The 56,236-nt window shown below is 47.0% G+C and carries 62 protein-coding genes (1 of these 62 cut by a window edge); 24 read left to right on the forward strand and 38 right to left on the reverse strand.

Features of this window, described 5'->3' with window-relative positions; all coding sequences use genetic code 11:
• The 6 genes from LCM00_RS17225 to LCM00_RS17250 form a co-directional block, all read right to left on the reverse strand.
• Positions 1-515, reverse strand: a 515-nt coding sequence (locus tag LCM00_RS17225) for a transposase (RefSeq protein WP_224904391.1), incomplete at its 3' end; no start/stop codon positions are given.
• 121 nt (positions 516-636) lie between these two features.
• Positions 637-1,107, reverse strand: a complete 471-nt coding sequence (bcp, locus tag LCM00_RS17230; protein ID WP_224904393.1) for a thioredoxin-dependent thiol peroxidase — start codon at positions 1,105-1,107, stop codon at positions 637-639.
• A gap of 71 nt (positions 1,108-1,178) precedes the next feature.
• Positions 1,179-1,583 carry a potassium channel family protein gene (locus LCM00_RS17235; protein WP_224904395.1) on the reverse strand — a complete coding sequence of 135 codons (405 nt, stop codon included), beginning with the start codon at positions 1,581-1,583 and terminating at the stop codon, positions 1,179-1,181.
• Between the two features lie 185 nt (positions 1,584-1,768).
• Complete coding sequence (locus LCM00_RS17240; protein ID WP_009795217.1) at positions 1,769-2,554, reverse strand: ABC transporter permease; 786 nt, start codon at positions 2,552-2,554, stop codon at positions 1,769-1,771.
• 4 nt (positions 2,555-2,558) lie between these two features.
• The gene (locus LCM00_RS17245) at positions 2,559-3,350 is read right to left on the reverse strand and encodes an ABC transporter permease (protein ID WP_224904397.1); all 792 of its coding nucleotides are present in this window, start codon (positions 3,348-3,350) and stop codon (positions 2,559-2,561) included.
• Positions 3,351-3,360: 10 nt separating this feature from the next.
• Positions 3,361-4,368: an ABC transporter ATP-binding protein gene (locus LCM00_RS17250; protein ID WP_224904399.1), complete on the reverse strand. Its 1,008-nt coding sequence runs from the start codon at positions 4,366-4,368 to the stop codon at positions 3,361-3,363.
• Positions 4,369-4,977: 609 nt separating this feature from the next.
• Between LCM00_RS17250 and LCM00_RS17255 the strand changes: the two genes are divergently transcribed.
• From LCM00_RS17255 to LCM00_RS17265, 3 genes are all read left to right on the forward strand, one after another.
• Positions 4,978-6,273: a glutamate-1-semialdehyde 2,1-aminomutase gene (locus tag LCM00_RS17255; RefSeq protein WP_224904401.1), complete on the forward strand. Its 1,296-nt coding sequence runs from the start codon at positions 4,978-4,980 to the stop codon at positions 6,271-6,273.
• A gap of 360 nt (positions 6,274-6,633) precedes the next feature.
• Positions 6,634-11,106 (forward strand): glutamate synthase-related protein, encoded by a 4,473-nt coding sequence (locus LCM00_RS17260; protein ID WP_224904403.1) that lies wholly within the window; start codon positions 6,634-6,636, stop codon positions 11,104-11,106.
• Positions 11,107-11,435: 329 nt separating this feature from the next.
• The gene (locus tag LCM00_RS17265; protein ID WP_009795212.1) at positions 11,436-12,515 is read left to right on the forward strand and encodes an FUSC family protein; all 1,080 of its coding nucleotides are present in this window, start codon (positions 11,436-11,438) and stop codon (positions 12,513-12,515) included.
• Positions 12,516-13,016: 501 nt separating this feature from the next.
• On the opposite strand, the gene LCM00_RS17270 is transcribed toward LCM00_RS17265, so the two are convergent.
• The 10 genes from LCM00_RS17270 to fabL form a co-directional block, all read right to left on the reverse strand.
• Positions 13,017-13,916: an ABC transporter permease gene (locus LCM00_RS17270; protein WP_022543512.1), complete on the reverse strand. Its 900-nt coding sequence runs from the start codon at positions 13,914-13,916 to the stop codon at positions 13,017-13,019.
• 16 nt (positions 13,917-13,932) lie between these two features.
• Positions 13,933-14,937, reverse strand: coding sequence for an ABC transporter permease (locus tag LCM00_RS17275; RefSeq protein WP_009795210.1), 1,005 nt, complete (start codon positions 14,935-14,937; stop codon positions 13,933-13,935).
• Between the two features lie 99 nt (positions 14,938-15,036).
• On the reverse strand, positions 15,037-16,650 hold the full coding sequence (locus LCM00_RS17280) for an ABC transporter substrate-binding protein (RefSeq protein WP_224904405.1): 1,614 nt from the start codon (positions 16,648-16,650) through the stop codon (positions 15,037-15,039).
• Between the two features lie 30 nt (positions 16,651-16,680).
• Entirely contained in the window at positions 16,681-17,667 is a 987-nt protein-coding gene (locus tag LCM00_RS17285; RefSeq protein ID WP_224904407.1) for an ABC transporter ATP-binding protein, read from the reverse strand.
• Positions 17,648-18,658, reverse strand: a complete 1,011-nt coding sequence (locus LCM00_RS17290; protein ID WP_224904409.1) for an ABC transporter ATP-binding protein — start codon at positions 18,656-18,658, stop codon at positions 17,648-17,650. Before LCM00_RS17290 ends, LCM00_RS17285 begins: the two co-directional genes overlap by 20 nt.
• 360 nt (positions 18,659-19,018) lie before the next feature.
• Positions 19,019-20,767: an ABC transporter ATP-binding protein gene (locus LCM00_RS17295; RefSeq protein ID WP_318247621.1), complete on the reverse strand. Its 1,749-nt coding sequence runs from the start codon at positions 20,765-20,767 to the stop codon at positions 19,019-19,021.
• Positions 20,768-20,874: 107 nt separating this feature from the next.
• Entirely contained in the window at positions 20,875-21,405 is a 531-nt protein-coding gene (gene ntdP / locus LCM00_RS17300) for a nucleoside tri-diphosphate phosphatase (protein ID WP_148974602.1), read from the reverse strand.
• A 240-nt stretch (positions 21,406-21,645) separates the two neighbouring features.
• Positions 21,646-21,900, reverse strand: a complete 255-nt coding sequence (locus LCM00_RS17305) for a YgaB family protein (protein ID WP_224904411.1) — start codon at positions 21,898-21,900, stop codon at positions 21,646-21,648.
• A gap of 693 nt (positions 21,901-22,593) precedes the next feature.
• Positions 22,594-22,791 carry a gamma-type small acid-soluble spore protein gene (locus tag LCM00_RS17310; protein WP_224904413.1) on the reverse strand — a complete coding sequence of 66 codons (198 nt, stop codon included), beginning with the start codon at positions 22,789-22,791 and terminating at the stop codon, positions 22,594-22,596.
• 86 nt (positions 22,792-22,877) lie between these two features.
• Positions 22,878-23,627 carry an enoyl-[acyl-carrier-protein] reductase FabL gene (gene fabL / locus LCM00_RS17315; protein WP_224904416.1) on the reverse strand — a complete coding sequence of 250 codons (750 nt, stop codon included), beginning with the start codon at positions 23,625-23,627 and terminating at the stop codon, positions 22,878-22,880.
• 118 nt (positions 23,628-23,745) lie between these two features.
• On the opposite strand from fabL, the gene LCM00_RS17320 reads away from it, so the two are divergent.
• Positions 23,746-23,970 carry a hypothetical protein gene (locus tag LCM00_RS17320; protein WP_224904418.1) on the forward strand — a complete coding sequence of 75 codons (225 nt, stop codon included), beginning with the start codon at positions 23,746-23,748 and terminating at the stop codon, positions 23,968-23,970.
• Positions 23,971-24,293: 323 nt separating this feature from the next.
• Here LCM00_RS17320 and mutY read toward each other — a convergent pair whose 3' ends face one another.
• Positions 24,294-25,391: an A/G-specific adenine glycosylase gene (gene mutY, locus LCM00_RS17325; RefSeq protein WP_224904420.1), complete on the reverse strand. Its 1,098-nt coding sequence runs from the start codon at positions 25,389-25,391 to the stop codon at positions 24,294-24,296.
• Between the two features lie 48 nt (positions 25,392-25,439).
• Positions 25,440-25,754, reverse strand: coding sequence for a hypothetical protein (locus tag LCM00_RS17330; protein WP_224904423.1), 315 nt, complete (start codon positions 25,752-25,754; stop codon positions 25,440-25,442).
• 118 nt (positions 25,755-25,872) lie between these two features.
• Between LCM00_RS17330 and LCM00_RS17335 the strand changes: the two genes are divergently transcribed.
• Positions 25,873-26,853, forward strand: a complete 981-nt coding sequence (locus LCM00_RS17335) for a metal-dependent hydrolase (protein WP_224904425.1) — start codon at positions 25,873-25,875, stop codon at positions 26,851-26,853.
• A gap of 25 nt (positions 26,854-26,878) precedes the next feature.
• On the opposite strand, the gene LCM00_RS17340 is transcribed toward LCM00_RS17335, so the two are convergent.
• Positions 26,879-27,154, reverse strand: a complete 276-nt coding sequence (locus tag LCM00_RS17340; protein WP_224904426.1) for a YfhJ family protein — start codon at positions 27,152-27,154, stop codon at positions 26,879-26,881.
• A 130-nt stretch (positions 27,155-27,284) separates the two neighbouring features.
• Between LCM00_RS17340 and LCM00_RS17345 the strand changes: the two genes are divergently transcribed.
• Positions 27,285-27,458 carry a small, acid-soluble spore protein K gene (locus LCM00_RS17345; RefSeq protein WP_224904428.1) on the forward strand — a complete coding sequence of 58 codons (174 nt, stop codon included), beginning with the start codon at positions 27,285-27,287 and terminating at the stop codon, positions 27,456-27,458.
• 22 nt (positions 27,459-27,480) lie between these two features.
• Positions 27,481-27,639 carry a YpzG family protein gene (locus LCM00_RS17350; RefSeq protein ID WP_009795194.1) on the forward strand — a complete coding sequence of 53 codons (159 nt, stop codon included), beginning with the start codon at positions 27,481-27,483 and terminating at the stop codon, positions 27,637-27,639.
• A 12-nt stretch (positions 27,640-27,651) separates the two neighbouring features.
• Here the strand turns inward: LCM00_RS17350 and LCM00_RS17355 are convergent, their stop codons facing one another.
• On the reverse strand, positions 27,652-27,996 hold the full coding sequence (locus LCM00_RS17355) for a YfhH family protein (RefSeq protein WP_224904430.1): 345 nt from the start codon (positions 27,994-27,996) through the stop codon (positions 27,652-27,654).
• 117 nt (positions 27,997-28,113) lie between these two features.
• Here LCM00_RS17355 and LCM00_RS17360 point away from each other — a divergent pair, with 117 nt between their 5' ends.
• Positions 28,114-28,788 carry an SDR family NAD(P)-dependent oxidoreductase gene (locus LCM00_RS17360; RefSeq protein WP_224904432.1) on the forward strand — a complete coding sequence of 225 codons (675 nt, stop codon included), beginning with the start codon at positions 28,114-28,116 and terminating at the stop codon, positions 28,786-28,788.
• Between the two features lie 166 nt (positions 28,789-28,954).
• On the opposite strand, the gene recX is transcribed toward LCM00_RS17360, so the two are convergent.
• On the reverse strand, positions 28,955-29,767 hold the full coding sequence (gene recX / locus LCM00_RS17365) for a recombination regulator RecX (RefSeq protein ID WP_224904436.1): 813 nt from the start codon (positions 29,765-29,767) through the stop codon (positions 28,955-28,957).
• Positions 29,768-29,888: 121 nt separating this feature from the next.
• Between recX and LCM00_RS17370 the strand changes: the two genes are divergently transcribed.
• From LCM00_RS17370 to LCM00_RS17380, 3 genes are all read left to right on the forward strand, one after another.
• Positions 29,889-30,791, forward strand: a complete 903-nt coding sequence (locus LCM00_RS17370; protein WP_224904438.1) for a TIGR01777 family oxidoreductase — start codon at positions 29,889-29,891, stop codon at positions 30,789-30,791.
• Between the two features lie 74 nt (positions 30,792-30,865).
• Positions 30,866-30,991 carry a YfhE family protein gene (locus LCM00_RS17375; protein WP_009795189.1) on the forward strand — a complete coding sequence of 42 codons (126 nt, stop codon included), beginning with the start codon at positions 30,866-30,868 and terminating at the stop codon, positions 30,989-30,991.
• 90 nt (positions 30,992-31,081) lie between these two features.
• Positions 31,082-31,264, forward strand: a complete 183-nt coding sequence (locus LCM00_RS17380; protein WP_022543504.1) for a YfhD family protein — start codon at positions 31,082-31,084, stop codon at positions 31,262-31,264.
• A 76-nt stretch (positions 31,265-31,340) separates the two neighbouring features.
• On the opposite strand, the gene LCM00_RS17385 is transcribed toward LCM00_RS17380, so the two are convergent.
• Positions 31,341-31,850: a DoxX family protein gene (locus tag LCM00_RS17385; protein ID WP_224904440.1), complete on the reverse strand. Its 510-nt coding sequence runs from the start codon at positions 31,848-31,850 to the stop codon at positions 31,341-31,343.
• A gap of 500 nt (positions 31,851-32,350) precedes the next feature.
• Here LCM00_RS17385 and LCM00_RS17390 point away from each other — a divergent pair, with 500 nt between their 5' ends.
• The 4 genes from LCM00_RS17390 to LCM00_RS17405 all read left to right on the forward strand — a co-directional run bounded on the left by LCM00_RS17390 (position 32,351) and on the right by LCM00_RS17405 (position 35,739).
• Positions 32,351-32,674: a PadR family transcriptional regulator gene (locus tag LCM00_RS17390; protein ID WP_318247623.1), complete on the forward strand. Its 324-nt coding sequence runs from the start codon at positions 32,351-32,353 to the stop codon at positions 32,672-32,674.
• Positions 32,671-33,540 carry a permease prefix domain 1-containing protein gene (locus LCM00_RS17395; protein ID WP_224904444.1) on the forward strand — a complete coding sequence of 290 codons (870 nt, stop codon included), beginning with the start codon at positions 32,671-32,673 and terminating at the stop codon, positions 33,538-33,540. The genes LCM00_RS17390 and LCM00_RS17395 overlap by 4 nt, the downstream gene beginning before the upstream one ends.
• A gap of 13 nt (positions 33,541-33,553) precedes the next feature.
• The gene (locus tag LCM00_RS17400; protein WP_224904446.1) at positions 33,554-34,603 is read left to right on the forward strand and encodes a TolB family protein; all 1,050 of its coding nucleotides are present in this window, start codon (positions 33,554-33,556) and stop codon (positions 34,601-34,603) included.
• Between the two features lie 80 nt (positions 34,604-34,683).
• Positions 34,684-35,739 carry a M20 family metallopeptidase gene (locus LCM00_RS17405; RefSeq protein WP_224904448.1) on the forward strand — a complete coding sequence of 352 codons (1,056 nt, stop codon included), beginning with the start codon at positions 34,684-34,686 and terminating at the stop codon, positions 35,737-35,739.
• Between the two features lie 225 nt (positions 35,740-35,964).
• Here the strand turns inward: LCM00_RS17405 and LCM00_RS17410 are convergent, their stop codons facing one another.
• The gene (locus tag LCM00_RS17410) at positions 35,965-36,693 is read right to left on the reverse strand and encodes a DsbA family oxidoreductase (protein ID WP_224904450.1); all 729 of its coding nucleotides are present in this window, start codon (positions 36,691-36,693) and stop codon (positions 35,965-35,967) included.
• Between the two features lie 172 nt (positions 36,694-36,865).
• Between LCM00_RS17410 and LCM00_RS17415 the strand changes: the two genes are divergently transcribed.
• Entirely contained in the window at positions 36,866-37,057 is a 192-nt protein-coding gene (locus LCM00_RS17415; RefSeq protein WP_009795181.1) for an alpha/beta-type small acid-soluble spore protein, read from the forward strand.
• A gap of 288 nt (positions 37,058-37,345) precedes the next feature.
• On the forward strand, positions 37,346-40,375 hold the full coding sequence (locus tag LCM00_RS17420; RefSeq protein ID WP_224904452.1) for an efflux RND transporter permease subunit: 3,030 nt from the start codon (positions 37,346-37,348) through the stop codon (positions 40,373-40,375).
• 108 nt (positions 40,376-40,483) lie between these two features.
• On the opposite strand, the gene LCM00_RS17425 is transcribed toward LCM00_RS17420, so the two are convergent.
• From LCM00_RS17425 to LCM00_RS17445, 5 genes are all read right to left on the reverse strand, one after another.
• On the reverse strand, positions 40,484-41,572 hold the full coding sequence (locus LCM00_RS17425) for an MFS transporter (protein WP_224904454.1): 1,089 nt from the start codon (positions 41,570-41,572) through the stop codon (positions 40,484-40,486).
• A complete protein-coding gene (locus tag LCM00_RS17430) occupies positions 41,542-41,712 on the reverse strand; it encodes a hypothetical protein (RefSeq protein WP_224904456.1) in 171 nt (56 codons plus the stop codon). The genes LCM00_RS17425 and LCM00_RS17430 overlap by 31 nt, the downstream gene beginning before the upstream one ends.
• A 693-nt stretch (positions 41,713-42,405) precedes the next feature.
• Positions 42,406-43,197, reverse strand: coding sequence for a TerC family protein (locus LCM00_RS17435; protein WP_224904458.1), 792 nt, complete (start codon positions 43,195-43,197; stop codon positions 42,406-42,408).
• Between the two features lie 24 nt (positions 43,198-43,221).
• The gene (locus tag LCM00_RS17440; RefSeq protein WP_224904460.1) at positions 43,222-43,497 is read right to left on the reverse strand and encodes a YkvA family protein; all 276 of its coding nucleotides are present in this window, start codon (positions 43,495-43,497) and stop codon (positions 43,222-43,224) included.
• 15 nt (positions 43,498-43,512) lie between these two features.
• Positions 43,513-43,638 (reverse strand): FbpB family small basic protein, encoded by a 126-nt coding sequence (locus tag LCM00_RS17445; protein ID WP_224904462.1) that lies wholly within the window; start codon positions 43,636-43,638, stop codon positions 43,513-43,515.
• A 312-nt stretch (positions 43,639-43,950) separates the two neighbouring features.
• Between LCM00_RS17445 and LCM00_RS17450 the strand changes: the two genes are divergently transcribed.
• The 4 genes from LCM00_RS17450 to LCM00_RS17465 all read left to right on the forward strand — a co-directional run bounded on the left by LCM00_RS17450 (position 43,951) and on the right by LCM00_RS17465 (position 46,733).
• Complete coding sequence (locus LCM00_RS17450; protein WP_224904464.1) at positions 43,951-44,352, forward strand: VOC family protein; 402 nt, start codon at positions 43,951-43,953, stop codon at positions 44,350-44,352.
• Between the two features lie 90 nt (positions 44,353-44,442).
• Complete coding sequence (locus LCM00_RS17455; RefSeq protein WP_224904466.1) at positions 44,443-44,607, forward strand: hypothetical protein; 165 nt, start codon at positions 44,443-44,445, stop codon at positions 44,605-44,607.
• A 180-nt stretch (positions 44,608-44,787) separates the two neighbouring features.
• Entirely contained in the window at positions 44,788-44,964 is a 177-nt protein-coding gene (locus tag LCM00_RS17460; protein WP_224904468.1) for an SE1832 family protein, read from the forward strand.
• Positions 44,965-45,722: 758 nt separating this feature from the next.
• Positions 45,723-46,733, forward strand: a complete 1,011-nt coding sequence (locus LCM00_RS17465; protein ID WP_224904470.1) for a hypothetical protein — start codon at positions 45,723-45,725, stop codon at positions 46,731-46,733.
• A 36-nt stretch (positions 46,734-46,769) separates the two neighbouring features.
• On the opposite strand, the gene LCM00_RS17470 is transcribed toward LCM00_RS17465, so the two are convergent.
• The 4 genes from LCM00_RS17470 to LCM00_RS17485 form a co-directional block, all read right to left on the reverse strand.
• Positions 46,770-47,657 (reverse strand): GNAT family N-acetyltransferase, encoded by an 888-nt coding sequence (locus tag LCM00_RS17470; RefSeq protein WP_224904472.1) that lies wholly within the window; start codon positions 47,655-47,657, stop codon positions 46,770-46,772.
• A gap of 349 nt (positions 47,658-48,006) precedes the next feature.
• A complete protein-coding gene (locus LCM00_RS17475) occupies positions 48,007-49,335 on the reverse strand; it encodes a sensor histidine kinase (RefSeq protein WP_224904474.1) in 1,329 nt (442 codons plus the stop codon).
• Between the two features lie 147 nt (positions 49,336-49,482).
• On the reverse strand, positions 49,483-49,839 hold the full coding sequence (locus LCM00_RS17480; protein ID WP_224904476.1) for an ArsR/SmtB family transcription factor: 357 nt from the start codon (positions 49,837-49,839) through the stop codon (positions 49,483-49,485).
• A complete protein-coding gene (locus LCM00_RS17485; RefSeq protein ID WP_224904478.1) occupies positions 49,839-50,255 on the reverse strand; it encodes an SRPBCC family protein in 417 nt (138 codons plus the stop codon). The genes LCM00_RS17480 and LCM00_RS17485 overlap by 1 nt, the downstream gene beginning before the upstream one ends.
• Before the next feature lie 174 nt (positions 50,256-50,429).
• Between LCM00_RS17485 and LCM00_RS17490 the strand changes: the two genes are divergently transcribed.
• The 3 genes from LCM00_RS17490 to LCM00_RS17500 all read left to right on the forward strand — a co-directional run bounded on the left by LCM00_RS17490 (position 50,430) and on the right by LCM00_RS17500 (position 52,710).
• Complete coding sequence (locus LCM00_RS17490; protein ID WP_224904480.1) at positions 50,430-51,845, forward strand: Na+/H+ antiporter NhaC family protein; 1,416 nt, start codon at positions 50,430-50,432, stop codon at positions 51,843-51,845.
• Between the two features lie 73 nt (positions 51,846-51,918).
• Complete coding sequence (locus tag LCM00_RS17495) at positions 51,919-52,263, forward strand: ASCH domain-containing protein (RefSeq protein WP_224904482.1); 345 nt, start codon at positions 51,919-51,921, stop codon at positions 52,261-52,263.
• Positions 52,264-52,269: 6 nt separating this feature from the next.
• Complete coding sequence (locus LCM00_RS17500; RefSeq protein WP_224904485.1) at positions 52,270-52,710, forward strand: hypothetical protein; 441 nt, start codon at positions 52,270-52,272, stop codon at positions 52,708-52,710.
• Between the two features lie 39 nt (positions 52,711-52,749).
• On the opposite strand, the gene LCM00_RS17505 is transcribed toward LCM00_RS17500, so the two are convergent.
• From LCM00_RS17505 to LCM00_RS17530, 6 genes are all read right to left on the reverse strand, one after another.
• The gene (locus tag LCM00_RS17505; protein WP_318247624.1) at positions 52,750-53,124 is read right to left on the reverse strand and encodes a YbaN family protein; all 375 of its coding nucleotides are present in this window, start codon (positions 53,122-53,124) and stop codon (positions 52,750-52,752) included.
• 107 nt (positions 53,125-53,231) lie between these two features.
• Positions 53,232-53,978, reverse strand: a complete 747-nt coding sequence (locus LCM00_RS17510; RefSeq protein WP_224904486.1) for an amino acid ABC transporter ATP-binding protein — start codon at positions 53,976-53,978, stop codon at positions 53,232-53,234.
• 13 nt (positions 53,979-53,991) lie between these two features.
• On the reverse strand, positions 53,992-54,672 hold the full coding sequence (locus LCM00_RS17515) for an amino acid ABC transporter permease (protein ID WP_009791579.1): 681 nt from the start codon (positions 54,670-54,672) through the stop codon (positions 53,992-53,994).
• Between the two features lie 13 nt (positions 54,673-54,685).
• Entirely contained in the window at positions 54,686-55,489 is an 804-nt protein-coding gene (locus LCM00_RS17520) for an amino acid ABC transporter substrate-binding protein (protein WP_224904487.1), read from the reverse strand.
• A gap of 208 nt (positions 55,490-55,697) precedes the next feature.
• Positions 55,698-56,060 (reverse strand): hypothetical protein, encoded by a 363-nt coding sequence (locus tag LCM00_RS17525; protein ID WP_224904488.1) that lies wholly within the window; start codon positions 56,058-56,060, stop codon positions 55,698-55,700.
• Positions 56,060-56,236: the end of an NAD(P)H-dependent oxidoreductase gene (locus tag LCM00_RS17530; protein WP_224904489.1), read on the reverse strand. The gene runs 369 nt beyond the window's last position; 177 of the gene's 546 nt are visible here — the last part of the coding sequence; its start codon lies off the right edge, out of view; the stop codon is at positions 56,060-56,062. Before LCM00_RS17530 ends, LCM00_RS17525 begins: the two co-directional genes overlap by 1 nt.

Consider the following 56,236-nt stretch of genomic DNA (forward strand, 5'->3'; position numbering starts at 1 on the left):
TGATAAGCACGAGTCTCTTTCTGTACAACCTTCTTGGCAAACTTCCTCTTGTTTGCACTTGCTTTTACATGAGTGGAATCAACAAATACGTGCTCAGGTTTGATCAGTCCTTTGGTGGAAGCTTCATCTAGAATCCTGTAAAAGATCAGTTCAAAAAGGTCACTATCTTTGAAACGTCTCTCATAATTCTTGCCGAATGTTGAGAAATGAGGGACCTTATCATAGAAACCAAAGCCAAGGAACCAGCGATAAGCCATATTTGTTTCTATTTCTTCAATGGTTTTGCGCATGGAACGGATGCCGAATAGGTATTGGATGAACGTCATTTTTATCAATACGACCGGGTCAATACTTGGGCGGCCGACTTCTGAGTACATATCTTTCACAAGTGGATAGATAAATGAAAAATCAATCGCAGCCTCTACCTTGCGAACCAGATGGTTCGAGGGTACAAGTTGGTCAAGAGCAATCATTTCAATTTGATCCCGTTGGATTGAATTATTCTTAGTCAGCATTTTTTTCACCTCAAGCATTGGTATATCTTATATTTTATAAAAAAATAGACTGTAGGCAAACCCGAATTTCTTCGAGTTTGTCTACAGTCTGAGATTGGATACAAGTATCCAATCCTATCATTCAGGAAAGCTGCTCCTTTACAAAAGCAAGCGCCTCTTCAACATGGCCCTTCACTTTGACTTTCCTCCATTCCTTCACCAAATTCCCTTCTTTATCAATGATGAAGGTGGATCTTTCAATCCCCATATACTCTTTGCCAAAATTCTTCTTCAGCTTCCAGACATCATACGCTTCGGCAGCTTTATGCTCTTCATCTGACAGCAGGATGAATGGCAGTCCATATTTTTCAATAAATTTCCCGTGCCTGCCCGCCGGGTCAGGGCTTATACCGATGATCACAGCATCCGCCCCCTGGAATTCCTCATGCTTGTCCCTGAAATCGCATGCTTCTGTCGTGCACCCTGGCGTCATATCCTTAGGGTAGAAATACAGGACCACATTTTTGCCCCGGAAATCCGACAGCCTTACCGGCTTTTCATCTGCCCCAGGCAGTTCAAACTCCGGAGCCTGTTTTCCAAGTTCAATCTGCATACTAATCCCTCCATCGATGTTATAACATAAGCCTATCCAAAATCTGAGTCAAACACAAATTCGGGATGCTGTCAGGGCTCTCTGTCGAATACCGCCCTCGCTACAAATGCTGCAGGAATTGTGTAGCCGATCAGTGCCTCAAGGACGGCGATCATCCTGCCGATCCCTACAGGGGAAATATCGCCATAGCCTACTGAAAAAAGGGTAACAGCACTGAAGTAGAAGCCTGTCTCCAGCCTTTGAAAAAATGTTCCTCCTTCCGCTCCCGCGCTTTCCCGGAGAACCTGGGTACCGTTCTGCTCTATTAAAACGTAAATAAGCCCAAAGCCAATCATGACCGTCACATATATAAAAGCCAGATACAGAAAGTTTTCAAACGAGACTCTTTTTCCGCGGATCTTATGGGGGATAAACAATGTCCGCAGACTCATTAATACACAGAAGGCAATCAATATCAGCGAAAGATAAAAGACCAAATCAGACCCTCTTCTCCTTTATACTCCCTAGATTTATACGCTTTAAACAGGGTCTGTATGCCGGCTTGTCTTTTTAAGTGCAGTTTCAGGGAAAAAGAAAACAGCAGCCAGGAATAGAGTTTCAGTATGCGCCCATAGTCGGAATAAAAAAACAGCACCCATTAAGAGAGTACTGTTTTTGCATTCTAGTTTCCCGCACCGCGGTATTTCTTCACGCCCTGATTCCAGACGATGATGGACAGGCAGAAGAATACCAGACCGATGACTGGCGTCAGGAAAGAATAGGCAAGCCATTCATGCTTTCCAAGAAAATAGGCCGCCGGATAGACACCGACAAATGCGAACGGGAGAATCCAGGTAAGCACAAAGCGGATGGCGCCATTGTATATGTCCACCGGGTATCTTCCATAATTCCCGATATTGTACATCATCGGCATGATGGAAGTTCTTGCGTCCGCCCAAAAGCTGATGCATGCAATCAGGACAAAGATCCCGGCATAAACCATAACACCGCCGAGCACAAGCAGGATAAACAAGAACGGGTCATACCAGCTTATGCTCAGTCCAAGCTGTTCACCCGCATAAAACATAATGACCAGTCCAGTTACAGCTCCAAACAGCGATTCCAGCTCCATCCTTTCCAGGACGATTTGGAACAGACTATGAACAGGCCTGGTCAGGATCCTGTCAAACTCCCCTTTTACGATATAACGTTCATTAAAGTCCCAAATATTGAAAAAGGAAGAAAACAGGGCATATGGAACAAGAAAGAATCCATAGATAAAAATAATTTCATCCCTGTTCCAGCCGCTTAAATAGCTGGTATGGCCGAAGACAACCAGAATAAAGATCAAATTGACTGCCTGAAACAGCAAATCGGATACAACCTCAACTGCCAAATCTGCCCGATACTCCAGCCTTGTTTTCATATACTGAGACACATATTGGAAAAAAATCGAAATATAAAACAAGCTGTTACCCTCCTTGAATGACCATCTGCTTTTTCGCCGCGGTCCAAAGTGCCTGTATCGGAATGATGAGGATCAGCACCCATACTCCCTGAAGGAGCAGACCATTGATAGCTTCTCCATGTGAGAAGCCATTGGTGAAAATCATGCTTGGAATATAGCTGATGCCCTGGAATGGCAGGAATTTCAAGATATCCTGCGCCCAGACAGGGAAAAAGGAAAGAGGGATCAGCAGCCCGGAAAAAAGATCGATTACAACGCGCTTGGCCCTGATTAAGCCTGTATTATTATATAAGAAAAAAGTCGTAATCCCTGTCAGCAGATTTAATTGGGTATTGATCAAGAAGCTGAGCAGAATGGATACTGAAAACAGCAGCCAGGTGGCAGGGTCTGCCGAAAATTCAAGCGGGAAGATAAGGGCCACGATGACCATCCCGGGAACAGAGAAAAAGAACAAACGGAAAATACCTTCCCCCAGCCCCTGCATGGTCTTCATGCCAAGATAATTGTATGGCCTTATCAGCTCAACCGCTACCTTTCCTTCCTTTATTTCTGCAGCCATTTCCCGGTCGATATTATTGAAATAAAAGGCCCTCGCCATCCAGGCAACAGCTACATAAGTGGTCATCTGCAGGACGGAAAGGCCCTCAATGCTCTCTTTCCCTCCATAAATAGCAGTCCATAAAAAATAATAAGCGCCGATATTAATGCTGTATATCAGAATGCCTGTATAATAATTCGTCCGGTAGGCGAGCATCATTAAAAAACGGATCCGGATCATTTCTACATACTTATCCATTGCTGCCTCCTTATGCCATGCCTTTATCGTATATATTGCGGATGATTTCTTCGGTTGATGTCTCCATGATTTTAATATCCCTGACCTTGTAGGCCGATACTGCCCTTGCAATCAGCGCAGAAATGACTTCCTCTTTATCCTCCGTAAAGGCAGTAAATGCTTCGTCCTCTCCATTTCTCTGCCAGTCAACGGGGAGATCGGCCGTAAGCTCTTCCAGGGCCCCCAATTCTGCCTGTTCAAGAAATTCAAACCGTATTTCCTTTCCTTCAGCCCAGGTTTCCTTCAGGCTCTGCAAAGCACCATCGTATATGATGCGGCCTTCATCAAGCATGACAACCCGCTCGCAAAGCGCTTCAATGTCAGAAATGTCATGGGTGGTCAAAAGAATCGTCGTATTGTATTTCTGGTTGATTTCTTTTAGAAACTCACGGATTTTCAGCTTAACCAGGACATCGAGGCCGATCGTCGGCTCATCGAGAAATATCAGCGGCGGATTATGGATAAGGGCCGCCGCCAGCTCGCAGCGCATTCTCTGCCCAAGTGAAAGCTTGCGTACCGGCTTATCCAGGAGCGGTCCGATATCAAGCGTCCTGATTACATGGTCCATATGGCTGGCATAATCCTCATCAGATACTTTATAAACCTTTTTTAAAAGCCGGAACGATTCCTGAACGGCAATATCCCACCACAGCTGGGATCTCTGCCCGAACACAACCCCGATCGTCTGGACAAATCTCTCCCGGTCCCTGTGCGGATTCATCCCATTGACAGTCACCTCACCGGCAGTCGGCTCCAGGATGCCGGTCAGCATCTTAATGGTCGTCGACTTTCCCGCTCCGTTTTCTCCTATGTAGCCAACCATTTCTCCTTGCCTTACTTGAAAGCTGATATCGTTGACAGCAGGGACAATCTTATAATTTCGCGTAAACAGATCACGGAAGGCCCCTTTAAGGCCGGCCCTGCTTGAATAGGCCTTAAACTCCTTGCGCAGGCCATTTACAATGATGGCATCCTTCATGTTTTCCTCCAGTTCAATCCCTTTTTTACAAGGGCATATATTTCAAAACATTCAAGGCATCCAGCCCTCTCTCAAAGCCGGCGCCCCAAGAACTCATTTTAGCCAAAGGAGATCTTTTATACAAATAGCCTGCACGCATCTTTGCAGGCTGATTCCCATTTGGCGTCCTTCCCGGGCGTTATCTCCACCAGCCGGGCTTTACGGGCAGTTTAGCCTCGCACCCCTCCCTTTTTCCTAACTTTCTTACTATAAGCGCGGGGCTATTACTGCCCGTTAAACTGCGGCATTGGGAAACTTCCCCTTGGACGCTCTTACCAAGGGGTTAGTTGAACCAGCCGGGCTTTACGGGCAGTTTAGCCTCGCACCCCTTCCTTTTTCCTAACTTTCTTACTATAAGCGCGGGGCTATTACTGCCCGTTAAACTGCGGCATTGGGAAACTTCCCCCTGGTGTTCTTCCCAGGGGGTTAGTTGAACCAGCCGGGCTTTACGGGCAGTTTAGCCTCGCACCCCTTCCTTTTTCCTAACTTTCTTACTATAAGCGCGGGGCTATTACTGCCCGTTAAACTGCGGTAATATAAAGGAGGAATCACGCCTTAAGGAGGAAGAAAATGAATTTCTCGAATTCAGAACGCATACATGAAGAAGCACTGAAACATATTGTGGGCGGAGTTAACAGCCCTTCCCGCTCTTATAAAGCAGTTGGCGGCGGAGCTCCGGTTGTGATGGAGCGCGCGCAGGGAGCTTACTTCTGGGATGTCGACGGAAATCAATATATCGATTATCTGGCTGCGTATGGCCCCATCATCACCGGCCATGCACATCCTCACATTACAGAAGCGATCAAAAGAGCAGCCGAAACAGGGGTCCTGTACGGAACACCTACCCCGCACGAAGTAAAATTCGCCAAGATGCTGAAGGAAGCGATGCCGGGCATGGAAAAGATCCGCTTCGTCAATTCAGGCACTGAGGCCGTCATGACCACGATCCGTGTGGCACGGGCCTACACTGGAAAAGACAAAATCATTAAATTTGCCGGATGCTACCATGGCCATTCCGACCTTGTCCTTGTAGCGGCAGGCTCGGGGCCATCCACACTTGGAACGCCGGATTCTGCCGGCGTGCCGAAAAGCATCGCCCAGGAAGTGATCACTGTCCCATTCAATGATATTGAACCATTTAAAGAAGCGATGGAAAAATGGGGAGACGAGATTGCAGCCGTGCTGGTTGAACCGATTGTAGGAAATTTCGGCATAGTTGAACCAAAAGAAGGCTTCCTGGAGCAAATCATCGAAATCGCCCATGCAGCAGGCTCCCTCGTCATATATGATGAAGTCATCACAGCCTTCCGCTTTATGTATGGCGGTGCCCAGGATATGCTTGGCGTTCAGCCTGACCTGACAGCGATGGGCAAAATCATTGGCGGCGGGCTTCCGATCGGTGCCTACGGCGGCAAACTGGAAATCATGGAAAAGGTAGCTCCATTAGGCCCAGCCTACCAGGCAGGGACAATGGCAGGAAACCCGGCTTCCATTCTTTCCGGAATCGCCTGCCTTGAAGTCCTTAAACAGGATGGAATCTATGAATATCTTGACAGGCTTGGCCAAATGCTTGAAGAAGGCATACTGGCAGCAGCGGCTGAGCATGGGATCCAGATCACCATCAATCGCCTGAAAGGTGCGCTGACCATCTACTTTACGGAAGAAAAAGTAGAAAACTATGAGCAGGCAGAAAACACAGATGGCGAGACTTTTGCGCGTTTCTTCAAGCTGATGCTTGAACAGGGGATCAACCTGGCGCCTTCCAAGTATGAGGCCTGGTTTGTAACCATTGCCCATACCGAAGAAGATATAGACGCTACTCTCCATGCAGTCAACCATGTATTCAGCATAATGAGCGGAGAATAATTATACAGTTTTTTATGCATAAAAGGAGCCTTTAGCGGCTCCTTTTTTAATATAACCAACATTGAAAACGTTTACAAAACAAGATGTTTTATTAAAAAATCCATATTCCTCTGCCCACTCGCCATCCAGAGTTTTGTATAATTAATTGATTTCTGAAAATTCTTATGATATGATAAAAATACTAATTTTCTAAAAACTCACTTTTGTATCTCATGTTTTTTTGAAAAATGTAGACCCACCCTGTCTTATTTTCCCCTTATATGTTTCCTCGAAACAATGAACCTTACAAAATTTCATTTTGTATACAGAATAAATCTTATAGGAGGTGAACCGGCTTGGCAATTTGCTGAAGCCGTATTTATGACACAAACTTGGAGCCCATCCCTTTTCACTGAATTTAACCGCCAGGAGCATGATGCCTGCGGGATTGTAGCCGCAATGGAAAAGAATAAAATCCCTTCAAGGGAGAATATCTTCAGCTGCATCGATGCTCTTGTCACGATGAATCACCGCGCGGGTTTTATTAATGGAGAAGGTGACGGCGTCGGGATCCATATTGATATCCCGCGCGAGCTATGGAAGCAGAAGCTTTCTGATGCCGGTGCCGATCCTGAGGCAGCCTCCCGCGAAGGATTTGCCGTCGGCCATGTTTTCATGTCAAGAAATGAAAAAAGCTCAAGCATTAAAGCCAGTCTTGCAGAAAAATTAGTAGATGCAGGCTTTGACATCCTATTTGAATCAGACGAAGTGACAAATTCTTCAGCCCTTGGGCCGATTGCCATCCAGGAAAACCCTATATTCTGGCAGTTTGCCATTTTATCAGAATTGGAGGGCCAGCCTCTTACTGAAAAGTTATTTAACCTTATTATTAATTTCGAAGAGGATGAGCATGTCCATGTCGCCTCTCTGAGCCAGCACCACGCTGTCTATAAAGTGATGGGCGCAGGGGATATCCTGCCCAAATATTATCATGACCTTGCGAACCCGCTTGCCGCATCGACAATGACGCTTGGCCACAACAGATATTCTACCAATACACTGTCCAGCTTTTTCCGTGTCCAGCCTTTCAGTGTGCTTGGGCATAACGGCGAAATCAACACGATTGCCAAGCTTCGGGATGAAGCTAAGCTTGCAGGCGTCCCGCTCGTGAAGGACGGCAGCGATTCACAGGACTTGAGCCGAACACTGGAGACGTTTATTTGCCGTGAAAATTATTCACTTTTTGAAGCGATGGATGTTATGTTCCCGCCAATTGTGAACGAAATTAAGTCTTATCCTGACCATCTCCAGGATCTATATACCTACATCCGGGAAGGCTGGGGCCATTTTGCCCAGGGTCCTGCAGGAATCATCTCCCGCTTTGCGGACGAGGCAGTATTCAGCGTGGATGCACTTGGGCTGCGCCCGCTCTGGATGCTTGAGACAGAAAGCTCTTATTTATTCTCTTCAGAACCGGGGATTATTCCTTCCAGCGAATATGTAAACGAGCCTAAGCCGCTGGCTCCGGGAGAAAAGGTCGGCCTGAAATGGAACGGGGATGTTCTTGAAGTATTTGAACAGCATGCATACCAGGAAGAGGTATACAAAAGATTCTCAAAGCGGGTGCATCTGGACGGCAGCAGGAAGCGGCTTGAAACGCCAAGGCTGCCCAAAACCATTTCGATGAATTATCCAAGCAAGATTCATAACGGCCAATATAAAGCTTTCGGCTGGGAAAGGGATCAGGTCCAGCTTGTTGAACAGATGGCTGATAAAGGCATTGAGCCGATCCGTTCTTTAGGACATGATGCACCTTTGGCAGCATTGAACCCTGAGCGGAAAAACATTGCCGACTATATAAAGGAAAGTGTGGCCGTCGTGACCAATCCGGCCATTGACCGCGACCGTGAAACAGAACATTTTTCCACCAGGACCATCATCGGGAAGCGCCCTGCCCTCTTCCATTCTGATAAGGAAGTCTCAGGGGTCACTGAACTTCAGACTCCGCTCCTGATTGAAGGAAAAGCAGGATTTGAATGTTCCGGCATCATCCAGCAGCCAAGCTATGACCAGGTGACAGAATATTACCAGGAGCAAAAGCTGACTGCCTACATCCCGATTGTGTTCAGTGAAGATGAAGGCATCCGGGAGGCCCTTGGCCGTCTGGCTGGGGATGCTGTGGCTGCTGTGAGGAGCGGGAAGTCCCTCCTCATACTGGATGATTCACAGGCACATCAGAACGGAAATCTGTGGCTCGATCCCCATTTGGCCGTATCAGCGATTGATCAGGCTCTGGTTAAGGAAGCGGTCCGCAGGGACTGTTCCATCCTGCTTCGTTCAGCTTCCATCCGGTCTTTGCATGATATCATCACCAGCTATGGACTTGGTGCAGATCTGATTTCCCCGTACTATATGTTCATGACCGTACTGGATGAATCGGCCACGCCGCTTGTAAATCTGTACACAGCACTGACAAAAGGCCTCGAAAAGGTCATTTCTACGATCGGAATCCACGAGCTGAGAGGCTATGGGCGGCTATTCTCAAGCATCGGGCTGCATGAGGAAACAGCGGAAATACTGAATATTGTAAACTTCTTCGGTTCAGGAGAGCTTTCATGCAATTTTGAAAGCATGAAGGAAGACAGCATTCAAAGAGCACAAGATTACCAGAATGAAAAAGAAAGAATCGGAAAGACCTTTCATCTTTTCCCGCGCATATGGAAAGCCATCGGCGAAGTTGCCAAAACCGGCGACTATACAGCATACGGGGAAAAAATTTCAGAACAGGAGGAGCAGAATCCGACAACGATCCGCCACCTGACTGGCTTCAAGCCGGCATCCTCCCCTGTATCGCCTTCAGAGGTGAGCCTGAATGTCGGCACGCATGATCTTCCTTTCGTCATTGCTTCAATGTCATTCGGCTCACAAAATGAGATTGCCTTCAGGGCTTATGCAGAAGGTGCAGACCGCCTGAACATGGTCAGCATGAACGGTGAAGGCGGGGAAATCAAGGATATGCTGGGCAAATATCCGAATACCCGCGGACAGCAGGTTGCATCCGGCCGGTTTGGGGTGAACGCCGAGCTGCTGAACTCATCAAACCTGCTTGAAATTAAAATCGGCCAGGGCGCGAAGCCGGGTGAAGGCGGACATCTTCCAGGCTCAAAAGTGACAGCAAAAATTGCAGAGGCGAGAAATGCCACCATTGGCTCAGATTTAATCTCGCCTTCCAATAATCATGATATCTATTCGATTGAAGATCTGGCCCAAATGATACATGAGCTCAAGACGGCCAATGATAAAGCCAAAGTCGCTGTAAAAGTTCCTGTCGTTCCTAATATCGGGACGATCTCGGTCGGAATCGCAAAAGCAGGGGCGGATATCATCACCCTGAGCGGTTTTGACGGGGGTACCGGCGCCGCCAGAATCCATGCGCTCCAGCATGTTGGGCTTCCGGTTGAAATCGGTGTTAAGGCCGCCCATAACGCCCTCCTTGAAGCAGGACTGCGCGACAGTGTAGAGATCTGGGCTGACGGCGGCATCAAGAGTGCATCTGATGTGCTGAAGGTCATGCTCCTCGGGGCAAACAGGATCGGATTCGGGACTCTTTCCATGCTGGCGATTGGCTGTACCACATGCCGCGGCTGCCATCTGGATACATGCCATGTCGGGATTGCGACTCAGATCGAAACAGAAGCGCAGGCAAAGGATCATGGCCTCCGCCGATTCGTACCGCGCCAATTCGACTTGGCCGTCCAGGGCATCATGAACTTATATACAGCCTTCGGAACAGAGCTCAAAGCTCTGGCAGCGGGACTTGGCATCAGGAACCTCCAGGACGCTGTCGGGCGCTCTGACCTCCTTGAGCAGGCAAAAGGAAAAGAACAGCTGGATCTGACCTACCTCCTCCGCACACTGGAGATTGGCCAATTGAGCCATCAGGAAGCAGCTGCTTCCCTCGATGCCCACCAGCTTCAGGTGGCAGTAGGCGCAGAATATCTTGATGCAAGCGTAGAGGAGCTCCATCAATCACGCGAATACCAGAGCATTACTTCAGAACAGCGCGTGCTGGGCAGCCGTGTTTCCTGCCACCGCGTCAGAAACCGGCTGGACGGATCTTATCAGAGCCTTCCGCCAGTCTCGCTTAAGTATAAGGGCGGCTCGATTCCAGGCAATGGGCTTGGAGCCTACAACAGCGCCGGCATCCATATTGAAGTGGCCGGCGGCGCGCAGGATGGCATCGGCAAGACTTCATTCGGCGGAGAGATTCTGATTTTTAAATCAAAAGGAAAGAATGGCAGCTTCTACAATGGATCAGTCGGCAAAGGGTTTGGATACGGTGCACAAAAAGGGCTCCTCGTGGCCCAGGGGAATGCTGATGCCCGTGCAGGCATCCGTCTCTCCGGTGCAGACATGATCATTGGCGGACAGCTGAAAAAGCCTCTTCCTGAAAAAGAACATGGCAACATCGGGACACATGCCAATATTAAGGGGTTTGCTTTTGAATACATGACCAATGGCAGAGGCCTTGTGCTTGGCGATCCTGGCCCATGGATCTGCGCAGGCATGACCGGCGGGGTCGTATACCTCCGCCATCAGCCGGAACTGGGGCTCACGAAGGAAGCCCTCCAGCGCAGGATCGCAAAAGGTGCAAAAGTCACCGTCTCTTCTTTGTCCTCAAAAGGGCAGGAAGATGTTCAAGAGCTTCTCGGCAATTATATAAGAATGCTCGCGGAACAAGGGCAGCACGAAGAATCTGAACAGCTGTCCAAATTGCTTGAAGACGTTGAAAACCACTTCTTCCAGGTAGTTCCTGTAAAAGAACAGGCTGACCCTTCTGTTTCTACAGAATGATGGTTGCCAAAGGCCCGCTCAACATTCTTGAGCGGGCCTTTATTTATTTCATTTTTCTTTTTTCACGCCCTGCTCAGTTGGATCATACGAGCATATTCACCATCCATATCATACAACTTTGCCGGCAATATGCCATCTTTTTTCATGTAAGCGCCTTAATGGAATTTTATCGGAGATTTATCATATTTGTCCCTTGAACTTCAAGGATAATCCCTGTATAGTACATAATTGTTTAACAATGAGCAAATCGGTTTAAAGTAAGTATAAAATAGATAATGGCTGTATTCTTGCTAAAGCAGCCATTATAAATACGAAAGGATATTATTTGCATGAAGCTTGGAGCCCGCATACTAAAAACGGGAATTGCCATCATACTGTCTTTATTTTTATCAGAAATTTTCAACCTGCCAACTCCTGTATTTGCAGGCATCGCAGCCATTTTTGCGATTCAGCCTACCATCTACAGATCGTATCTATCGGTAATCGAGCAGATCCAGGGCAATATCATCGGGGCTGTCATTGCCGTCGTCTTTGTTCTTGTTTTCGGAAACAACTATTTCATTGTCGGTCTTGCCGCCGTCATTGTCATCATTATCAACCTAAAGCTGAAGCTTGAAAAAACCATCGCCCTGTCACTGGTGACCTTGATCGCCATCATGGAGACTCCTGGTGATGACTTTGTCCAATTTGCTGTTATCCGTTTTTCGACCATCATGCTTGGGATATTATCAGCTTTTCTGGTCAATCTTGTATTCCTGCCGCCTAAATATGAAAACAAGCTGTATTATAAAATATCCAATGCGACAGAAGATATTACAAAGTGGATCAGGCTGAATGTGCGCCATGCCTCTGAGCATATGCTCTTAAAAAATGATATCGAGAAGCTGAAAGATGATGTCATCAAGCTCGATCAGCTGTACCTTATGTATAAGGAAGAACGGAATTACCTGAAAAAAGACAGCCCGGTCAAAGCGAGAAAGCTGGTCATCTACAGACAGATGATCTCGACCGTTAAAATGTCGCTTGAAACACTGAAAAGGCTGCACCGCCATGAATACGAGCTGCAGCAGATGCCAGAGGATTTCCAGAATTCTATCCAGCAGCAGCTGGACTGTCTGATACACTATCATGAGCATGTGATGCTCAAGTTCATTGGTAAAGTGAAACCTCAGGTGAGTTTTGAAGAAGGCGATATCTGCCTGGACCGCAAGGAGTTGTTCACCTTCTTCCTGGCGCAGCATAAAAACATGGAAAATGATGATGAGCAGATTATTTACCATACCATGCAGATCATCTCCGCCATCATTGAATACGATGAACAGGTCGAGCATTTGGATACATTGATTTCGAGTTTTCAGTCGTATCATAAAGAGGAAAACGAGATTAGTATAGAGGAAAACGAGGAATAGTCACAAAGAAAAGCAGCCGGATGGCTGCTTTTTTTTATGAAGGTATTTTAAACTAAGTGTGCATGCTCAATAAAGGAATGCGAATTCTGCTCCTGAACAACATAGATTTGTACTACATCTTGTGGCATGACACATATTAGGTATTTGAGGAATATTCCATCATGAAGTGTCTTTTGACTTGAGAACCTAGAAGATTGGCAATGTCAAAAAGGGTACGGAAAACAGTCCTCCGCACCCTTTTTGATTTATATGAAATTCTATAACCTGCTAAACTAATAGAAGCCCAGGGTATTACATTACTCAAACTTAAAAAAGCCTGTTGATTGCAGTGGAAGGCACGAAGACTCCTGCGGGATTGCAGCGGCAATGCTGAGACCCCGCAAGAGCTTGCTCTGAGGAGGCTCAGCGTCGCCCCGCGGAAAGCGAAGTGCCTGGAACGGAAATCAACAGCTCCATTAACGGAATAAACTATAAATATAAGCACAGACCTCCCTTTTCTTCCTAACTCTTCATCCTGGGATCCAGCGCGTCCCTCAGCCCGTCGCCCATGAGGTTGAAGCCAAGTACTGTTAGCATGATGGCGAGGCCTGGGAAGATCATTGTCCAGGGAGCCTGGATGAGATATGCCTTTGCATCTGAGAGCATTTTTCCCCACTCCGGATTTGGCGCTTCTGCCCCAAGTCCAAGGAAGCCCAATGCAGCTGCTTCGATGATGGCTGTTGCTACTGCCAGTGTTCCCTGGACGATGATTGGCCCCATGCTGTTCGGCAGGACGTGGAGGAATAAGATGCGGGCATCACTCATGCCGACTGCCTTGGCCGCCATGATATATTCCTCCTGCTTTACACTGAGCACACGGGAACGGATCAGGCGCCCAAAGTTAGGGATATTGATAATGGCAATGGCAATGAGCGCATTCCTTAAGGATGGACCCAGTACAGCTACAATCGCAATCGCCAGTAGGATGCTTGGAAACGCAAGCATGATATCAAAGAACCGGGAAATGATTGTATCCACCCACCGGCCATAATAGCCTGCAAGGATGCCAAGCAGACAGCCTGCGGCTAGTGAGCCGAGGACGGCCAGAAAGCCTACCCATAAAGAAATCCGCGCCCCATAAATTACCCGGGAAAGAATATCCCTTCCAAAGTCATCGGTTCCAAACCAATGGTCGGCCGATGGGGCCTTCAGCCGGTTTGCCAGCTGCTGCTCATTGATGCCTGTAGGGGCTATCAGCGGCGCAAATACAGCCAGGATGACAAAGAACAGAACAATAAGCGCGCCGACAACGGCCAGCTTGTTCTTCCGGAAGCTCCGCCATGCTTCAAGCCAGGGGGATTCCACCTTTTCCTCGGCCTGGACCGCAGACGGATGTACATTTTTTTCTGTTGATAATTCCATAGGCTTCTTCCCTCCTTTAGTTGTATTTGATCCTTGGATCGATTGCCGCATATAAGAGGTCGACAATCAGATTGATCATGACAAAGATGAATGCAATGACAAGGATCCCTGATTGGATGACCGGATAATCGCGGTAATTGATAGCTTCATAGATATATCTTCCGATTCCCGGCCAGCTGAAAATAGTCTCCGTCAGGATGGCACCGCCAAGAAGGAGCCCGGTCTGCAGCCCGATGATTGTCAAAACAGGGATGATGGCATTTTTCAAAGAATGCTTGTACACGACCCAGAACATCCTTAGCCCTTTGGCCCTTGCCGTACGAATGAAGTCTGAACGCATTACTTCAAGCATTGTCGAGCGCGTGATCCTGGCAATTATGGCCATGGGAATGGTCGATAATGCAAGGCTCGGAAGCACTAGATGGCGGATGACATCCCAGAACTGATCCATCCGTCCTGCAAGGAGTGTATCGATGATATAAAGATTGGTGATGGCCTCAACCGGATTTCTGACCTCTTCCCGGCCGGATGTAGGGAGCCAGTCCAAATTGATGGCAAATATCCACTGCTCCATAAGGCCAAGCCAGAAAATCGGCATTGATACGCCGATAAGTGCAAGCACCATGGCAATATAATCAAACCAGGAGTTTTGGAACCAGGCACTGATGATTCCTGCATTCACGCCGAAAAAGATCGCAATGAGCATGGCGCAGAATGAAAGTTCCATGGTAGCTGCAAGGAAAGGCCAAATTTCTCCGCTGATCGGTGCCTTCGTACGGAGCGATTCCCCCAGATCACCAGTAAACAGCCCCCCCAAATATGTAAAATATTGAATGAACCAGGGCTTATCAAGCCCAAGCTGCTCTGTCAAATCTGCCACAGCCTCTTTCGTTGCCAGCTGGCCCAGGATGATTTGGGCGGGATCTCCCGGTATGGCCCTGATCATGAAAAATACAATCAGCGACAAGCCCAATAAGACCGGTATAAGGGAAAATATTCGTTTGATCGTATATGAAAGCATGTTTTCACCTCTCTTGATGGTTGTCCAGCCGCATCAGTCCGGCTAAAAGAAAAGGGAGCCGCTATAAGGAACTCCCTTTCTTTCTATCTATCTTTCCATTTACTTTTTAAATTCCACAGAAGACAGCAGATCCGATCCTGTTGGATGCGGCTTGAATCCGGTAATGTCCGCTTTTCCTGCAAGGACAGGGTTGGAGTGGACAAGCGGGATCCATGGTGCATCATCCTTGATGATCAGCTGGGCCTGCTTATACAGCTCTTCACGCTCAGCCTGGTCTGTCAGCGTCTGTGCTTTAATCAGAAGATCGTGGACCTCCTGGTTTTTATAATAGGTATAGTTATTGGATCCGATAGTATCCTGGTCCAGAAGTACATAAAGGAAGTTGTCAGCATCCCCATTGTCCCCTGTCCAGCCGAGAAGGAAGGAATCCGCTTCCCCTTTATTGGCTTTGTCGAGGTAAGTTCCCCATTCATAGGATACGATTTTCGCCTTTACGCCAACATCAGCAAAGTTGGCCTGGATGGCTTCGGCCACCTTTTGCCCGTCCGGCATATATGGACGTGCAACCGGCATTGCCCAAAGCTCCATCTCAAATCCATCTTCATAGCCAGCTTCCTTCAGAAGCTCCTTCGCTTTTTCAGGATTGAATTCATAATCCTGCACCTCATCATTATAGCCCGCAATTCCAGGCGGCATAGGGTTCTTCGCCGGCTCTGCATATCCGGAATAGAAGGCATCGATGAGTGCCTGCTTATCCACCGCATAGTTCAGCGCCTGTCGGACCTTCTTATCCTTCAGCGGGCCGCGTGTATTGGTAAGCCCAAGATAGCCGACATTCATGGACGGACGGTCAAACAGCTGCAGATCTGCATTTCCTTCAATTTGCCCTACATCACTGAAGCTTACGCCGTCAATCAGGTCAACCTCGCCTGTAGATAAAGCATTCAGCCTTGCTGAGTTTTCAGGGATAACCCTGAAAATGACTGAGTCAAGCTTTGGCAGGCCTTCCTGCCAGTAATCCGGGTTCTTCTCAATGACGACACGGTCGTTCCGTTTCCATTCTTTGAACTTGAAAGGCCCTGTTCCGACAGGGTTGTCAGTGAATTTATCGCCGGCCTTTTCAACTGCAGCAGGACTCGCGATACCAAATGGCGACATCGCCAGGTTTTTCAGGAATGGAGCGATCGGCCTGCTTAATGTAAATTCGACTGTATAATCATCAACGGCTTTTACCTCTGTAAGCACATCGCCAAATTGAGAGGCATAATAATAGAATTCTTCTTTATTGCCTGCTTTCCAGCGATTGAAGTTGAAGACGACTGCCTCTGCATTGAAATCTGTCCCGTCATGGAACTTGACTCCCTCGCGAAGCTTGAGCGTATGCTTCAGCCCGTCTTCACTTTCCTCCCATTCAGTTGCAAGGCCAGGCTGGATTTCTGTATCCTGCTCGCCAAAGTTGATCAAGGTTTCAAAAATATTGACCGTAACCTTGAAGGATTCGCCTTCGGTTGTAATCGCCGGGTCCAGAGCATCAGAGTCCCCGCTTCGCCCGAAGACAAGTGTTCCGCCGGCGGCTGTTTCACCGCCCGCATCTGAACCGGAATCCTTCTCGCCTTCATCTGTGCCGCTTGACTGGCTGCCTGTGCAGCCTGCAAGCCCCAATGACAGAAGCAGGGCAAAAACCAACATTAAAAGACCATTGCGCTTCTTCATACTTTTCCCCCTTTTAATTTCTTTCTTTTATCATGCATGCACCCTGGCACTAGTGTATAAGTGGCAGGCTGCAAAATGACCCTCTTCAATTTCTTCCAGCTGCGGCCGCTCGACCGTGCAGATTTCCATGCACTCCCGGCACCTTGTATGGAACGCGCAGCCTTTTGGCGGGTTCGCCGGGCTCGGGATATCCCCGCTTAAAAGCTCAGCTTCCTTGCGCAGATCAGGATCCGGGACCGGCACTGCGTCGAGAAGGGCAGCAGTATAAGGATGCAGGGGCTTATCATACAGCTTTTCAGCTGTCGTGATTTCTACCAGCCTCCCAAGATACATCACTCCCACCCTGTCGCTGATATGCCTGACAACACCGAGATCATGGGCTATGAAAATATAAGTCAGCTGAAATTCCTTCTGCAGGTCTTCAAGCAGGTTGAGCACCTGTGACTGGATAGAAACATCGAGCGCAGAGACCGGCTCATCCGCAATGATCAGCTTCGGCCTGGTCATCAATGCCCTGGCAATCCCGATCCTCTGCCTTTGCCCGCCGCTGAACTGGTGAGGATATCTTTTTGCATGCCAGCTGCTCAATCCGACGACTTCGAGCATCTCTTTTACCCTTTGCTTCCGCTCTTTCTTATCCCCCATCCCGTGGACGATCAGCGGCTCCTCAAGGATTTTTTCGACTGTATGGCGGGGGTTCAGGGAAGCAAACGGATCCTGGAATACCATCTGCATTTCCTTGCGCATCTTCCTCATTTCCGAATCGTTCAGTCCTGTCAGTTCTTTCCCTTCAAACAGCACCTTTCCTTCGGTTGGTTCGATCAGCCTCATCAGCATCCTGCCGGTCGTTGACTTACCGCAGCCGCTTTCCCCTACAATCCCGAGTGTTTCCCCTTTATTGACATAAAAGCTGACATCATCAACGGCCTTTACATCTCCGGTCTTCTTGCCAAAAAGGCCGCCTGTTATCGGAAAATACTTTTTAAGCTGATTGACCTCAAGCAGAACTTCCGCCATTGGCTGCACCTCCTGATTCATCATGAAGAAAGCATCTTACCGTATGCACCGGAGAATTTCCCTGGTACAGCTCCGGCGTTTCGGACAGGCAGCGGTCATGGACAAATTCGCATCTTGCCGCAAAGCGGCAGCCATGCTTGACTGAGCCGGGCTTTGGGACATTTCCCGGTATCGAGTACAGCCTGTCCTTCCTCTCCCTTATATCGGGGACTGACTGGAGAAGCCCGATTGTATATGGGTGCTTGGCATTTTTGAAGATTTCCCTGACAGGCGCTTCCTCAACTACCTTTCCTGCATACATGACAATGACCCTTTCGCAGACCTCGGCAACAACGCCAAGGTCATGGGTGATCATCACGATGGCCGTATCAAGCTTTTTATTCAAGTCCTTCATAAGAGCGAGGATCTGGGCCTGGATCGTCACATCAAGCGCTGTTGTCGGTTCATCTGCGATCAGCAGCTTCGGATGGCAGGAGAGGGCCATGGCAATCATCACCCTTTGCCTCATCCCTCCTGAAAGCTGGTGCGGATATTCCTTCATGATCTGCTCTGCCCTCGGCAGCCCTACAAGCTTCAGCATTTCTACAGCCTGGCTGGCCGCTTCCTTTTTCTTTATCTTCTTATGTATCGTAATGCCCTCCACCAGCTGGCTGCCGATGGTGAACAGCGGGTTCAGGGAAGTCATCGGCTCCTGGAAAATCATTGCCACTTCATTCCCTCTTATTTCCCTCATCCTGCTCTCTGAAGCTGCAACCAGGTCCTCGCCATTCAGCAGAATCTCGCCGCCAACGATTTTTCCGGGCGGCTGGGGGATCAGCTTCATGATCGACAGCGATGTCACGCTTTTGCCGCAGCCTGATTCGCCTACTATTCCCAGAATTTCACCTTTACGGACCGAAAAACTGATTTCATCCACAGCTGGTATTTCTCCATCTGAAGAAAAAAAGGAGGTTTTCAGCTGCTTTACATCTAAAACGGGAGCTTGACTCACACCATTACTCCTTCCTTTTTTCCATGCTGAAGCACTGGTCTTTCATGGATTCTTCTGACTTCTTGCAGTTTAAATGCTGTAAAACAGGGCATACGTCATGCCCCTTTAAATTTGTACCTTTGGTCACTATCTTTTTCTCATTCTATAAAAAAAGCCCATACAAGTCTACAGATTTTTCCAAATTATTTAAATATATTAAATTTTTAAAAACATTCCAAGAACCGAAATACCTTTTGGGGGATGGGACCGGCTTCCCCCATCATATGCCAGGCTCTTTTGTTATATGAGCAAAATTACCTGGTCTTAACAAAAAAAGCCTCCCCCTTTACAGTTTGGTTTCTGTAAAAGAGGAGGTTTTTTTCAATGCTCCAGCTGCTGTACCTGGAATAGGTTATAATAATGACCTTGTCTGGCCATAAGTTCTTCATGATTGCCTATTTCGGCAATTTCCCCGTTCTCGATATGGACAATCCTGTCGGCATGGGTAATAGTTGAGAGCCGATGGGCTACAATAAAGGTGGTTCTGTCTTTAGCCAGCTTTTCCAAAGCCTCCTGGATGAGGTGCTCACTTTCCAGGTCAAGCGCGGATGTAGCTTCATCAAGTATCAGGATCGGCGGATTCTTCAGGAATATCCTGGCAATTGCCACCCTCTGCTTTTGCCCTCCTGACAGCTTTACGCCCCTTTCTCCGACTTTCGTCTCATAAGCATCAGGAAGGTTCATGATGAAATCATGAGCATTGGCAGCCTTGGCAGCTGCAATCACTTCTTCATCACTCGCATGCGGCTTGCCGAGAAGGATATTTGTTTTAACGGATTCACTAAAAAGAATATTATCCTGCAATACAATTCCGATCTTATCACGGAGTGAACGTACCTTAAACCGCCTGATATCTGTCCCATCAAGCAGGATCTCCCCCTTTGTCACGTCGTAAAAACGGGGGATCAGGCTGATCAAGGAAGATTTTCCTCCTCCGCTCATGCCAACAAGGGCAATGGTCTCGCCCTGCCGGACATCAAGGGAAATATCTTTTAAGACAGTTTCTTCTTCCTTATCGTATGAAAAATCCACATCCTTGAATTCAATATGGCCCTTCACATCGGTCACTTCAATGCTGTCCGGGGAATCATCGATGTCGTATTTCTCGTCAGCCAGTTCAAACACCCGGTCCATCGATGCAATCGACTGTGTCAGGGTTGTGGAAGAATTGACAAGCCGGCGGAGCGGGTTATAAAGCCTGTCAATATAGGCGATAAAAGCCATCATGGTTCCAATCGACAAATCGCCCTGTATGACCTCATAGCCTGAGTAGCCAATAACGATCAATGGCGCTATATCGGTTATGGTGTTAACGACAGCGAAGGCTTTTGCATTCCATTTTGTATGGTCAATGGCTTTCTCCAGGAAATTTTTATTTTGGCTGTCAAACTGCTTCTGCTCATGGTCTTCAATGGCAAAGCTTTTTACAACGGCCATTCCCTGGACACGTTCATGCAAATATCCCTGGACCTCGGCGAGAGCCTGGGACCTCACCCGGGTCAGCTTTCTAAGGTTCCCGAAGAAGTACCTGACACTGAAAGCATAGAATGGGAAAAGAATCAGGGAAACGATCGTCAGTGTAATATCCATATTGAACATAATCACGACTGCGATAATGATTGTTGCAATATCAAGCCATAGGTTCATAAGGCCTGTCACAACAAAGGTCTTTGTCTGTTCGACATCATTGATGACCCTTGAAATGATTTCCCCTGCCCTGTTATTGGAATAAAACTTAAAGCTGAGCTTCTGGATATGGTGAAACAGACTATCACGGATATCATAAAGAATTTTGCTGGCTGTCCATTGTGCGAAATACTGCCTGTAATACTCAATTGGCGGACGGGCCAGTACAAAGATAACGATCATAACTCCCATGATCCATAGCAGCCTTTCCGTTTTTCCGCTCTGGGACAGTAGGTCGTTCCCGACGATATCATCAATTACATATTTAATTAGAAGCGGAATCAAAAGCGGAATCGCAAATTTTATGATGCCTATTAAAAGTGTGCCGATTATTTGCAGCCGGTACGGCTTAACAAATTTCATATATCTTTTGATGCTGTCCAATTGCTGCCCCCCTTAATGCTCTCTCTATAGAATACCTCTTTTAAACAGATAAAAACCTGTTGAAACAAGGTCAACAGGTGCTACACAGGCTTTTTTTATCCTTAATATCAGCGTCTGTAGGTTAAATATCTCTCATACCAAATGTCAATAAAATCCGGGGCAAAAGGCCCTTTCCGCTGGCGGATCCACTGGATCAGTTTATCGACATTCGCTTTTAATATCTTGTCGATGACTTCTGGATAGTTCATTTCCTTCCGGTGCCGCTCATATTCATCTTCATCGAGAAGATTGAATGTCATATCCGGAAAGACCTTGATATCCAAATCATAATCAATATACTTCAGCGCTTCGCCGTCAAATATGAAAGGAGAGCTGATATTGCAGTAATAATACACGCCATCCTCCCGGATCATCCCAATGATATTGAACCAGTACTGTGAATGAAAATAACAGATTGCCGGCTCCCGGGTCACCCAGGTTCTCCCATCGGATTCCGTCACAATGGTCCTGTCATTTCCTCCGATCACAAGGCTTTGTGTCCCTTTTAGAACGGTCGTTTCCTCCCAGACGCGATGGATGTGCCCATTGTGTTTGTAGCTGTGTATTTGCATCGGTTCTCCTTCGATGGGTACGCCCATTTCTTCTCCCCTACTTTCATTCCCAAACGCTTTGCAACCTATCAAATGACTTGCACAAGTTTCCTAAAACGACAAAAGGCAACAAAGAACGTATTATTTCCTATTATTATAACGGTTAAAGAAAGAATTTAAAACAAAGAGCCATTGAAAAATCTTTCAATGGCCCGATCAATCCCATATAGTCTTTCATAAAGTGCAAAGATCCTGCCATTTCCCTGACTTCTCCCCGATGCACAGCTTTCAGCCGCAGGTCAGATTCACTTCCTGATAAGACCTGATTACCTCTTCCGTCTGGGCTTCAAACACCCGGTGGATTTCTCGCAATTCTTCTTTCATGCGGTGGATTTCAAACTGGACGCTTTCCAGCTCTGTTTCCTCCTGGATTATTTTCAGCTCATGCTCAATTTCCTGGCAGCGTTCCAGTTCGGACTGAAGAAACAGGAGCTTTTCCATTGTTTTCATCTGTTCAGATACCAGCAGGTCAAAAGTGCTCATACAGGTCACCGTCCCAATTTCAGATTCTACCTATGTATTTCGGCTTTGCCCCAATCTTTCCTTTGACTAGTTCTGCTGATTGAAAGGAAGTTTTGTCGAATATAGAAAAGCGGAAGCGCTTTGCCCACCCCCGACAAGCAGAAGACAAGACTCCCGGAAAGGCGTTCTTTGCCTTTTTGGGAGGCTTGGCTTCTGACCTCGAGGGGGTAAGCGCTGGAGCTGGACAATGTTCGAAGTGGAAATCTGCTTACCAAACTTTTTTAGAAAAGCGCAATCGCTATAATCGTAAAGCTCTTTTCGTAAAGATTGTTGCTATAAAATTTTTTAAAAGGGATCGTTAGCAAGCTTTAAAATAAGCGGAGATTCTCCGCTTAGGATGCTGAATATGGCACGGAGGGGTGTATATAAGCGGAGAATTTCCGGTTAAGCAAAGCGGAGTTGTCAATTTTTTTGTTTTTTGAGTCGATAGGCGGAATTTCTCCATCTATTTGAGCTATTTTTAAAGCTTTTTTGAAAATAGAGGGAATTTCTCCGCTTATTTTTCAGCCTGTCACTGATTCCCTCATTCAGGTCAGGGCAGGTCCGCTCTTTTATGGCTGGGCAGGGATACCCTTAAATAAGAATAGCAAAAGCAACAAGAACAAAATAAAAAGAAGGCACTCTTTGCGGATAAAAGAGTGCCTTCCCGTACAATTAGCGGCTTTGTTTGCCAGCGTTTTGACCTTTGCGGGCTTCAGCCTGCTGGTTTTGCTGACGTACTTCTTGAACGTTTGTTTCGCTAGCGAACTCAGTGCCGTATTGACCTTGCTGGCCTTGAGAAGCTTGAGCGTTTTGCTGGCGCACTTCCTGGATGTTAGTGCCAGCTTGAGATTGGTTTTGTCCTTTTGCCATTGTTAATCACCTCCACGACTATTAATTTAACCAGCCGCAGAGAAAATATCCTTTAATTTTCAGGAAAAAAATTCTAATTTCATGTGTTAAACAAGCAGGGAGATTCCTCCGTCTACTATGATGGTCTGCCCCCTGATCATTCCTGATTTATCGGACAGAAGGAACATGACTGCGTTGACCATATCTTCAATCTCAACCATCCGCCCTGCCGGTGTCTTTTCCCTTGCCTCAGATAATAGCTCTTCCCGGTTAGGGAAATGCTTTAATGCCTCTGTATCGACTGCTCCCCCGGAGACTGCGTTGACAGCGATATTCATTGGAGCGAGTTCAACAGCCAGGTAGCGGGTTAATGCTTCCAGTGCCGCCTTAGATACACCGACTGTTGTATAGTTTTCCAGATAGCGGATCGAGCCGAGCGAGCTGATGCTGACAATCTTGCCGCCCCCGCTCTCCTCCATCAGTTTGGCTGCTTCCTGTGCACAGAACAGCAGGGCCTTGCTGTTGATATTCATTGTCCAGTCCCAATGGCTTTCTTCAAGCTCCATGGCAGGGCGAAGGACACCAGACGCCGCATTATTGACAAAAATGTCCAGGCGGCCGAATTCATTCCTGATTTCCTGGAAGAGGACCTTAATCTTCTCTACATCACCGACATTGGCCCTGACGATCAGAGCCTTTCTGCCAAGCGCTTCAATTTGTTCTGCCGTTTCCTGTGCAGACTTTTTGCTCCTGGCATAATTGATGACAATATCATATCCTTCCTTGGCAAGGGAAATGGCAGTCGCCTTCCCGATGCCCCGGCTGCTTCCTGTTACAAGTGCTACTTTTTGTGTCATGAATCGTAATTCCTTTCCTGTTTCATTTGTTTTCATTTTATCTTTTCCATGTATATCTGGCAAACTGGATTATAACACTAATCCTAATCAACAGGCTCAAAAAGAAAGGAAGGAATGTATGTACGTCGGAAGGGATATGACTGAACTAACCATGGTGAAAAAGAAGGAATGGAAGGACAGCGAACTCGCCTTTTTCCATCATTCCATGCAGCAGGTAGTCCCCTACCTCAATGCGGAGGGACAAACCATCCACCGGGAAATCATAGAAGAAATCGAAAGCCGCGGCGGCCTTAAAAGGCAGGAAGCTGATTACACACATGGGACACGGGTCAGTTATGAATAGAAATGCTGAGGCGGCTTGCCCAGAGCCTAAAAGCATAAGACGCGGCAGAATAAAAGGCGTTCTTTGCCTTTAATTCTGCTGTGGCTTATGACTCGAGGCTCTAGCCGCCGGAGCTGGACAATTAGAAATGCGGAGGCGACTGTTCAGGTGCGACAAGCATAAGGCGCTTTGGAATTGAAGGTGTTCTTTGCCTTCGGTTCCAAAGTGACTTATGACTCGAGCAGCTAGGAGCCGGAGCTGGACAATTAGAAATGCGGAAGCGGCTTGCCCAGGTTATTTATTGAAAGCAGCCAAAAAACAGCAGGGCTACCCCCCTGCTGTTCCTATTTATACTCCTGCACCTGCTTCAGCATTTTCTGATGGGAAACCGGGAAGGCATATGCCTTCAGCTCTTCTTCGGTCACAAGCTTCAGGTCGCTCCGTTCTTCTTCCAGGGAAAGGAGCGTCCCTTTATAAACATGAATATGCCAGGTGAGGTGGGTAAACACATGATCAATCTGCCCTGTCATTTCAGCCGTTTTAATCACCGCGCCGTACTGCTCTTTGATCAGGTGTGCAAGCTGGTCTTTTTCATGTAAAAAAGCAAGATTGATTTCTGTATTGGGAAACTCCCACAGATTGGCCAGCAGGCCCTTCTCAGGCCTTTTCCTGATCAGGTATCTCCCCTCGCCGTCCTGAAGCACAACAGCTGCAATCTGGACGTCCTTCTGCTTTTTGTTCTTCGTCTTTATTGGCAGTTCACTCTGCTTGCCTTCATAAAAGGCATGGCAATGCTCCCGGACAGGGCACAGCAGACAGGATGGCGACGTCGGGGTGCAGATCAGTGCCCCCAATTCCATGAGTGCCTGGTTGAAGAATGACGGGTTTTCGTGTGAAATGAGCTCCCGCACCGCCTCTTCAAATACTTTGCGGGTTGCAGGCTTTGCAATATCCTCCCAGATGGAGAGGATCCTTGACAGCACCCTCATCACATTGCCATCGACGGCCGGCTCCGGAATTCCGTAGGCAATGCTCAAAATTGCCCCTGCTGTATAAGGGCCGATCCCTTTTAATGAGGAAATTTCCTTCGGATTATCTGGGACCCTGCCGCCGTACTGCTCATGAACCTCCCTCACAGCTGACTGCAGGTTCCTGGCTCTGGAATAATAGCCAAGCCCCTCCCATGCTTTCAGCACCTTGTCTTCCTCAGCCTCTGCAAGCGCCTCTATTGTCGGAAATTGTTCAATGAACCGGTTGAAATATGGAATGACTGTGTCGACCCTTGTCTGCTGGAGCATGATTTCCGATACCCATACCTTATAGGGATCCTGGTCCTGCCGCCATGGCAGTGTCCGCTGTTCCTGTTCAAACCAGCCGATCAGGTCCTGGCGGAAGGTTTCTTTATCAAATGCATCTAAATTGGCTAATGCTGTTTTTTTCAATTTTGATCCTCCGGATGTTAAACTTCCATGAAATATGGGAATATAATATTAAAGTTTCTTTTTCAAAGCCCAGAATCGGATTTCTTCGAGACCGCCGGGTATGAAGCTGTCCAGGCAGCCGAATGCAGAGTGCCCGCTTGAGCTTCTCAGCTTTTTCAGCGCGAAGTAATGGGCTTCTGTCGGCAGTGAGCAGGTTTCCGTAACGAACGAAGACTCATGGTCAGCCCCAGAGTAGACGAAGGAGATATCAGCTGCTTCATACACTGGGAGAAGCGCTGCTATTTTTTCGATTGAGCTTTTAAAAAGATTCAAATCTGCTGGATGTACTTCATACTGCAAAAACATTTGGATTTCATGCTTCATATTATATTGGCAGCTCCTTTAACGTAAACCATTAATGGCTTTGATGACAAGCTTTTTACTGATAAAATACAGAAACAGCGCAACTTAAGATTATTCCATGGAAGGAGGTTCTTTCCTCTTGGATACAGGCACACATGTTGTCATGGGCTTTGCACTCGGCGGGCTTGCCACTCTGGATCCCGTCGTAGCAGATAGTACAGCAACAGCGACGAGCGTCATGATCGGGGCGCTCATCGGCTCTCAGGCCCCGGACATTGATACAGTATTGAAGCTTAGAAACAATGCAGTCTATATACGGAATCACAGGGGAATCACGCACAGCATCCCGGCTGTCATCCTGTGGCCGCTTGCAATCCTTGCGGTCATTTATCCATTCTTTCCTGAAGCAAATCTGCTTCACCTATGGATTTGGACATTTGGGGCAGTATTCCTTCATGTTTTTGTCGACATATTTAACTCTTATGGGACACAGGCATTAAGGCCCTTTTCCTCAAAATGGGTCGCGTTGGGGATTATCAATACATTTGATCCCTTCATATTCGCGATTCATGTTGCCGGATTATTCTTCTGGATAATGGGTGCACACCCCGGCTATACATTCCTGGCGATATACGCCGTACTGGTCGCATACTACATCATCCGCTTCCTTGCCCAGCGGGCCGTCCTGAAGTCAGTAAAAATCATTATTCCTGATGCTGTGGATATCATCGTCGCCCCTACGATGAAATTCCATCAATGGCGGCTGGCCATCATGACTAAACATCAATTTTTTGTCGGCCGCGCCAATAATGGGCATATCGATATCCTGGATCAGTTTAACAGGGTGCCGGTGCCGCAGACGCCTGTGCTGGAAGCTGCCAAAAAGGATAAAAATTTGTCGGCATTTCTTTCCTTCTCCCCTGTATACAGGTGGGAGGTAGAAAATCTCGAGGAATCATTCGAAGTCCGCTTCATTGATCTCAGATACCGCAGCAACGGACATTATCCATTCGTTGCCGTCGTTCAGCTCGACAAAGACCTGAATATCATTTCTTCTTATACTGGGTGGATCTTCAGTGAGGAGAAGCTGCGGAAGAAGCTCGATATTATACCAAATTAAAAAAGATGGCATTTTGCCATCTTTTTTAATGCAGATTTTTATCATCCTGCTCCTGGTCAAGCAGATCTTTATATTTAGGATTGCTGGCGACGAAGTCATGAAGCCTGCTGCCGTAGTTTTCAATCCACTGCCTGACAATCCTGTCTGTCATCTGGCTTCCTTTATACTCATAGCCCGCCTTTGCTCGGGTCGTCTCAAAATCATCCCATAAAAGCTCTACCCACGTACGCGCCTGGCTGTAAGTGAGATTGCCGTTTTTCTCCATAAGAAGCTCAACCAGTCTTTCTTGTGTTTCAAACATAGACAGCACCTCTTTGCCAAATATTATTGTTATTGCAGTTCGTTCATAAACCTGCTTTTTTAAACACATACTATTCTTGCGTGGCTAATCAAGGCAGCACGCGCAAGCATACCACGAGGAGGGGAAACGGATGCGGAACAAAGCAAAGAATTTCCCAAATCAGAGCCATAACAAGTTTGAAGGCGAGCCGCGGGCGAAAGCAGAATATGCTTCTAAACGCGCCGACGGGTCAATCAACACCCATCCGCAGGAACGCATGCGGGCGTCATCAAACCGTACAGATGATACACCTGAATTGTTTTAAACAATAATGAGGAGGTTTGATTATGGGAAACTCTAAAAAGTTTTTTGATAACAATCCTTATTCCAGTCCGTTTACTGGTCCCTTTTACCGGCCTAAGCATGCACATGCCCAGGTAAATGGGCAGACCCAGCAATCGCAGGACCTCATTATTCTTAAAAGGCAAACAAGGAAACAGGCCTAGCCTGCAGGAAAATCAGAGCTCACCGCTCTGGTTTTCCTTTAATTCCTTCAGCATGGAAATCGGAAGCGCCTCTTCCTCTTTTCCGCCATGCAGCCTGAAGCCCCAGGCGAACACGCCATTCAAATAGTCTATTTTAAAATATGAGCCGGGATCGCCATCCACTTCATAAATCTCCCCTGCTTTAAAGTCCTTTGGATCAAGAAGATATGCTTTGGCCATGATGGCCTTTCTCTCGAGGACAGCAAATTCACTGAGCATGCCCATTTGTTCAGCCTTTCTCGCCTGTTCATGCAAGCTGGCAATTTCCTGCTGCAGTTCATACTGTGAAAGCTGACTGTATCGTTTTTCCTGCGCCATTATAATCCATCCTTTTTATTCCTGTATCCGGCCTGCCGGAGGAAAACTTCATCTTTTTTTAGTATAGTGAAAAAGGCTGTATAAATAAAGGACTTTACCCTTGAAGGAGGACTCAACATGCAATCAGTTATCATCACCGGGGCGGGCACCGGCCTTGGAAGGGAGCTGGCCCTCAAATACGCTGGCCAGGGTTTCCATATCATACTATCCGGGAGGCGTGAAGCGGCTCTCCAGGAAGCGAAAGAAGCTATCTCCAGCCAGGGGGGAAAAGCGGATGTCCTGACTCTTGATATCAGCAAGCCGGCTGAAGTAAAGGAGAAAGCAGCAGGACTCGCAGACCAATTCGATTTATACGGATTGATCAACAATGCCGGCGTAGGGCATTTCGGTCCGTTTGAAGACCTGAAGGACAAAGACCTCCATGATATGCTTTCCGTCAACCTGATGGGCACCATCTATATGGCACAGGCACTCCTCCCGGCTATCAAGCAAAAGAAGGGCAGCTTCCTTATGAATGTCATTTCAACCGCCGGCCTGCGCGGCAAAGCAAATGAAGCTGCGTACTGTGCCAGCAAATTTGCGGCCCGCGGCTTCACAGAAAGCCTGCAGAAAGAATACGAAAACGATCCAGTCCTGATCCAGGCAGTTTATATGGGCGGCATGGACACCCCATTCTGGGATCATAATAACTATATTTCAGACCGCTCGCGCCTCCGCTCCCCTGCTGAGGTGGCCGGAATTATCATTGAAAACCGGCTGGAAGAGAAGATTGTCATTGAGTCAGTAAAGTAATGGGAGCGGATATTTGGATAGTGGAATAATTAATGAGTATCGGATTGAACGAGAAAAAAAATTGAATCAATAGCTGAAATAACCCAACCGCTCAATTAAACAAATTAGCTAATGCGGCACCGAGCCCGGAACAAAAACAGGCAGCGGAAATTCCGCTGCCTGTCCTCTATTCTTCCTCTTCCTTTTCCTGAAGGAACCGGTCAATCAATTCAATCGGAAAACCTTTTCTGAAGAGGGCCTGCTTCATTTTCTGCTTATATTCATAGCCCTGCAGCTTTTCATATTTCCGGTGCGCTTTTTCTCCCTGATAGCGGATGGCGTCCATTTCGCCGTCGTCTTCTTCCTCGAGCTCCGCTTCTTCTATTGCGATATTAATGACGGAGAAAGGATAGCCTTTCCTGACAAGCATCTGCTCAAGCTTTTGCTTCAGAATCCTTTGTGATTCCCTGCTGTATTTTTTAGCATATTTCTGGCACAGCTTGGTTGCTGCTTCGACTTGGTCTTCTACAGGAAACTCCTGTATGGCTTCTTCAATATGGGACTGTGATATCCCTTTCTCTTTCAGCTCCCGTTTAATCACGCCAGGGCCTTTGTCAGAAGTATTGGCCTGTGTCCTCACATAGGCGATGGCAAATTCGTTATCATTTAAAAATTTATATTCATACAGCTTCACGATGACTTCGTTGATGATGCTTTCATCTGTCTCTTTTTCGGCCAGATGCTTCCTTACCTCTGTTTCCGATCTCATTCTTCTGGATAAATAATGAATAGCCTGATTATAGGCTTTTCTGATTTCATCCTGAAATTCTATTTGGGTCAGGGAGAGCGCGTCAAGCTCCATCCCTTTTTTCAGGCCGAACTTGATGATAACGTCTTCATCGGCACTGAAGGCATACTGCTCACCCTTGCCATAATCCATAAAAATGTTATAGCGGTCCTTTCTTTTTTGCTGGACTGATATTTTTGTGATTACCGGCATCCTCTTCACCTCTCCCTCCACTTTATCACAATGTGCTGCATCAATTGCAAACTGCAGCCTGGAAAAGGAGTTTACACAGGAAAAAGCGTATAAATACAGTATAGGAAAAGGAGGTCCACCAATGAGAGTAGCTATTACAGGCGGGACCGGCTTTGTCGGGCATGCCCTTGTAAAAATGCTGGCAGAATCAGGCCATACCGTCTACATTTTAACGAGAAGCACGGAAGGAAAAAAGAACGGGAATAATATCCACTATATCCAGTGGCTGAATGAAGGCGACACACCGGCTGCCCAGCTGAAAGAATTAGATTATATCGTCAATCTCGCAGGCGAATCAATCAACAGCGGCCGATGGACGGAAGAAAGGAAAAAGCGGATCATCAGCAGCAGGCTGGAAGCTACAGAGGCAGTCCTGAAAATAATCGCTGAGCTTAAGACCAAGCCCGAGGCGCTGATCAATGCCAGTGCAGTCGGCTATTATGGCACTTCGGAAACAGAGACATTTACAGAAAGCGATAAAGAACCGGCCGGAGATTTTTTGGCGCAGACGGTAAAACAGTGGGAAGAAAAGGCGGCAGAGGCAGGCAGATGGAACGTCCGCACCGCCTTCTGCCGATTCGGGATCATTCTTGAAAAGAATGACGGGGCGCTCCCCCGGATGGCCCTCCCCTACAAACTTTTTGCAGGAGGAAATGTCGGCAGCGGCAGTCAGTGGGTTTCATGGATTCATCTTGAAGACGTGGCAAGGGGCATTATGTTTGCTATGGAAAATAAAGATCTCAGCGGCCCGGTTAATTTTACAAGCCCCCATCCTGTCCAAATGAAGGACTTTGGCAGGACCTTGGGAAGCGCCCTCCACCGGCCCCACTGGATTCCCGCTCCGGCCTTTGCGCTTAAGCTCGCGCTTGGGGAAATGAGCAAGCTGGTTCTCGAAGGACAGCGTGTTCTTCCCGCCAAGCTGGAGGCAGCCGGATTTCGCTTCCGCTATCCAGGGCTCCAGGAAGCATTGAAAGATATTTATTGAGATGGTATGTTTCCTTCCTTTTTAGGAAAAATTAAGAAAAGGAGTTCATTTTTTTCGGAAAGGGATGTTGCCTGATGGATAAAAAATCCAAAGATAAGTCGAAGAGTACATTGTCAAGCATGCAGGAGGTTGTTTACTCCCGGGAGTTCAAGCTGGCAGACCAGGCCGGCGGCTTTACGAAGAAAAAATCCAAGCATTAATATAAAATGCTCATAATTGCCTTGATAGGGCGCAAGCTAAGAGTGCGGAAGCCAATTCCGTACTTTTATTGTTGAAAGGGGTTTTTTCGAATGGGCCGTGCACATGGACATAAAACTCGGGATAAAAACAAAGCATCACTTCCACAAGTTCCGAAGAACATGAAATCAGATGGACTGGATGTCGAATTTGACCGCGACCTCGCAGACCATGATGATTTAGAAGCTATGGCACGTTCAAAAGCTGCCGATCAGCGTGCCAAAAACAGCCGCTGACCGGTTGAGGGCATTTGCCCGCACTCTCTCAGCATAAGAAAAGCAGCAGGTCCAGAACCTGCTGCTTTTCTCTTTTCTAGTGCCCGTGGGCATGTCTGTTCGTAAAACCGTCCGCTTTATTCTTTTTTGCCATGTTCTTAAAGTATGGAATCATAATGCGGTCAGCGCCCCAGTAATAGGCTGCCCCGCCTGCAAATAAGAGAAGGATCGCAGCTGTATAGAGCATTGGATTTGTGCTTACTGTACCGGCCATAAGGAAATTAAGATTCATGAATGCCCCCGCAATCAGAGCGGGAATGGTTGCAGCTCCAAGTACAAGCCCGGCCCCTGTCAGAAGCTCTCCCCAAGGTATCAGAACATTGAACAAATCTACATTCGGAAGTGCAAAGTTCTCAAGGAATCCGGCATACCAGCCCTGGACAGCAGGATGATCCCCTCCTGCCTGGGCGATTGCCCCTTGCAGGAACCCCCCTGCATCAAAGCCATCCGCGAGTTTATGCCATCCCGCTTCTATCCATTGAATGCCCAGCCATATCCTTAATACAGTCCAAACTGCCGCTGCCTGTGGAGTTTTCAGCACTTTCATGATCATCGTCTCCCGCTTCATTTTTTGTGAAGATTTTCACAATACTTAGCAAAAAAATAAGTTAAGCCGGCCAGCTTTTACAAGAAATTTTGTGAATGTTTTCACTTACTTTCTACACTTTTAATATACTCTATGCCCCTCTTTTCTGCAACGCACTTCACAATATGTTCATAATCTTTTCTCTGTGAATAAAAAATATCCACAACCCTGTGAATTGTGTGGATAATCTAAATAATCTCATATTTATCAACGCTTTAATTAGTTAACATAATAATGAGCAAAACTTCTGATAATTCTGTGGATAATGTGGATATGTCTGTGGAATACTTTTCTATTCAAGTTTCTCCTGTTAATAAGTCTCTGGATAACATGCTATAAGACCTATACACCTGAGTCTTTAAACCCATACGAAGCCTCAGATAAAGAGCATAAGATTAACCCTTGCAATACGAGGTACATCGTATTACACTGGTAGTAATATTAGGAAAAAGGTGATGGAATTGGATAAGGAAATGATGAAAGGAAGTACAGACCTTCTGCTCTTGTCGCTCATTGCCCAAAAGGATTTATATGGCTATGAGATCACAAAAATCCTTAAGGTTATCTCCGGTGAGGCTTATGTGATGGGTGAAGGCACTCTCTACCCTGCCCTCAAGCGCCTGGAGAAAAAGAAGTTTGCAGAGTCGTATTGGAGTGAAACGGCAGCAGGCAGAAGGAAATATTACCGTATCACAGAGGACGGCCTGCAGGAACTGGAAAAGAAGCGAAAGGACTGGAGCCTGATTGAAAGCATGATCCGCAAAAGCTCGGGGGGATTAACGTGAAATCAGAACTTGAACGTTTTGTCACGAAAATTGTTCAGCATACTGAATGCTCCAAAGAAGAAAAAGAAGATCTATTTGAGGAGCTTATGGTACATCTGCAGCTTTCAAAAGAGCACTTCCAGGAGCAGGGCTTAAGTGAAAGCGATGCCGTAAAGAAAGCGATGGAGCAGTTTGGCGAGGAAGGGGAAATCGGAAGCCAGATTCAGCAGTCCCTCTTTCCATACCGAAAAGAAATGATGCTGACACTTGCCATCTCTTCCATCCTCTTTACAATCGGCGCTTATCTGGGGCAGCTTTTGATCAACGGAGATGCCCATATCGGCTGGCTGCTGCTTTCCATGGGCGCAAGTTCGATGATCCTTTTCCTGGCCGTGAACCAGGTCTTCCACCTGAACCGGAAGCGCTGGATGAACTCCCTGCTGATTCTGCATATCCTTGTTTATGCAGCCGGCTATCTCCTGGCAAGCAATCTGGATCATGACATTTCACTCGGCCTTTCGATCTGGGACTGGCTCAATATCCTTCTTGCCATTGTCCTTGTCTATCGGACGACCTTGTATGATTTCAGCGCCAGCAGCGGCAAAATGGATAAAACTTTGAAAAAGCTTCATGCCATCAATATTACCGCCGGTGTCCTGATCACAGCTGCCTGCCTCTTTTTTGCCTGGGGAGGGCTGATCATGATCGGCCTGCATCCGGTAATACTGATTTCTCTAAGCCCGATACTTTTCTGGATCATACTCTATACTATCCAGATCAAGATTGCAGGAAAAAATAAGAAACTGGCATACGGACTCTCGGCGATTCCCTTCATCGCCATCCTGGCAGGCCTGGCACTTATCTACGCGCCTGCCCTGTTTTACTAGAAAGGAGCTTTTCATGAAAAAGAAAAGTATCATCCTGCTGTCTTCATTTATTGGGGGCATTACGCTCCTGCTTATCCTCCTCGGGCTTAATCTGGATAAATCCGAAAATGAAAAGCAGAACGGGATTACCAATCAATATGATATATCTTCACAGAATACGATTGCTTATGTAAATTACAAAGATGGCAAACCAGGCCTTATGCTGTACAACAAGGAAAAAGATATCAATGCTGAAGCATTTTCCCTGGACAGCTCAAGAATGATCCTGGATCCGAGCTTTTCCTATGATGGATCTCTGTTAAGCTTTATTTCTACCAGTAAACAGCAGGAAGAAGATACAGAGCTGGAGAGCACCATCCATATCCTTGATTTAAAAACAAAGAAGGTGACTGACATATTTACTGAGAATGCCCTTGTCACAGAAATCGAATATTCGCCTGTTGACGATACCCTTTATTATTTGCGGGCCGGCACCTTTCAGAATTATTCCCCTATTGCCAGCAAACGGCCGCATGATCTTGATGTCTGGTCATTTGATCCGGCTGGAGGCGGGCATAAGCAAATAACTGATTTGAAGAGCTATTCTATGCACAGCCTCCAGGTCAGTCCGGGAGAAAACAGTGTTTTTATCCAGATGGATGATGACCAGGATGCTGATACACCTGAAGAAACCTTTGAGGTGAAGCAGCGCATATTTGAAATCCCCATAGATAACCCTGATAGCATGAAGATAACAGGCGATCCTGACAGAAAAATCGATGTTTTTGATTTCACATTCTCTCCAGATGGAAACACAATGATTTTTCAATCCATCAGTAACTCTGATGAAGGAGGAACCTATGAGTATGAGCTGTATAAAATGAATGTGGATTCCGGAGAGGAAGCCCAGCTTACCCATTTAGGCGAGTATACAGACAGGCCGGTATTCAGTGCTGATGGTGACCGTGTATATTTTATGGTCGATAAGCGCTTTGCCAAAGGGTCCCCGGAATATTATCTGTACAGCGTGAAACTGAATGGCAAGGACATAAAAGAAGTTGAATTGCCTCTTTCTGAAGACTAGAAAGAGGCTTTTTCCCTTTTAAACTCGAAAATACAGGGTATAAGTCCTATAACCCATAGACAGAGGAGGTAGGGATAAGAATGCTGGAAAACCTGCTGAAAGAGCTGATCAGCATCAACAGCTCAAACAAAGAAGGGGCCAATGAAGCTGTTGCCTATTGCGGGCACTGGCTGGAGGGCCACGGGCTCCCTGTACATATCATTGAAAATAACGGCTACAAAATGCTTGTTTCGGAGATAGGGAGCGGAAATGAAACCATTGTCTGGAACGGCCATGTGGATGTCGTTTCAGGGAAAGAGGATCAATTCATCCCCGTAGAGGTGAAAGACAAGATTTATGGCAGAGGGGCAGCTGATATGAAAGCTGGCGTGGCAGCCATGATGTGCGCCTTCAAAGAGCTTAAGGAGGCGCCGCTTGGAGTCAAGCTTCAGCTTCAGATCGTTTCTGATGAGGAAATCGGCGGGTTCAACTGCTCCGGCTACCTTGCCGAAAATGGATACCGCGGCGATTTTGTCATCTGCTCAGAGCCGACCCAGCTTGGAATTGCCCTCCAGGCAAAGGGCGTTATGCGCCTCGAAATTGCCATTGATGGAGATCCGGCCCACGGAAGCCGGCCATGGGAAGGCATCAATGCAATTGAAAGGGCGTATGAAGTCCATGGAAAGCTGAAGGAACTCCCTTTTGCCAAAGAAAGCTCTGAATTCTATCCTTCTCCTTCCATCAACCTGGCAAAAATCCGCGGCGGTGATGTATACAATAAAGTTCCGGAAAAATGCGAGCTTTTTTATGATATCCGTTATCTGCCAGGCCAGGATAAGGATGAGATCATTAAACAAATCGAATCGATAACGGACGGCGAAGTGCTTGTGAGCATGTTCAGCAAACCGCTGGAAACGGCAAGGGACAACCCGTTCATCTTAAAGTTGAAGCCGGTCGTTGATCGGCATATCAAAGATGAAGCAGTCTTTTTCGGACAGCATGGCTCGGCCGATACCGTCTTCTTTGCCAACTACGGCATACCTGCCATCGAATTCGGACCAAGCGGACTCCATTGGCATGGCGACAAAGAATATGTACTGCCGGAGTCTGTTCATGTATACAAGGAGATGCTGGTTGATTTTGCTGAAAGTTTTTAAATTAGAAAAGCGTAAGCGCCTTGCTCAGCCTTAAGGAATGCAGACTAAGAACGCCACGTCCTGTGGCAACGTCTGCATGACTCCCATCCTGGGAGGCTTGGATTGTGACCTTGAGGGGGTAGGCGCAGCTGCCAGACAGTAATCGAAGTGGAAAAATATATGCATTATCTAATTAAAAAGGGGTTCGAAATATCTCTATTTCGAACCCCTTCAGTCTGTTTCTATCTATTCTTTTTCCGGAACGATGCAGCTTCCATCCGTACAGCTGGCATCGGACGCACCTTCCGGGGACAAATCCTGCAGCTTCACAACAGGATTTTCTTCTTCCCATACCTTCTGAAGTGCGCTGGCAAAGGTTTCCGCAGGCTGGGCGCCGGAGATGGCATATTTCTGGTTGATGACAAAATAAGGGACTCCGGTAATGCCGTATTGCTGGGCAATCCTTTCATCGATCCTTACATCATTGGCATAGGCCGTCTCATCCTGAAGAACGCTGAGCGCCTCTTCCCTGTCCAGCCCGGCAGATGCAGCAAGATCGGCGAGCACCTGTTGATCGCCTATGTTTTTTGATTCCTTGAAATAGGCGTTAAGAAGCTTTTCCGTAAGATCAGCTTCCCTGCCCTTTGTTTTCGCGAATTTAGCCAATCTGTGGGCGTCAAAGGTATTGCCCGGCTTCATTTCGTCAAAATTGAAGGTCAGGCCGACGCTGGCTGCCTGCTGCCCCACTCCCACATTGGCCTGCTTCGCCTGCTCGATGCTCATGCCGTATTTTTCAGCAAGTGCCTCATGAATACTTTTCCCAGAGTAAGGAGCAGCATTTGGATCAAGCTCAAAGCTCTTGAACTCAACCTCAATCTGATCCCGGTATGGGAAATCCATCAATGCCCCTTCCAGGCGGCGCTTTCCTATATAACAAAACGGACAGACAAAATCCGACCATACTTCTATTTTCATCATAGACACCTCATTTCTTAACTATCCCCATACTAGCATATCTTATGCCAAAACCCTGCAGCGGATGCTCAGGCCTGTATCTGGCGATTATTCTGCATCAGGAGGCAGCCATCAGGTTAAGTTAAAAAAGAACAATATCCATTGTTCAATCCTTCGTCGGGAGTGATGGATCATGGCAAGAAACAAACTGTTGGTTCCTGGTTCAGCTAATGTACTCGATCAGATGAAGCAAGAAATAGCCAATGAGTTTGGAGTTGAGCTTGGTGCTGAAACGACCGCGCGGGCAAACGGCTCTGTCGGAGGCGAGATGACAAAGCGCCTTGTCGCCCTCGGAGAGCAGCAGCTCCAGAACAGGCAGCAATAGCTTGCCTTTTGGAGCGGGAGACCCTTTTAATGAGGGTCTCCTTTTTTATATCCCGCCTATCTCCCCAAATCCTGTTTCTCTCTAGGTCCCAAGTCTTAGTCAAAATATGTCTGAGGCTCAATCCGTTTTTGGCTGATTGTGTTTATGATTGAAACCAGAAGGATATGGGATTTACTCCTTTAATAAGAAAATTTTACTAATTTATGTATTATTTTCTACATCTGCTCTGTATGATTGATTCTTGGGAGCAAAAATCCATATTTTCATTTCATTAAAAGGAGAATCTGTATGAAACTGATCAAATTTATCGTTGAAAGAAAGATCCTTGTTGGACTGGTTGCGGTCCTGGTTCTGCTTACCGGGAGCTATGCGGTTCTTGAGCTTGATAAGGAGCTAATGCCTGCCATGAAAGTGGATGGCGGATATGCAGAGATCAATGCGGGAGAAATGCCTGCTATAGAAATTGAGCGATCGATTACCACTCCGCTTGAGCAGCAATTAATAGGGCTCGACGGGGTTGAAGATGTGACCTCCACTACAATTGCGGGAAGAAGCTCCATCCAAATGGCCTTTGAACAGGGCCGTGGTGACGAGGTATTCAAAGAAGTGGAATCTGTCATAAATTCCTCCACTGCCGGGATACCTGCTGTAAAGGAAGTAGAAATGGGGCAATACGGCGCAAGCCAAAGCTATGAATTTTTCCTGGATTTGTCGGAAGGCAATCTTGAGGACATAACCAGATTCGCGAAGGAAACATTAGAGCCAAGGCTTGAAGCCCTGCCTGAGGTACGGGACGTATCACTTTCCGGCCTGGAGGAGGATGAAGTAAACATTCTCTTAAACCGGGAAGAAATGCTGAAAAAAGGACTGGATGCTGCCGGGGTGATGGCCGCCATCCAGCAGGTGAACAGCGAAGCGACACTCGGCCAGCTCGAGCTTGAAAAGGACTCCCCATCTGTCCGCTGGAATACAAAGCCGGGTTCAGAAACTGACATAAGGAATATCGAAATTGCTTCCCCTGCAGGCTTTATCAAGCTTAGTGACATTGCTGATATTACAGTGGCGCCGCAGGAAAGCTCCTCTTTTGTCTGGAAAAATGGCACAAAGAATCTTGTGTTTGTACAGATTGGCCGAGTTTCTGATGCAACACAGATCGAAATGGCTGATGCTGTCCGCGGGGAAATAGAAACTATCCGCGAGGAAGGGCTGATCAAGGGGTTTGAGCTGAATGAGATGGTGGCCCAGGCTGACTATGTACAAGAGTCCATTGACGGCGTCGCGTCCAACATCCTCATTGGGGGCATCATTGCTGTAGTGATTCTCCTGTTATTCCTGAGGAACTTAAGGGCTACTCTAATTGTCGGAATCTCAATCCCGACATCCGTTCTCCTGACTTTCGCCTCGATGTGGATGTTCGGATACAGCCTCAATATGCTGACACTCATCGGCCTGGGATTGGGAATCGGAATGATGGTTGACTCCTCCATCGTCATTCTTGAATCCATCTACCGCAAAAAAGAGCAGGGGCTGGCCCGTCTCGAGGCAGTATTGGAAGGAACGAAAGAAGTATCGGCAGCCGTTATCGCAAGTATGCTTACAACCATCGTCGTATTTTTGCCGATCGGGCTGCTCGGCGGAGAAATGGGCCAATTTATGATCATGCTGTCCGCCGTTGTTGCAATCACACTGATCAGTTCTGTACTGGTTTCATTCACAATCATCCCTTCCCTGTCAGATAAGTTCTTAAAGATTTCCAGAAAAAAGACAGCACGCAAAGAAGGTCCGCTGCTCCGTTTTTACGGCAGGGTGATTAACTGGACTATAAAGAAAAAGCGCCACAGCCTCGCTGTGATTGCAGCCTTTTTCCTCATGTTCGCAGGCTCGCTGCTGCTGGTGCCGAAAATTCCGATGACGATTATGCCGGATGTGTTCAACCGCTATTCCGAGCTGATGGTTGATTTGGAGACCGGAGTATCGATTAAGGAAAAAGAAGCGGTTGCCGCGGAACTGAATGAAAGCTTGAGCAAAATCACTGATGTAGAGTCCAATTATGTCATGGACAACGGCGGTATGATGTATACCATCATCAATATGACCAAAGGGGATGATGTTACAAAACCCCAGAAAGAGGTCAACGAGGCCATCATGAAGGCGCTGCGCAAGCTTGAGGATACCCAGCCGATTGAAAGCGTCCAAAGTGCGATGTCAGGCGGCGGCGGCTATCCTGTGCAAGTTAGCTTGAAGGGCGAAAGCTTTGAAGAACTGGAAACTGTCTCTGATTCTTTTATGAAGGAACTTGGAAAAATAGATGGAATCGTCGCTATTACCTCTTCCATAAAACGCACATCACCTGAAGAGATCGTAGAATTAAAGGAAGACGAAATTGAAAAAGCCGGACTGTCCGGACTGCAGGTCAAGCAATTCATAGAACAGTCCTTTATGGAAATGCCGCTTGGCGAGGTTTCACTCAATGAAGAATCTGTTCCCCTTTCTTTAGGATGGAGCGAAAAGACGGCAACTAAAGAGGCGCTCATGAAGCTCTCCATCCCTGCTGCCGGCGGAGATAAGAAGCTGTCAGAATTGATCAGCCTGAAGAAAGTTGAAGCACCGAATGAGATTTCACATACAGATGGAGAAAGATATATATCGATTTCGGCTGATATCGAAGACAGGGACCTTGGCAGCATCAACCGTGATGTACAGAAGCTGATTGAGGAATTTGACGCACCGGCAGGCTACACTTTATCTGCAGCCGGCGACCTGGAGCAGCAGCAGGAACTGATTAAGGATATGGTCTTCATCCTTGCCATCAGCATCTTCCTTGTTTACCTTGTTATGGCGGTCCAATTCAACCACCTGATTCAGCCGATCATCGTCATGTCTGTCATCCCGATGACAATTGTCGGCGTTATCCTCGGGCTCTTCCTGACCCAGCGCGAGCTGAGCGTCATGTCGGCAATGGGAATCGTCATGCTGATAGGCATTGTACTGAATAATGCCATCCTCCTTCTCGACCGGACCAACCAGCTCCGGAAGGAAGGCCATTCTATTACCGATGCACTCAGCCAGGCAGGCAAAGACAGGATCCGCCCGATTTTTATGACGACCCTGACAACAGCAGGCGGAATGCTGCCGCTCGCCCTTGCTTCCGGCACATCCGGAAACTATCAGGCGCCAATGGCAACAGTCCTCATCTCCGGGCTGATGTTCGCTACCTTTATAACTCTTCTGCTGATCCCGGCTGTGTACCGCTTGTTCAGCCGCTCTCCTAAGAAGACGGAGGAGCAGCCGGAGCCTGTGATGGAGAATGCAAGCTGATGAGAGAGGCCCCGCTTTTGGCGGGGCTTTTTGTTGTATTGAACAGCACTTCTTGTAAGTTCAGGACTTCAAAAAACAGACAGAGAAAGATTCCCCTGTCTGTTTTTTTCACATTGCCTCTGCCCTTTCTTCCTCCGAAAAATACTGCTTCATCCCAGGCTTCAAAGCCAGCCAGATGACATAGAAGGAAAGCAGCAGGTTTGCCCCGGCAAGGACGATCGTTGAATAGCGCAGAGGAATGATATCGCCGATGATCCCGATGCCGAGCAGGAAAATGATTTGGGCAATGCTTTGGAAGACGCTCAGCACACTTGTCATCCTCCCCATGATAGAAATGGGGATATTATTCTGGTAAAACGTCTGAAAGCCCGTGCTCATAAAGGCATTAAAAAAGCCAAGGAGCAAAAATCCTGCAGTGACCATCGCAAATGAATATGATAGAGCATAGATCATATATCCTGCTGAGACCATGAGCATCCCGATGGCCATGAGCTGCTTGATGCCTAGCAGTCTGGATATCACGGTGATAAACAGGGCTCCAAGTGCAAAGCCGATACCGGTTATGCTGACCAGGAAGCTGTAGTCAGCCTCGGACAGCCCGACTGTATCCTGGATGAACACAACCTCCTGTGAATCCAGGGCAAGGGAAAACAGGCCGAACGCAAGAAAGCTGGCATAGACGGCGAAAACAAAGGATTCTTTCTTGCTGAAGGTGATCACTTCACGCCAGTCTTCTTTTAGATGCTCGAACGCATTCCTCTTTTCAGACAAAGGTGCATCCTTATCTGCATCAGGAAGAAACATGATGATGAGGGCCGAAACAAGAAATGAGATGCTGTTCAGGTAGATGGCCATGTCAATGGTTCCGACGAGGAACAGCGTCCCTGCAATGGAAGGGCCGACAATGAAGGCCCCGGATGAGACAAGGCTGCTGATTCCGTTGAACCGCTTCCTGCTCCCTGCAGGTACCAGCATGGCTATATATGTAGTGGATGCCGGAGCAAAAAACGCCTTTGCAAGACTGATGACAAACAAGCACACATAAATCAGCTCCACACTGCCGAGCAGCGGGATAACTGCTACTCCGGCAGCCCGGATAATGTCCGTAACGATCATCAGCTTCTTTTTATTGCTCCTGTCAACAAGCCCCCCGCTCCAGGAATTCATCAGCACCGCTGTAACCGCCCGATGATCCACAAGCCTGCGACCGCTGCAGCCGAGCCGGTCATCTTAAAAACAAGCAGATTGATTGCAATCAGATAAATAAAATCCCCCAGCCTGGAAATGCCTATGCCGGTCAGGAGAAGTGAAGCAAGCTTCCAATTGAATTGGTTCATAGATTCACCTTTTTTGTGGGAATAGTCAATCAATTCATTATAGCATTCGAGACCCTTATCCTTTTGGGAAGATGTTACAAACTGCCAAACTTGTATAAAAAGAGGAAGGCAGCGCCCTCCTCTTTTGCTGGAACCACTATTTTTGGTTTTCGTTGAAATAGCGGTTCTAGCTCCTCACGCTGGAGCCACTATCTTTGTTTTTCATAGAAATAGTGGTTCTAGCTCCTCCCGCTGGAGCCACTATTTCCGATTTTCCCAGAAATAGTGGTTCTAGCTTCTCACGCTGGAGCCACTATCTTTGTTTTTCATCGAAATAGTGGTTCTAGCTCCTCTCTCTGGAACCACTATTTTTGGTTTTCATAGAAATAGTGGTTCTAGCTCCTCTCTCTGGAACCACTATTTTTGTTTTTCATAAAAATAGTGGTTCTAGCTCCTCTCTCTGGAACCACTATTTTTGTTTTTCATAGAAATAGTGGTTCTAGCTCCTCTCTCTGGAACCACTATCTTTGTTTTTCATAGAAATAGTGGTTCTAGCTCCTCTCTCTGGAACCACTATTTTTGTTTTTCATAGAAATAGTGGTTCTAGCTCCTCTCTCTGGAACCACTATTTTTGTTTTTCATAGAAATAGTGGTTCTAGCTTCTCACGCTGGAGCCACTATTTCCGATTTTCCCAGAAATAATGGTTGCAGCACCTATCCAACCTTTCCTGATTCTTCAGATACTGCCTCTTCCTTCGGCTTCGAAAAGAACCAGCCGCCAACAGCAATTAATATAAGCACAATATAGAACGTGATTTTCCATTCAGCAGATTTTGCAAAGCCTTCTGCCAGTACCCCAAGCGCCGGATGCGAAAGTGTGTAGACAGACAGCTTAACACCTACCCAGCCGACAATCAAAAATGCTGTAACTTCGAGGCCTGGCCTTGAATGCAGCAGCCCGACAAACAGATTGGCTGCAAAGCGCATGATGATCAGACCAATAAAACCTCCGGCAAAGATGACAAGGAATTTACCGCCGTCAAGCCCACCGATATTCGGAAGCCCTGAATCCGGGAGCGCTATCGCCAAGGCAACAGCAGCCAGGATTGAATCGACAGCAAAGGCGATATCAGCCAGCTCTACCTTAAGAACAGTTACCCAAAAGCCTGATTTCTTCTTTTCTTCTCCCTCTTCTTCCTCCTTCGCGCCGAATTTTCTGGCAGCAAGCTTGCGGACAATATGGTTGATACAGATGAATAACAGGTAAAGCGCGCCAATCGCTTGAACCTGCCAAACGTCGACCAGGAATGAGATGACGAATAACGAGCCAAACCTGAATACGAAAGCCCCTGCCAAACCGTAGAATAATGCCTTCTTCCGCTCCTCCTCGGGCAGATGCTTGACCATGATGGCCAGTACGAGCGCATTGTCAGCGGCTAAGAGCCCTTCGATGGCTATCAGGAGCAGCAGCACCCAGCCATATTCCATTAATAATGCAAAATCCATTTTTTATACCTCCTATAAATCTGATTATTTTTCTATTCCATGCTTTAATTTCAGTGACTCCGGCGCCATCTTGATCATCCGCTCTACGACAAATCCAGCCACTGCCAAATCATCGACGATTCCAAGGACAGCAAGATAATCGGGAATAAGATCGAAAGGGAAAAAGGCATACGTCAAAACGAGCAGGATGCCAAGCGCCTTCTTGTGGGCCTCGACCTCCTTCGATAAAAAGAAATCCTTCAGAAAGGGTATCACCCTCCAAAACTTAAACAGAAACTTGATCCTGCGAAAAAATTTCATGCTGCTTCACACCCCTTATTGCGATTTTGCATACCTCTCATCCAGCCGTTTTTCAATTTTTTCAATCTCTCTCTTGTCCTTCAGAAGCTCTTCCTTGTTCTTCCTGATAAGTTCTTCAAACTGGGACTTTTTCTTTTTCATGCCTGACACTCCTTTTCAAATTTTTAACAGAAAAAAAGCCTTTGCCGCATCCGGCAAAGGCTTAATAAACAAATAAAGACCTTTACCCGAATCAGGTAAAGGTCTTGCTAACAACGTCATGGTTGCCAACAAAGCCGGGAGAAAACTCCGAAATGACGACTTTGCTGTAAAAGCTACTCCCCTTTAGGAGACTATTTAACTGTTACCCCTATCATAATATAAACCTTCTGGGCTGTCAAACTTTCTTCTGCAGGAAGGAAATGGCATATGCTGTGTCAAATTAATATACAAACTATTCCAAGGAGGATTACCATGCAAAAATTTGTATCTCATATTGCCACGATTGAAATCCCTGTCTCAGATCTTGAAAGGTCCATAGCATTCTACAGAGAAATATTTGGCGTCTCGGTTCACTTTCACGGAGAAAAAGCTGCGATGCTTACATTTGAAGCCAAAGGGGTTCCGACCATTTTTCTTGTAGAGACAGGAAGCGAATCCAGTCTGTCTTTCCACAATACATATACAGGGGTAGACCACACCATTATTGATTTTTATACAGAATCCCTTGAAGAGTTCAGAGAGTGGCTTAAGGGAAAAAATGTAGAGGTGGGTCCGCTTAATGTTCATCCCGAAAACGGGATGGGCGGTTTTGGCTTTAAAGACCCTGACGGCAACAATTTGAGCGCGTGCAATGTCCTGCATCCCGGACAATAGGCGGGCACGGGGGCACTGCCCCTTTTTCTGATTTGTCCACACCTTATTCCCCCGAAGCGCATTATATGTATCCGTAAAGGATGTGAAATCATGAACATTGCGTCAATCGGGGAGCATTGTGTTGTAAGGATCAACCGGCAATTTTTCCTGCTGCTTGAAATCGATTTTTCTTTTGAGGCGATGAACAGGAAAGAAACCATTTTTATCAAATTGACCGAACAAGAAGCCAGTGCGCTGACAGAAGCTTCTCTATAAAAAGCCAGGTGGTGCCATGCTTGAAGGCAGGCGCCCATGGCTTGCTTTGCGATTAGAAAGTATATTCTGGCGGCCGCATTCAAACTGCGCTATATTGCGCAAATACATAAACGCATATCAGTTGCCCTTACCTTCTGTAAACGTTATATTTCGAATAGACAGAAGAAGAGAGGGATCAGGATGAAAAAAGCAGAAATAGAATACAAGATAAAGGACCTTAAGCTAGATTACGTAAGGCTCCAAAACGATCTGGAGAAAATGGAATCTGTCGGCGGGAATCTGTCTCCGCTTGAAAAGCAAATCCAGGCGATCGAGGCAGAGCTGAAAAGTCTGTATAAAGAATTGGAAAAAGAGTGATGTGAATTTTGGGTAAGATAATTGGGCCTGTCTTTTTTAGACAGGCCCTGTTTATTGATAAGTGCGTGACTGGCCGGCTTGAGTCCGGGCCTTCTATTTAAAAAGGAGACATGCTATGCATGAGTCATCGAGGTGGGGCCAAGTTATGTACCGATTAGGAGTTATTCTATGCATGACTCCTTGTTTTTCAGCCAACTCATGTATCGAATGAAAGCTAATCTATGCATGACTCCTCGATTCCAGCCAAGTCATGTATCGAATGAGAGCTATTCTATACATGACTCTCTGTTTTTCAGCCAAGTCATGTACCGATTAAGAGCCATTCTATGCGCAACCCTCCCCTTTTCAGCCAAGTCATGTATCGAATAAGAGCCATTCTATACACGACCCGCCCTTTTCCACCCTAGTCATGTACCGATTAAGAGCCATTCTATACATGAGCCGTCCCTTTTCAGCCAAGTCATGTATCAAATAAGAGCCATTCTATACACGGCCCGCACTCTTCCAGCCAAGTCATGTATCAAATAAGAGCTTTTCTATGCATGACTCATCGATTTGATGCCATAGAATGCCTAAATACCTTATCTCTGCATGACTCGCCTCAACAAGCGAGTTTTTATATGACTTTAGTAATAAAACCCACCTCTCATAATAGGAGAAACGATTTATTTTTCCAATATTTAGGTATTATTATTTACAGTAGCTCCTTCCTCCCGTTTACAATAGGGATTGTTATCTTATAATCGGAGGAACATATTATGAAACTCAATTCTCTTATTCTAGCCATTCTGGTTCTGCTGCTGGCTGCCTGCGGGAACAATCAGGATGAGGCAGCGGGCAAAAAGGAGCCTGCTCAGGAAGAGGCAGCCCAAAAGGAAGACCAGGGTTCGGCTGGTGATGAAGACAGCGAAAAAGAGGCTGTTGAAACCACGGTGCTTAAAGCTCGTGATGATGCAGGCGATTATGATGTGAAGCTTGAAGGCGAAATCCATCGGAAGGACCAGAAAATCACAGTCACAGGCACCACCAATCTTCTTCCCGGATCAAAGCTTTTTCTTTACACCGATCCTCTTGACGGCGCCATTATCGGAAGCGCCGGCACCACCCTTGTTGAAGAGGATGGCAGTTTTACACTGGAAGATACCATTCCGGATGGCTATAAATATCCGGTGATTTATACAAAGATCATTTTCAAGCCTTCTGCCAGCAGCGATGAGGTCAATGAGCATTATTCTGTTGATGGCAGCAAGCTCGAAGGGGCATTTGTCAGGCTTGCTGAGGAAGGCGGGGAGCACCAGAGGCAAATAGTCGCTGTGAATGAAATTGATTTGTCCCAGCCGGAAAGCACGGTCATGATTGAAGCACCGGAATGGTCGAAGCCTGATGATTACGGAGCTGTTCAAATCCGGATGGAAACAGAAGTGACCGAAGATGAAAATTTCATTTACATTGATGGCAAAAGCAATATCCTTGAAGGAGCATCTGTTACAGGGGGCGTCAGTGCAGAAGGCTATATCATCACTGGCTTCAATGACCGGACCGATGTCATGCCTGACGGATCCTTCCGCCTGGTCATCACCAACCCGATGACCAAAATCAAGGATCTGAAATCCTATCAGGTAAAAATCATGTTCGACCCAGCTGATGGCAACGGCTTATCGTATATCCAGGAAACCTATGGCGAAAAAGGAGAAAAGCTGCAGGGCGGCCTGATCAAAGATGAAAATGGGACCAACATGGCGGTCTATACTTTTAAGGCAGGAAAATAATCAGCAGGCCTCCTGAATATTTCAGGAGGCCCTTCTTCATGCCTGGACAGTCAGCGGATGCTTGAACTCTGCCGGCAATCTGCTATGTTCGCCATTATATTTTACAAATAAAACATGGCTGTCTTGATACTTCACCTTTTCCAATACAGAGGTCTCTCGGGAAGGGGTGAAATAAAGCGCTGCCCTGCCTGCCTTCCCTGCAGCGAGTCTTTCGGCAATCCCGGACGGATCCCAATCGGGTACAGAGGAGATGACATCATACATATGCAGGACATCATCTTCCTGCCTGGCGAGTACAATGGCCTCATCTTCCGGGAGGCAGTAGATGTCATCATGGAACACATTCAGACAGTAAAACATGAGCAGCTCTCTTGTGTTGACGGCATCAAACCTGCCAGGATAGCTTCTCCTGCCTGCCATCTCATAAATGAAGGCCAGATCCTCCGGATTTCTGCCATCCAATTTGCGGATCTCCCTTTGCTGGCTGCCGGCGTTTATTTTTATAAAATATTGCATTTCTTCCACAGGATTAAAACCAAACTTAGGATAAAAATCGAGCACAGTCGAATTGGCAAAAAGATAAATGAAGTCCGCTTCTTTAAAATCTTCCAGGATGCGTTCCATCAATTGCCTTGCCAGCCCTTGATTGCGGTAATCCCTGTGCGTCATGACGGTGCCCACCTGGACAGCATTCCAATCCTTCCCCTCTCCTGAAAACCGGATCAGATTTGCCGATGCATTGGCCACCACTTTTTCTCCGTCGGCAAAAGAATAAGGTATGTATTTACTTGACCAGTATCCCAGGTCAAACCAATCTTCAAATTGGATGCCGAAAGTCTCTTTCGCCAGTTCATTAAAGCTCCGGCGCAGTACTCTGTTTTTTTCATAGCCTGAGACAAACGTCAGCTTCTCCAGTACAGCCATACTTTTTCCTCCCATCACTGGCTTCCTGCTTTTATAGTAAGGCGGAGAATGTTCCGCGTCCAATCTTTTTCAAAAAAATCATCAAATCAAGTTTACCGGAAAACACACCGGGAACGAGTGGAATATATAATCATTACACAGGGAGGCGGAAGAGATGAGCCTGCTTTTTTACAAAGCAATGGAAGCGTTCAAAAAAGATGCTGAACGCGAAGAGCAAATGAAGCGCCAAACGGCAAGTCAATATCCGAGTAAGCAAAAATAAGAACCTTTTCCCTTTCCTGTCCATCCTTTCGAGGGTGGATTTTCTGTATAAGAAAAAGGATAAAATCCAATGGGATTTTATCCTTTTTTATTTTTCCGGGCTCTTTCCAGCAGCTGCAGGGATGACCACTTTAGCAGTAGTAATCGAATCATGTGAATCTAAGGTAACCTGGCCGTCATAGCGGCTGGTGATCTGTTTTACGATGAAAAGCCCCTGGCCTCTTGTTTTCCCTTTTTCAGGTTTTTTCGTTGAAAATCCGCTTTCGAAAATCTTTTCTTTATCCCATGAATTTATGCGGGGGCCTGTGTTTGTCACGGTAAACATATAATGGCCTTCACCTGCCGTGCAGGATACTGACAGCTTCCTTTCTTCCTCAGGAAGCTCAAGAGAAGCCTCTATGGCATTATCAATCAGATTAGAGAGGATCTTGATCAGGTCTGTTGTTTTAATAAGATCAAAAGAATCCTTAGAAACCGAAAATCTGGCTTCAATGCCGTAATTCTGTGCCAGCAGCCTTTTCGTTTCAAGCAGTACCCCGAGCCCCGGATTAACTGTATCAAGCTTGATGGATTCGATGGAATGCACTTCCTTGGAAAGGGCTGTCAGATATGCAAGCGCCTGATCATAGCTCTCAATCTTCAGCAGGCCGTGAAGCACCTGGATATGGTTCGAATAATCATGCCTCAATGACCGTACTGAGGAAAGAAGCGAGTCAAACTCCGCCTGGTACGTATATTCGGTCTCTCCGACTTCCTTTTTAAGCTCACACTGGTACCAGCGCTGGATAAAGATGAATGACACAAGGAGAAACAGCACAAAGACGCCGTTGAAGACCAGATTGGATAAACTGCCTTTCAGCACCTTGCTGCTGATGCTCCCGATCATCTCTGCGCTGATATCAATGCTCAGAAAGCCAATGACATTGCCTTCGGAGTTTTTAATCGGTGCACCTGCAGTCAAATATTCACCATATTCCGGGTCGTGGATGATGCCGGTTGTAAAAGACTTTCCGCTGTAGGCCTGTTTCACCTGCTCCTCCGGCACTGTACAAATCCCGCCGATTGGAAGCTCTTCGACACCTGGCGGCAGCCCGGCTATCATTGCCCTTGAAACCTCTGGATTATCAATAAGGAGGGTATAAACATGAAGCGAGCCTGTCTTCTTCCTGGCATCCTCCAGATACCTTTTAATAGCTTCATATTCCGGCCCTTTTTCCGGATTTTCCAGAAACTCCTCGTAAATGACGACTGGCATGGAATCCGCAATGGATTTGGCGGTTTCAAGCGTCTGGCTGGCGATGGACCTTACGGTTGAACCTTTTATGCTTACATAAGATATATACATATTAAAGATAGTAAACAATAGCAGCAATACTGCTGATATTGCAATGATGGCTTTGAGCTTGGCATTTTTCATCTGCTCTACTTCCTCTTCTTAATCGCACTTATAGTAAAAATAGCCTAAATTTAAGTTTACTATATTTTAAAGGTCCACACATCATAAATAGGTTGGGAAAATTAATAAAGCAGGCCAGTCAGATGGCCTGCTTTCATACTCTGCTTCCTATTCGTCTGCTTCCTGCTGTTTCAAAGCTGAGCTATCTTCAATTTCAAAGAGATTCTTCAGCACCGATAACCGGTTATCCCAGAACCTGTCAAAATAAGCGAGCCATTCCCTCAGTTCTGCCAGGGATTCGGGCTGGAGGATATAAAGCTTCTCCCTCCCTGCCTTCCGCCCTTTGATGAGCTTCGCTTCTGAAAGGATGTGGAGATGCTTGGCCACTGCAGTCCTGCTCATGGAAAAGTGGCCGGCAATTTCTGATATAGGACGCTCCTTCTCCGCAACCAGCCTTAAAACTTCACGGCGCGTCGGATCGGCCACAGCCTGGAACACATCATACTTTTGCGCCGGGGCGGACATTATGCCTCCACAGCTTTCTTCAATTTTTCCACAATGCCGGACCAGCCGCCGCTCATGCGCTCCCTGACAATGCCGCTTGCCTCCCGTGTCTTTGGCAGTATTTCATCTGTGTCCTTCCATCCGGCATGTACAAGAGTAAACTCAGTTTTCCCGTCCTTCTCTTTCAACAGGAACGAAACAGCCCAGCCATCATCGTCCCAAAGAAAAGAAAGCCTGTAAGGCGGATCAAGCTCGGTCACCTTGCATGGAGAAGGTCCAAAAGGGGACTGCAGATGAAATTCATAGCCCAGCTCAGGCTTAAAATCATTCGGCATGAACCATTCAGCAATGCCTTCAGAAGAGGACACCTTTTCCCAAACCTTTTCAATCGGCGCATCAATTGTGATCACCTTTACGATATCATCCAATTTTGTCATTGTAATTCTCCTTTAACGATAAATATAAAATCATTTGGTTATATTTAAGCATATAACACCGTATGGTTATATGTCAACGGGAATTCTATAGGAAAGCTTGCCCAATATTAGAATAAGTTTTCCCAATTCCGGCAATCTAACACTATGACAAAGATTGAGACAGGGTGAATGATTGTGCAGACTGACTGGTTTTCTATTCTTCCATTTTTGATTGCGATACCCATTGCCATAAAAACCAAACAGGTCCTTCCCGGCCTTTTTGCCGGCCTTCTCGCCGGCTCCTTCCTTCTTCAGCCGACACTGGCCGGAGGCTTGGAAACGCTCATCAGCTTTCTAGTTAAAGGGCTCATAGATGAAAATAATATTAAGATCATTCTATTTCTTTATGCTTTCTCCGGTCTTGTCGGGATGATCAAGATTTCCGGGGGCATCAGGGGGTTTGTCGAGGAGGCGTCAGTCAGGATCCAGAACAAAAGGCAGGCGCTGCTTCTTACCTACCTGTCCACGGTCGGGACCTTCTCCGCCCCGAGTTTCCGGTTCGTCACGATTGCGCCGATCATGCGGGCACTTTTGAAAAAAGTAAAAATGTCGACACAGGAGCTTGGCTTTGTGATCGAGACAACAGCAACTCCCATCATTGTCCTGATTCCGATCGCAACGGCTTTTGTCGGCTATATGACGTCAATTGTGGACATTGCTGTAAGCAATGAGAACATCAATGCAGATCCTTACGACCTTTTCCTGAGAAGCATCCCTTTTAATTTCTTTTCATTTGTAATGATCCTTCTCGGCGTGTATTTAAGCTTTTTCCATCATTCCAAGTCAACACAGGACAGCGATCCTGAAAAGATCGGAAAATCAGGAGATGATGAGGATGACTGGCATACTTGCGACCCGGCGGTTGGAAGGGATTTGCCGGAAAAGCCGTGGAATCTTTTAGTACCGCTTGCGCTTGTTGTTGTTCTGACTTTGGTTTTCACATGGTGGGACGGCTATAAGAAGGCAGGGGGTTTTGCCGCCGCCTTCATTAAAGCGGATGTAATGGATGCTATGCTGATTGCCCTTGTATTTACTGTCTTGTTTACATTCTTGTTTTTCCGGTTCCAAAAGACAAAGACATCAGATCTTCTGAACAGCTTTGTGATCGGCGGGAATGACCTTATGTCTGTCATCGTCCTGCTTGCTGTGGTCTGGGGGCTGTCGTCCGTGACAGAAGAGCTGGGTTTTTCCGCGTTTGTCACCCGTTATTCGAGCTGGATTCCTCCATCCATCGTTGTGCCGCTTCTCTTTTTATTCGGGGCTGCCATCTCTTATTTCATCGGGTCGGCATGGGGAACCTGGGGCATCCTGATGCCGCTCGGGATTTCAATGGCCGCTGCTTCAGGCATCTATCTTCCGCTCGTCATCGGGGCTGTCTTTGCAAGCGGGACCTTTGGTGCATTCGCCTCCCCGCTGAGCGACGATACGAATACGATCGCCCGGATCCTGAATTTGTCTGTCATTGAATATGCACGATATAAGCTGAAGCCAGCTATGATTGCTGCCGGGATTACTGCCGTATTATATGCAGGCACCGTATTTTTCTTCTGACAGCAGAATTGCCCTCACTGCACTGAGTAAAATGTGGTAAAGTAAAAGGGCACAAAACTGAAAGGGGAATAGTATGACACACCAAGAAAATGAATTGCCAGCAAAAACATGCAGCATTGAAAGACTGGTTACTGTACCGGCAGATATCGAGAAGGTATTAAAAGGAGAAAAAACAGCCACGAGGAGAAATGGCAGATATGCTGATATCGGGGAGATCATGGTACTCAACGATAAAGAATTCATCGTGACTTCCGTATACAGCCAGACTCTCGGTGAGCTTACCGACGAACATGCCCGCCAGGAAGGATTCAGTTCTGTCGAGGATTATAAAGAGACCATCCTTTCCTATCACAAAGGGATGCCTTGGCTTCCGCATATGAAGGTCTGGGTCCACGAATTCAAACCGGCTGAAGCGTAAAACTCAATGGATTTAATTTACCGGACTGTTATATACATACATGTACTCAGTGTGATTATGTCAATCGGACCGTTCTTCATCCTTTTCCCGATCGTGAAGAAGCTGAAGACGGCCGCCGGTGCCGAGCTCGAAGCATATATGGATACTTTCCGGTCCGTTGTCAGGCTCTCTAAGCACTCCGGCCACGTCCTTGTAGGATCAGGCGTCATTTTGATCGCAGCCGGACCATGGACATGGGGCACCTCCTGGGTTGTCATGACCCTGATCATCCTGTTTCTCTCTCTCTTCTTCCTGGCGCGCGCCTTCACTCCGAAGCTGCGGAAATTCCGGGAAGAAGGGACCGATAAAGAAAAAGCAGCGGCTGAGCTCAACCGCACTGTCTGGATTTATATCATCCTTCTATCGGCCATGCTCTGGTTCATGGTCGTCAAGCCTGGTCTTTGGTAAGCCGGTATGCCTATTGAGGAAAAAAGATAAAACCTTGCCTTATTCCGGCAAGGTTTTTATTTTGTAGAAAAAATAATAGTATTTATAAAGAACAATGATTACCAGCATAATCCTGACTGCTGTGATGTCCGTCAAGAAGAAAGCGATGATTATCATAGCGTCAGCAAACAGCAGGATTGTAAATTTTTGCTTCAGTGTCATCGACTTATTTTTCACAAAGCTTTCTAAGTGTTTTTTGTAGATCCCTGTCTGCTTGAACCAGACTTCGAACCTTTTGGATCCTTTCATAAAGCAGAATGAGGCCAGCAGAAGCAGCGGGGTGGTCGGAACGACAGGAAGGATGATGCCAAGGATGCCAAGGCCCAGGGCCAGAAAGCCGGCTGCGACGAATAAAATCTGTGTTAATTTCCTGATAACATCTGCCCCCTTCCCTTTCTGAGTCTAATCTACCATTTTCCATAGTAAAAAGATATACCTGATGTACGTAAAGAAAGGCCCTGCATCTGCGCAGGGCCTCCACTTTATCGGGCAGTCACTTTGTTTAAAAACTGCTGTGTCCTCTTGTTTTGTGACTTTTCAAATACGTCCTCTGGTGTTCCTCTCTCGACGACAACACCGCCGTCCATGAAGATGACTTCATCGGCAGCTTCGCGGGCAAAACTCATTTCATGTGTAACGATGACCATCGTGATATCTTCTTTGGCAAGATCCTTCATGACCTTAAGCACTTCCCCGACCAGCTCCGGATCAAGTGCTGATGTCGGTTCATCGAAGAGCAGCACCTGCGGATCCATCGCCATTGCCCGGGCAATGCCGACCCGCTGCTGCTGGCCGCCGGACAGCTGGTGCGGGTAATTATCGGCACGGTCCTTGAGCCCGACTTTTTCGAGGAGTCCCAGTGCCTTTTTCCGCGCTTCCTCTTTCGAGCGCTTCAGCACCACCATCTGGCCTTCCATTACATTTTCAACCGCGGTCAAATGAGGGAAGAGATTATAGTTCTGGAATACCATGCCGGTCTGTTTGCGGAATGCTACCATTTCCGCCGTTTTGATTTTGGCAGAATCTCCGAACTGGAGCGTCTTGTTTCCAAGCTCGAGTTTTCCGGCATCTGGTGTTTCCAGAAGGTTCATGCACCGGAGAAGGGTAGTTTTTCCCGATCCCGAAGGGCCGATGATAACGGCCGTTTTCCCGGTCGGAATGGACAGATCGATCCCTTTCAGCACTTCCAGTTCGCCGAATTTCTTATACAGTTTTTCAATCTTTATCATTCAGGCACCTCCATTATTTTGCTACGCTTCTTCCAAAACGGTCTTCAAGCTTGTTCTGGAAATAAGACAGGACTGTGCTGAAAATCAGATAAATAAAAGCAACCTCGATGTACAGCCACAGCGGTTCATAGGTGGCTGCCGCAATCTGCTGCCCCTTTTGGAACATCTCGGTAACCGTGATGGTAGCGGCCAGCGAAGTATCTTTTACCAGGCTGATAAAAGAATTCCCGAGCGGAGGGAGTGAGACTCTGACTGCCTGTGGAACAATGATGCGCCTCATGGCCTGGCTCCTGGTCATCCCGACAGAGGAAGCTGCCTCCCATTGCCCCTTGGGGATGGAAAGGATTGCCGCCCGGATGATTTCAGAGCTGTATGCACCCTTGTTCAAGGTAAAAGCAATCACAGCGGCCGGGAACGGATCCAGTGTGATGCCTACGCTTGGAAGTCCAAAAAACAGGATGAAAATCTGGACCAGCAGCGGGGTTCCCCTGAAGATCCAAACATAAAACCTGGCCAGCGCGACAAGCGGCTTGATGCTGGACAATCGGGCAAGGGCCACAAAAAATGCAAGAATCAAACCGAGAGCAAATGTAATCAATGTGAGCGGGATCGTAAAATAGATCCCGGCTTTTAGAATAGGAAAAAAGGAATCAGCGAGGATTCCTATTATTCGTTCTGCGCGTTCATCAAACATCTATATCAATCCTTTATTTCGATACGTCTGTGTTGAACCATTTTTTAGAGATTTCCAGGTACGTGCCGTCTTCCTTCATTTCTGCAAGAGCTCCGTTCACTGCCTCGACAAGTTCATCGCTGCCTTTGCGGAAAAGGAAGGCATTGCTTGTTGCATTTTCTTCTTCATAAACTGTTTTTACAGGAAGCTCAGGACGCTGCTTCTTAAGGTCAAGATAAGAAAGGCTGTCATTGAGTGTCGCATCGATCCTGCCGGATGTAATCAGGTCAATGGATTGGTTGAAGCCTTCCACCACTGTGTTGGTTGCGCCATGCTCCTCGGCAATTTTACGGTAGTTGCTGTCAAGTGACTGGCCGACTTTTTTGCCGTCCAAATCATCCAGCGCCTTGATTTCATTATTATCTTCATGAACGACAAGTACCGCTTTTGAGACGATATACGGATCAGACATATCATATTTCTCCAGGCGTTCCTCACGGACAGCCACTTCATTCGCAACCATGTCATAGCGTTTTGCATCAAGGCCGGCAATCATGCCATCCCATTTCGTTTCAACAAATTCAGGCTTGATATCAAGGCGCTTGAATACTTCCTCGGCAATCTCAATGTCAAAGCCGGTCAGCTTGCCTTCTTTATCATGGTAAGTGAACGGGGCATATGTACCTTCAGTCCCGATTGTGATTTCTCCTTTTTCCTTGATCTGGTCATACAGGCTTTGGTCTTTCGCTGTATCTTTGTCTCCATCGCCGCTGCTTCCGCATGCAGCAAGGGAAATCGCTAATGCAAATGTGAGTAAAATGAGTGCGTACTTCTTCATGTGTGCATCAATCTCCTAGTATTTTTATCGGTTTAATTTAAACAACGTTACTTAGATTAATTCACCGGTGCAAAAAAGTCAACATATATTGCTCGGTATTAAAAAGAATCCCCTTAATGCCTTTATTTCATGTGCAGATAAAAACTTTCAGCCGGCAATTCCTAAAATCAGCAAACCCGCATCCTTTATGCCAGATGCGGGTTGAACTTTACTCTTCTTTTTTCTCGTTCAGTGATTTTAAGGCACCGCGGAATGCGTGGTCATCCATCCTGCTGTCAGAGGAATCCTGCTTTTTCTCTTTTTCCTTCATAAAAGATTGCAGGGCCTGCCTGTATGCATGGTCTTCCATCCGTTCTGCATCTTCCGCCGCAGGCTTTATCGGTGTGCCTGCTGCTTCCCCTGCATCCTGAACAGGTTCAGCATGATGTTCCTCTGGGGCCTGGAGCACTGCCTGGCCGGCACTCTGTTCTTCCTCCTGCAGCTCATGTCTGCGGGAAGATTGTATATTGGCAGCAATCAGGATGGCAGCCACAATAACCGCAGCCATCAGGCAAAATATAATACCGGCCATTACTGGCCAGCTCCGTCTCTGCCGGCATCCAGACGCCTGGCCAGAAGGGAAACCCGTTCACCGAGGGCTCTACCGAGTTCCAGCCCTTCAGCTGATATTTTCTCGTCCGAATCAATCGGACAGGTGATGCCGACACCATAATAAGAGCCGTATAAAGCATTTGCTGGAATATTCGC

The sequence above is a fragment of the Bacillus infantis genome, from assembly GCF_020171945.1.
In the GTDB taxonomy this organism is placed as follows: Bacteria; Bacillota; Bacilli; order Bacillales; family Cytobacillaceae; genus Bacillus_AB; species Bacillus_AB infantis_A.

Coding starts and splice junctions, on each gene's coding strand:
- LCM00_RS17305 (WP_224904411.1), bottom strand. CDS start 21,900: ATGAGCACTTTTGACCTGCTGGTATCTGAACAGATGAAAACAATGGAA.
- LCM00_RS17385 (WP_224904440.1), bottom strand. CDS start 31,850: ATGAAAGTGCTGAAAACTCCACAGGCAGCGGCAGTTTGGACTGTATTA.
- LCM00_RS17450 (WP_224904464.1), top strand. CDS start 43,951: ATGCAAAAATTTGTATCTCATATTGCCACGATTGAAATCCCTGTCTCA.
- LCM00_RS17410 (WP_224904450.1), bottom strand. CDS start 36,693: ATGAAAATAGAAGTATGGTCGGATTTTGTCTGTCCGTTTTGTTATATA.
- LCM00_RS17265 (WP_009795212.1), top strand. CDS start 11,436: ATGAAGCTTGGAGCCCGCATACTAAAAACGGGAATTGCCATCATACTG.
- LCM00_RS17255 (WP_224904401.1), top strand. CDS start 4,978: ATGAATTTCTCGAATTCAGAACGCATACATGAAGAAGCACTGAAACAT.
- LCM00_RS17375 (WP_009795189.1), top strand. CDS start 30,866: ATGGATAAAAAATCCAAAGATAAGTCGAAGAGTACATTGTCAAGCATG.
- LCM00_RS17455 (WP_224904466.1), top strand. CDS start 44,443: ATGAACATTGCGTCAATCGGGGAGCATTGTGTTGTAAGGATCAACCGG.
- LCM00_RS17345 (WP_224904428.1), top strand. CDS start 27,285: ATGCGGAACAAAGCAAAGAATTTCCCAAATCAGAGCCATAACAAGTTT.
- LCM00_RS17520 (WP_224904487.1), bottom strand. CDS start 55,489: ATGAAGAAGTACGCACTCATTTTACTCACATTTGCATTAGCGATTTCC.
- LCM00_RS17405 (WP_224904448.1), top strand. CDS start 34,684: ATGCTGGAAAACCTGCTGAAAGAGCTGATCAGCATCAACAGCTCAAAC.
- LCM00_RS17370 (WP_224904438.1), top strand. CDS start 29,889: ATGAGAGTAGCTATTACAGGCGGGACCGGCTTTGTCGGGCATGCCCTT.
- LCM00_RS17350 (WP_009795194.1), top strand. CDS start 27,481: ATGGGAAACTCTAAAAAGTTTTTTGATAACAATCCTTATTCCAGTCCG.
- LCM00_RS17465 (WP_224904470.1), top strand. CDS start 45,723: ATGAAACTCAATTCTCTTATTCTAGCCATTCTGGTTCTGCTGCTGGCT.
- LCM00_RS17330 (WP_224904423.1), bottom strand. CDS start 25,754: ATGAAGCATGAAATCCAAATGTTTTTGCAGTATGAAGTACATCCAGCA.
- LCM00_RS17320 (WP_224904418.1), top strand. CDS start 23,746: ATGTACGTCGGAAGGGATATGACTGAACTAACCATGGTGAAAAAGAAG.
- LCM00_RS17355 (WP_224904430.1), bottom strand. CDS start 27,996: ATGGCGCAGGAAAAACGATACAGTCAGCTTTCACAGTATGAACTGCAG.
- LCM00_RS17495 (WP_224904482.1), top strand. CDS start 51,919: ATGACACACCAAGAAAATGAATTGCCAGCAAAAACATGCAGCATTGAA.
- LCM00_RS17380 (WP_022543504.1), top strand. CDS start 31,082: ATGGGCCGTGCACATGGACATAAAACTCGGGATAAAAACAAAGCATCA.
- fabL (WP_224904416.1), bottom strand. CDS start 23,627: ATGACACAAAAAGTAGCACTTGTAACAGGAAGCAGCCGGGGCATCGGG.
- LCM00_RS17475 (WP_224904474.1), bottom strand. CDS start 49,335: ATGAAAAATGCCAAGCTCAAAGCCATCATTGCAATATCAGCAGTATTG.
- LCM00_RS17415 (WP_009795181.1), top strand. CDS start 36,866: ATGGCAAGAAACAAACTGTTGGTTCCTGGTTCAGCTAATGTACTCGAT.
- LCM00_RS17360 (WP_224904432.1), top strand. CDS start 28,114: ATGCAATCAGTTATCATCACCGGGGCGGGCACCGGCCTTGGAAGGGAG.
- bcp (WP_224904393.1), bottom strand. CDS start 1,107: ATGCAGATTGAACTTGGAAAACAGGCTCCGGAGTTTGAACTGCCTGGG.
- LCM00_RS17420 (WP_224904452.1), top strand. CDS start 37,346: ATGAAACTGATCAAATTTATCGTTGAAAGAAAGATCCTTGTTGGACTG.
- LCM00_RS17445 (WP_224904462.1), bottom strand. CDS start 43,638: ATGAAAAAGAAAAAGTCCCAGTTTGAAGAACTTATCAGGAAGAACAAG.
- LCM00_RS17400 (WP_224904446.1), top strand. CDS start 33,554: ATGAAAAAGAAAAGTATCATCCTGCTGTCTTCATTTATTGGGGGCATT.
- LCM00_RS17245 (WP_224904397.1), bottom strand. CDS start 3,350: ATGGATAAGTATGTAGAAATGATCCGGATCCGTTTTTTAATGATGCTC.
- LCM00_RS17430 (WP_224904456.1), bottom strand. CDS start 41,712: ATGAACCAATTCAATTGGAAGCTTGCTTCACTTCTCCTGACCGGCATA.
- recX (WP_224904436.1), bottom strand. CDS start 29,767: ATGCCGGTAATCACAAAAATATCAGTCCAGCAAAAAAGAAAGGACCGC.
- LCM00_RS17470 (WP_224904472.1), bottom strand. CDS start 47,657: ATGGCTGTACTGGAGAAGCTGACGTTTGTCTCAGGCTATGAAAAAAAC.
- LCM00_RS17480 (WP_224904476.1), bottom strand. CDS start 49,839: ATGTCCGCCCCGGCGCAAAAGTATGATGTGTTCCAGGCTGTGGCCGAT.
- LCM00_RS17525 (WP_224904488.1), bottom strand. CDS start 56,060: ATGGCCGGTATTATATTTTGCCTGATGGCTGCGGTTATTGTGGCTGCC.
- LCM00_RS17435 (WP_224904458.1), bottom strand. CDS start 43,197: ATGGATTTTGCATTATTAATGGAATATGGCTGGGTGCTGCTGCTCCTG.
- LCM00_RS17270 (WP_022543512.1), bottom strand. CDS start 13,916: ATGGAATTATCAACAGAAAAAAATGTACATCCGTCTGCGGTCCAGGCC.
- LCM00_RS17280 (WP_224904405.1), bottom strand. CDS start 16,650: ATGAAGAAGCGCAATGGTCTTTTAATGTTGGTTTTTGCCCTGCTTCTG.
- LCM00_RS17440 (WP_224904460.1), bottom strand. CDS start 43,497: ATGAAATTTTTTCGCAGGATCAAGTTTCTGTTTAAGTTTTGGAGGGTG.
- LCM00_RS17515 (WP_009791579.1), bottom strand. CDS start 54,672: ATGTTTGATGAACGCGCAGAACGAATAATAGGAATCCTCGCTGATTCC.
- LCM00_RS17340 (WP_224904426.1), bottom strand. CDS start 27,154: ATGTTTGAAACACAAGAAAGACTGGTTGAGCTTCTTATGGAGAAAAAC.
- LCM00_RS17460 (WP_224904468.1), top strand. CDS start 44,788: ATGAAAAAAGCAGAAATAGAATACAAGATAAAGGACCTTAAGCTAGAT.
- LCM00_RS17250 (WP_224904399.1), bottom strand. CDS start 4,368: ATGAAGGATGCCATCATTGTAAATGGCCTGCGCAAGGAGTTTAAGGCC.
- LCM00_RS17275 (WP_009795210.1), bottom strand. CDS start 14,937: ATGCTTTCATATACGATCAAACGAATATTTTCCCTTATACCGGTCTTA.
- LCM00_RS17285 (WP_224904407.1), bottom strand. CDS start 17,667: ATGGCGGAAGTTCTGCTTGAGGTCAATCAGCTTAAAAAGTATTTTCCG.
- LCM00_RS17310 (WP_224904413.1), bottom strand. CDS start 22,791: ATGGCAAAAGGACAAAACCAATCTCAAGCTGGCACTAACATCCAGGAA.
- LCM00_RS17260 (WP_224904403.1), top strand. CDS start 6,634: ATGACACAAACTTGGAGCCCATCCCTTTTCACTGAATTTAACCGCCAG.
- ntdP (WP_148974602.1), bottom strand. CDS start 21,405: ATGGGCGTACCCATCGAAGGAGAACCGATGCAAATACACAGCTACAAA.
- LCM00_RS17510 (WP_224904486.1), bottom strand. CDS start 53,978: ATGATAAAGATTGAAAAACTGTATAAGAAATTCGGCGAACTGGAAGTG.
- LCM00_RS17485 (WP_224904478.1), bottom strand. CDS start 50,255: ATGACAAAATTGGATGATATCGTAAAGGTGATCACAATTGATGCGCCG.
- LCM00_RS17500 (WP_224904485.1), top strand. CDS start 52,270: ATGGATTTAATTTACCGGACTGTTATATACATACATGTACTCAGTGTG.